Raw genomic sequence first — 57,158 nt, forward strand, 5'->3', positions numbered from 1 at the left:
CGGCGACATGGGGTATCTCGACGCGGTCGGCAACCTGTTCCTCGTCGACCGGGTGAAAGACATGATCCTGACCGGCTGGGGCTCGACCAACATCTACGCCCGGCCGGTCGAGGACCTGCTGGCCTCGCACCCCGGGGTGCGGGCGGCGGCCGTGATCGGCGTCCCCAGCGAGCGGTACGGCGAGGTCGTGCACGCCTACGTCGTGGCGGCTCCGGGGGTGCCGGTCGAGGTCGAGGAGCTGCGCGAGCTGGTCCGCACGGGGCTCGGCGGGGGCTGGACGCCGGAGGGGGTGGACTTCGTCGACGCGCTGCCGCTCACGGAGACCAACAAGGTGGACAAGAAGGCGCTGCGGGCCCGTTACCAGGCCGGCTGACCAGGCGGTAGCGGTGACCACCGGGCGGCGCGTACGGCCCCGCCGGTGGTCACCACCACCGGACGCCACGGTCGAGCGGAAGGCGCCGACGTGAGCTTCATGCACACGGGCGGCCGGGACTACCGCCGGGCATAAGGATCACGCCAGTACACCGGCTGCGGACGGCGGCGCGCGTCGGGGACGGGACGGCGAACCCCTGGCTGACGTCGGTGCCGAGTGCGGCGGACCGCCGCTGGAGACCGGGGCAGGTGTCTCCCGTACCCGGAAAAGGGTTTCAGTCCTTGTTGATCAGGAGCGCGTCGGCCGCGGAGGCGATCGCCGTGCGGCACTCCTCCGCCGTGTCCGCCACCGCCACCGCCAGGGCCAGCCGGCCCGTGCCCGTGCCGTGCGGCCGGTGCGCGACCGTGCCGACGGACACCGTGATCACGGTCTCGTCGACGGCCGGGTGCAGCACGTCCTCGGCGAACCGGATCGAGTCGATCGTGGTCTCCTCCTCCGCGGAGAAGAACCGGACGGCCGCGACCCTGCGCGGCGCGGTGCCGGGCACCGGGGGTCGCCCGCAGGCCACGTCGCAGGCCGCGAGGCCCTCGTCGGTGCCGGTCGCGAGCTGCGCGAGCCGGGTGATGTGCCCGCCGGCCATCCGCCCGTTGATCTCGATGATCTTCGGCCCGGACTCCGTGAGCATGATCTCGGTGTGCGTGATCCCATCCTGGTAGCCGATCGCGGCGTGGGCCGCCCGGAGCACGTCCAGGAGGGCCGGGTCCGTGAGCAGCGGGTCGGCGGCGTCGACGGTGTGGCCGACCTCGACGAAGTACGGCGCGAAGCCGTTCTCCTTCCGGGCCAGGCACAACACGGTCAGCTCGCCCCCGTGCAGCGCGCAGTCGACGCTGATCTCCTCGCCGGTCACGCACTCCTCGACCAGCGGCGCGTACACGTAGTCCGGCACGCCGCCGACCGGGTTGCCGGTACTGTCCGCGTACCGCTCCGCGAGCTCCTCCGGCGCGTCGACCCGCAGCACGCCCATCCCGGCGAGCAGGTCGTGCGGCTTGATCACGACCGGGTAGCCGATCTCGGCGGCGGCGACGCGGGCCTCGTCCAGGGAGGTGACCGGGATCGAGCGCGGCTGCGGCACCCCGGCGGCGTCGAGCGCCCGGCGGGTCAGGTTCTTGAACCGGCAGGCCGCCGCGGCGTCGAGCCCGGCGTGCGGCAGCCCCAGCCCGTCGGCGACGAACGCGACCTGGGTCACCCGGGCCTCGTCGTAGGTGATCACGCCGCTGATCGGGTCGCGGGCGTGCAGCTCGCGGGCGGCGGCGAGGGTGTCCTCGGGGTCGCGGGTCAGGTGCTGGGTCCAGCCGGTCAGGTAGGGCAGTTCCCACGACGGCTCGAAGCTGGTGAACAGGTGCAGGCGGTAGCGCTCCGCCATCGTGCGCAGCAGGAACTCCCGGGACGCGCGGGTCCCCGTGCGCAGCATCAGCACCAGCGGCCGGTCGTCGGTCATCGTGTTCCTCTTCGGCGTCCTGTGCGGGGAGAAAAAGACGGTGGGCCCCGCCGAAGCGGGGCCCACCTGCGCTACTAAGCGGCAGCGGCTTCCTTGACCTGCGGCTCCGACTCGAACTTGATCTGCGGCTCGTCCTCGATGCGGAAGCCGGCGTCCTTGACCTGGGGCTCGATTTCAATGCGCATTATATTTCTCCATCCATGAGTGCAATGAAAGGTCGTACGAGACAAGGATTAGTCGATCACCGAGCGATGTCAAGGATGGTCATCGCTAAAGATTTCTACAGTGGACAGAGGTCCGGAAAGTCGCTATTCGAGAATCGGCCTCAGTTGTCGGAAAGTTATCCTTATCCGGTCGAGTCGACAGTGGAGGTTCGTGGCGAGTGGTTGAGCGGAGGGCGACGTGGACCCGAACGGACGGTGACCGCGCCGGCGACCGGAGCCTCCGCGGCCCCGTCTACGACCTCTGCGGCTACCGGGCCGCCGGGCCACGACACTGGCAGCCCCCGGGCCACCGGCCCTCGCGCCCCGCCCGACCACCCAACCTCGGCCCCGCCCGACCCCGGATCGCGACCGTCCCGCACCGCGGGACCGGCCGGAGTCCACCCCACGGACCCCCGGGTGGCCGCGACCCACCCCGACCAGGCACGATCAATGCACTATGACTCTCACCGACCTGCTGCCGGGCAGCCCCGATCCCGACGCCCTGTTCGAGGCGTTCACCGCCTGGTCCGAGGAACAGGGCCTGAGCCTGTACCCGGCCCAGCAGGAGGCGCTGATCGAGATCGTCTCCGGGGCGAACCTGATCCTGAGCACCCCGACCGGCTCGGGCAAGAGCATGGTGGCCATCGGGGCGCACTTCGCCGCCCTGGCCGACGACCGGACCACCTTCTACACGGCGCCGATCAAGGCTCTGGTGTCGGAGAAGTTCTTCGCGCTGTGCCAGGTGTTCGGTCCGGAGAACGTCGGGATGATGACCGGCGACGCCCAGGTCAACCCGGACGCGCCGATCATCTGCTGCACGGCGGAGATCCTGGCCAACCTCGCGCTGCGCGAGGGGAAGTCGGCGGACGTCGGCCAGGTGATCATGGACGAGTTCCACTTCTACGCCGAGCCCGACCGGGGCTGGGCGTGGCAGATCCCGATCATCGAGCTGCCCCAGGCGCAGTTCATCCTGATGTCGGCGACCCTGGGTGATGTGACCAGGTTTGTCAGTGATCTCAGTCGGCGGACCGGCCGGCCGACCGCCGTGGTCAGTTCCGGCGAGCGCCCGGTGCCGCTGCTGTACTCGTACGTGACGACGCCGTTGCACGAGACCATCGAGGAGCTGCTCAAGACCCGGCAGGCGCCGGTGTACATCGTGCACTTCACCCAGGCCGCCGCCCTCGAGCAGGCCAGCGCCCTGATGAGCATCAACATGTGCACCCGGGCCGAGAAGGACGCGATCGCGGAGCTGATCGGCAACTTCCGGTTCACGGCCGGCTTCGGAAAGACCCTGTCGAGACTGGTACGCCACGGGATCGGCGTGCACCACGCCGGCATGCTCCCGAAGTACCGCAGACTGGTGGAGCTGTTGGCGCAGGCCGGGCTCCTGAAGGTCATCTGCGGGACCGACACCCTCGGGGTCGGGATCAACCTGCCGATCCGCACAGTGCTGTTCACCGGGCTGAACAAGTTCGACGGCATCCGGATGCGGCTGCTCAAGGCGCGCGAGTTCCACCAGATCGCCGGGCGCGCGGGCCGGGCCGGCTACGACACTGTCGGCACGGTCATCGTGCAGGCCCCCGAGCACGTCGTGGAGAACGAGAAGGCCGTCGCCAAGGCCGCCGGGGACGCGAAGAAGTTGCGCAAGCTCGTGAAGAAGAAGCCGCCGGAGGGCTTCGTCGGCTGGGGCCAGCCCACCTTCGACCGGCTGGTGTCCGCCGAGCCGGAGCCGCTGACGTCGAGCTTCCACGTCAGCCACTCCATGGTGCTCAACGTCATCGAGCGCGGCGGCGACGCCTTCGCCAACATGCGGCACCTGCTCACCGACAACCACGAGTCCCCGGCGGCCCGGCGCGCGCACATCCGCCGCACGATCGGCATCTACAAGGGCCTGCGCACCGCCGGTATCGTCGAGCAGGACGCCGACGGCGGGATCCGGGTCACCGACGACCTGCAGCTCGGCTTCGCGCTCAACCAGCCGCTGTCCCCGTTCGCCGTGGCCGCCATCGAGCTGCTGGACGAGAACTCCCCCAGCTACGCCCTCGACGTCGTCTCCATCGTCGAGGCGGTGCTGGAGGACCCCCGGCAGATCCTCTACGCCCAGCAGAACAAGGCCAAGGGCGAGGCCGTGCAGCAGATGAAGGCCGACGGCATCGAGTACGAGGAGCGGATGGCGCTCCTGGAGAACGTCACCCACCCCAAGCCGCTCGCCGAACTCCTCGAGGCCGCGTTCGAGTCCTACCGCAAGGGCCACCCGTGGGTCGCCGACCAGCGGCTGTCCCCCAAGGGCGTGGCCCGGGACATGTACGAACAGGGCATGACCTTCGTCGAGTACGTCAGCTACTACCAGCTGGCCCGCTCGGAGGGCCTGGTGCTGCGGTACCTGGCGGACGCGTACAAGGCGCTGCGGCAGACCGTGCCCGAGGACGCCAAGACCGAGGAGCTGCACGACCTGATCGAGTGGCTCGGCGAGCTGGTCCGCCAGGTCGACTCCAGCCTGCTCGACGAGTGGGAGCAGCTACGCAACCCCGGCGAGGAGGGTGCCGGGGCGATGCCCGTGGACACCGCGCCGCCGGCGGTCACGAACAACGTCAGGGCTTTCCGGGTACTCGTCCGCAACGCGCTCTTCCGCCGCGTCGAACTGGCCTCGCAGGCCCGCTACCAGGAGCTGTCCGAACTGGACCCGGGCTTCGACTGGCGCACGGCGATGGACGAGTACTTCGAGGAGTACAACTCGCTGGGCACCGGGCCGGACGCGCGCGGGCCGGCGCTGCTGATGATCACGGTGGAGAAGGACCGCTGGCTGGTCCGGCAGATCTTCGACGACCCCGAGGGCGACCACGACTGGGGGATCAGCGCGGAGGTCGACCTGCGGGCCTCCGACGAGGAGGGCCTGGCCGTCCTGGAGATCACCGCGGTGGACCGGCTCTAGGGTGTGCCGCGGTGGCCGGCCGCGCGGGCGAGTTCCGTGCGGTTGGCCACCTGGAGCTTCTCGTAGACGTGCGCCAGGTGGGTCTTCACCGTGCTCCGGCTCATGAACAGCCGGGCGGCGATCTCCGGATTGGACAGTCCCTCGACGGCGAGTTCGACCACGGACGCCTCCGTGGGGGTCAGGCTGCCCCAGCCGGAGACCGGGCGCTGCCGGGGGCCGCGGGCGCGGGCCGCGTACGCCACGGCCTCCGCGAGGGTCATGGCTGCGCCCCGGTCGTAGGCGTCACCGGCGGTGCGCGCCACGTCTTCGGGGGCAGGGGCGGGTGGGGTCCGGGCCGCGTAGCCGGTGTCGGATCGGGCGCGGTCGGCGGCTCCCGAGAGGACGGCCGTCACCTCGGGTGCCGAACGCCGCAGCGCCAGCCGGGCGAGGGCCTCCAGGCTGTCGACGCAGTCCAGGGTGAGCTGGTGCGCGGCGCGCAGCCGCAGCGCCTCGTGCTGGAGGTCGAGTGCCGCGGCCGGGTCCGAGGGGAGGACCAGTTCCGCCCGCTGGGCGAGCGCGCCAGCGTGCAGTCGCGGCATGCCCGCCGCCCGTGCCACCTCCTCGACCCGGTCGAGCAGCCGGCCGGCGGCCACCGGGTCCCCGGACAGCCGGAGCGCGGTGGCGAGGACGAGCTGGGTGTCGGGCAGCGGCGCGGCCTCCCGCCGGCACCGGGCGACCGCGCGGTCAACGTCCCCGGTCCAGAGCGCGAGCTGGCCGACGGTGCGGTCCCAGCCGGGGACGAACGAGCCCGGGCCCCCGGTGATGCGTTCGATCGGGTCGAGTGCGGCCGCCGCGTCGGCGAAGCGTCCCTGGAGGCCGCGGATCTCGGCCAGTGCGCCGAGGGCCGTGCCGAGCCGGTGCACGTCGTGCAGCGGGCTGGCGGCCGCCACGGCCCGTTCGGCCAGCTCAGCGGCGTGGTCCAGTTCGCCGGAGCGGGCGCAGGCGACGGCCAGCCAGCTCAGGCCGGTGACGGCCACGCCCCGGTCGCCCCGGGTGAGCAGCCCCTCCACCGCCGGGGCGAGGATAGCCCTGGCCTGCGGGTACTCGTCGCGGAACACGTGGATCATCCCGAGGAGCATCGCGCAGGCCTCGGCGACGAAGGCGTCCCCGGCTGCGTGCGCCTCCCGGGCCGTCCGGTCGGCGGCGTCGCGGGCCGCGTCCAGGCCACGGGCGATCGCCCCGACGGCGCCGAGCGCGTGGCCCAGGCGGGCGGTGGCCGGGTCGCCGAACGCCTCGGCCATCGCGGCGCCGTCGTCGGCTGCGGCGTACCCGTCGATGTGCGGGTCTGTGGTGTCGGCGACGAGTGCCAGGGACACCAGGATCCTGGCCTGCAGGGCTCCGGGGTGACCGTCGCCTCTGGACAGTGCGGTGCTCAGCAGGGCGAGGCCCTCGTGGCCGCGGTTCTCCAGGTGCCACAGCCAGGCGACGGCCACGGCCAGCCGGCGGCCGGCCTCCGGGTCCGGCCGAGCCAGGCCCCACGCGAGGGCCGCCCGGATATTCGGGTACTCCGCGCCGATCCGCGCCCGCCACGCGTCCTTGTCGGTGGCGAGCAGGGGCGAGGCGGCCTCCGCGAGCGCGAGGAACAGGCCCAGGTGCCGGTCGCGGGTGTCGTCGGTCTCCCCTGCCTCGTCGAGCCGGCCCCGGGCGTAGGCGCGGACGACGCCCAGCATCCGGTACCTGGCCACCGGGCCCGTCGTGTCGGCGATCACGAGGGACTTGTCGATCAGGCCCCGCAGCGCGGGGAGCACCCGGCCGGGGGTCAGGTCCGTCGCGGCGGCCAGGGCCACGGCCTCGGTGGCGGCGTAGCCCGGCTCGAACACGGCCAGCCGGCGGAACAGGGCCCGTTCGTCGGCGTCGAGCAGGTCGTGGCTCCAGCGCATCGACTCGGCCAGGGTCCGCTGCCGGAACGGCGCGGTCCGCGGCCCGCCGGACAGCAGCGGGAACGGGTCGGCGAGGGAGTCGGCGATCTGCGCCGTGGCCAGGGTGCCGGCCCAGGCCGCGGCGAGTTCGAGGGCCAGGGGCAGCCGGTCGAGCCGGTCGCACACCCGGCGGGCGCTGACCCGCTCCTCGGCGGCGTCCGTGACTCCGGGGTGGCCGGAGCGGTCGAGGAACAGGTCGAGGGCGTCGGCCAGGGACATCGGCGGGACCCGCCACACCACCTCTCCCGCGACGCCGACCGGCGCCCGGCTGGTCGCCAGCAGCGCGACGCCGGGACATCCGCCCAGCACGGCCTCCACCACGGGCGCGACCTCCGCCAGCAGGTGCTCGCAGTTGTCCAGCACGACGAGCATCGTCCGGTCCCGGAGTCCGTGCGCCAGTGCCACCTCGGATGGGACGCTGTCCGGCAGCAGGACGCCGAGCCGACCCGCCACGATCCGCACGACATCCCCGCCCGGGACCTCCCCGGCCAGGTCCACCCACCACGCCCCGTCCACCCACCGGTCCGCCAGCCCGACGGCGGCCCGCATGGCCAGCCGGGTCTTCCCGCAGCCGCCCGGCCCGGCGAGGGTCACCAGCCGGCCGGGGGCCACGGCGGCCCCGACCGCCGCGAACTCCGGGCCGCGACCGACGAACGACGACAGCTCCGGCGGCAGGTGATGAACGTTCGGCACCCGGCGAAGTCTGCCAGAGGGCCAGCCCCGACGCGCCATATCAGCCACCTGGCCGATGTTCGGCCACCGGCGGCGCAGCAGGATCATCCTCAGAGGCGGGCCACACGGAATGTGGCCCCTGACCAGGAGGAACAGCCATGACTGACACCGGACGCACCGTGGTCGCCAACATCGCACTCTCCCTCGACGGCCGGGTGCGCGGCACCAACGGCGAGTACGACATGGGGTGGATCTTGCCGCACGCCGTCTCCGACGTCGCCCGCGAACACATGGTCCGGGTGACCGGTCCGGCCACCACGGCTCTGCTCGGCCGGAAGAACTTCCAGGGCTTCGGCGGGTACTGGCCCACCGTCGCCCAGGACCCCGCCGCCGACCCCCGCGACCGCGCCTTCGCCCAGTGGCTCGACACGGTGGAGAAGGTGGTCCTCTCCACCACCCTCACCGAGCCGGGCTGGACGAACGCGCGGGTCGTCGACGCCCCAGCCCCCGAGGTCGTCAAGGAGCTGCGGTCGCAGGAGGGCGGCGACATCATCGTGCTCGCCAGCAGCAGCGTGATCGTCGCGCTGCTCGAGGCGGACGAGGTCGACCGGCTGAGCGTCACCCTGTGCCCGGAGCTGGTCGGGGGCGGACCCCGGCTGTTCGGGGACGGGCTGCCGGCGACCTCGTGGACCCTGACGGACCTGTCGACGACGGACTCCGGGGCGATCTGCCTGCTGTACGACCGGGTCCGCGCCTAGAGCGGCCGGATGTTGTGGTTGAGGTGGAACAGGTTGCCGGGGTCGTACTGGCTCTTGATCCCGGCCAGCCGGTCGTAGTTGGCCTTGCCGTACCCGGCGACGACCCGCTCGTGGCCCTCGTCGCCGGTGAAGTTGAGGTACACCGCGCCGGTGGACCAGGGCTCCAGGGCCGCGCGCAGGTCCCGGGTCCACTCGCGCGCCCGCTCGTCGTCCGCCGGGTCGGCCCACACCCCGAACGGGTGCACCACCCAGGGCGCGTCCCGGAACGAGATCGGCCAGTCGGCGGTCTCGCGGGTGACGGCGCCGCCGAGCCGGAGGATCGCGTGCTGGGACCCGGACGGGATGATCATCCCCTCGGCCTGGGCGCAGAACACGTCGACGGCCGGGTCGGGCAGGCTGGCGAGGTGCTCGGCGGACCAGTAGTTGCGCATGCCGGGCGGGTCGTCGAGCATGGACTGCAGTTGCGCGTACGGGATCGCGGTGATCAGCTCGCCGACCGGTTTACGGTCCAGCAGCGGCCGGACCAGGTCGCGGACGCCCTGTTCGGCACCGATCCAGGTGACCAGGACCCCCACGGCGAGCTGCCCGTCGAGGCTCTCGGGCACGAACGGCATCTCGGTGGTCGCGGTCAGGAAGATCAGTCCGCCGCCGGCCTCGTCGGGGGCCGCGTCCATGACGTCGCGCCACAGCCGCATGACCTCGGGGCCGTCCGCCGCCGGCCACAGCAGCAGGGCGATGGCGAAGTCGGTGAGCGGGTCCAGCCGGAACGTCATCGCCGTGGCGACGCCGAAGTTGCCGCCGCCACCGTGCAGGGCCCAGAACAGGTCGGGGTTCTCGGTCTCGCTGGCCCGGACCGGGTCGCCGTCGGCGGTGATCAGGTCGACGGACAACAGCCGGTCGCAGGCCAGGCCGAACTTCCGTTCGATCCAGCCGGAGCCGCCGCCGAGGGTGAAGCCGCCCACGCCGGTGGTGGAGGCCCGGCCGCCGGTGGTGGCCAGCCCGTAGGCCTGGGTGGCGCCGTCGAGGTCGCCGATCGTCGCGCCGCCGCCGACCGTCGCGGTCCGCGCGTCGGGGTCGACGTCCACGGTGTTCATCCGGCGCAGGTCGATCACGATCCCGCCCTCGGTGAGCGCGGCCCCGGCGACCCCGTGCCCGCCGCCGCGGACGGCGATCTCCAGCCCGGTCTCGCGGGCGAACCGTAGCGCGCTCTGCACGTCCGGGACGTCCGCGCACTGCGCGATCACGGCCGGCCGCTTGTCGATCATGGCGTTGAACAGGATCCTGGCGTCCTCGTAGCCGCCGACGTCGGGCGTGAACAGGGTGCCCTGGAACTCGGTGCGCAGTGCCTCCACAGCACGGTCGATGTCCTTCATCGCGGCCGACCACCCTCCACAGCCGGGCGGTCTCGACGACGGCCGCCGATGTATCGAGGCTAACAACGGGGTCGGCGCGATCGGGCCGGATCGGGCAATCCAGGCGGTGCGCCGGGGGCGCGACCAGCATCACAATGAACGCGTTCAACTCGCCGTGGTAACTTGAACGCGTTCAAGAAAAGAGGGATGCCATGACCATCCTCGTCAATCTGATCGTCACCCTCGGCATGCTCGTCATCCTCCCGCTCGGCCTGCGCCTCCTGGGCCTGCCGGCCGCGGTGCGCACCTTCTGGCCCCTCGCGGCGGTGCCCGGCGCGCTCAGTCTCTGGCTGCCGCGGGGCGCGACGGCAGCGGCGCTCGCGGGGGCGTACCTGGTGATGACCTTGATCGTCGCCTTTCAGGCCACCCGCCGGGTCGGCTGGAATCCCCGGGAGCTGGCGATCCGCACCGCCCTGGTCAGCCCGGCCGTCGCGGCCGTGGCCCTGGTCGCCGAGCGCGCCGGGTTCGGGCTGTTCGGTTTCGACCTGGACGTCCTCGCGCTGACCGTCCCGCACTTCCACTACGCCGGATTCACCGCCGCGCTGGTCGCCGGACTTGTCTGCCGGGACAAGAGCGACTCGGTCGTCGCCCGGATCGCCGCCCTCACCGTCCCGGTGGGCACGGAGATCGTCCTCATCGGGTACTTCGTGGACGACCGCGTCGAACTCCTCGGCGCCCTCGTGCTCACCGCCGGCATGTGGCTCGTCGGCTGGCTGCTGTGGCGCGACGGCCTGCTGTTCCGGATCAGCTCCGGCGTGCTCGTGGCCACGATGGCGCTCGCGCTGCTCTGGGCCACCGGCGAGGCGTTCGGCACCCCGCACCTCGGCCTGACCTGGATGGCCGCCACCCACGGGGTGGGCAACGCCCTCGGCTTCGCCCTCTGCGGCCTGCTCGCCTGGAAGAAGGAACTCGCTTGACCGGCTACAGCTACGCCGAGGTCGGCGCCACCACCGACTGGCCACTCCCCGAGGGGTACTCGCACCTGCGGGTCCGCCGCCCCCTCGGCCCCCTCGACCTCGACGCCGCCACCGGGGACCTGTTCGGCTGGCGGATGCACCGGGCCATCCCGGTCGGGATCTCCACGACCGGGCGGGCGGCGCCCGGGGTGGACGTCACGGTCCGGCTCGGCGTCGTGCGCGCCCCGTGCCGGGTGGTGTGGACGGTCGAGGAGCCCGACCGGCGGGGCTGGGCGTACGGCACGCTGGCCGGGCACCCCGAGCGCGGGGAGGAGTCGTTCGTGCTGGAGCGCGACGGCGACGGGGTCGTGTGGCTCACGGTGACGGCGTTCAGCCGGCCGGCGGTGTGGTGGGCCCGGCTCGGCGGGCCGGTGGTGCCCCTGCTGCAGAGGCTGTACGCGCTGCGGTGCGCCGCGGCCCTGCGGAGGCTCGCCCGGCGGCGTCAGAGCGGGGCGCAGCCCGCCGACAGCGCGTAGAGGTCCAGCCGACCGGCCAGGTTGTGCTTCAGCGGCGGACACGGCACGTGCCCCTCCCGCCACAGCTTCGGACACGCGCCCCCGCACAGCGGCAGGATCCGGCACCCCCGGCACCCGGTCTCGTCGGCGTCGAGGGCGTCGGCCCAGTCGTCGAACTCCCCCAACGGGCGCGGCCCGTCCGCCACCGTGGCCAGGGTCGCGACCCGGCGGTCGGCGAAGCCGGGGACCAGGGGCTGCTCGGTGCACGAGTACAGCCCGCCGTCGGGGGCCACGACCTCGGCGTGCGGGGTGACGGCGACGCACACCACCTTCTTCGGCCGGGTCGGCAGCAGGGCGGTGGTCAGCCCGTGCCGGGCGTACGCGGCCAGCCACTCCAGTTCCGTGTCCGCCATCCGGGCCCGGTCCAGGGCGACGTCGGCCACGTCGTTGCCCCACGGGTGCAGCGGCGCGGGGTAGAACCCGACCCGGGGGTCGGCGAGCCCCGCCCCGGCCATCGCGGCCGCGAACTCGTCGGCCAGGTGCGCGTTGCCGACCCCGACGTTGGTCCGGACCCGCCAGGTGAGGTCGGCGTGCGCGGCCAGGGCTCCGGCCATCACCCGCACGACGTGCGCGAAGGACCCGCCGCCGCGTTTGAGGGGCCGGCTCGCGTCGTGCGCGGCCGCCGGGCCGTCCAGGGTGACCTCGATGGACCGCAGCCGGCCCTCGCCGTGCAGGGCCGCCAGCTTGCGGGCGTCGAGCAGCGCGCCGTTGGTGACCATGTTGGCCGCGTAGCGCACGCCGGCGGCGTCGGCCGCGGCCGTGAACCGGCGGGACAGGTCCCGGATCACGGCGTACCCGGCCATGGGCTCCGCGCCGAACCAGGCGACGCGGACCGTGTCGTACCGGCCGCTGTGGACGGTGGCGGCGAACCGGGCGGTCAGCAGGTCTCGGTGCCCGGGCGTGGTGGCGCCCCGGGTGTGCTCCTGGCCGCAGTACGCGCAGGACATGTTGCACCAGCTCGTGGGCATCACCACGAACCGGCGCTCCCGGGTGTCGGCGACCGCGCGCCGGGATCCGGCGATCACGGCGGCCGGCTCGTCGGTACCCGTCTCCACGAGCAGCCCCGCCGCGTGCAGGGCCCGCTCCGCGTCGTCGGGGAGCGCCGTGCCGCCGGCGAGCCGGTCGGCGGTCACCGGGTCCACAAGGAACACCCGGGCCGTGGCCGCCTGCAGGACGGGCCGCACCACGTGTCCGGCGGGGTGCCGGAAGGGGGTGCGGCCCACGAACACGTACCTGCTCGGCTGGAACATCAGTCGGGAAGACAGCCGCCGTCGTGTACCCCGAGGGTGCCGACGTCGACCGAACCGACGGCCTGGGTAATCTCCTCGAGGAACATCCGGAAAACGGTATCCCCCGCGTCCTTGATCTGCTCGACCGCATGGATCACGATCTGGGGATCGAGGTTCATCGCCACTCCTGTGCTTGACCTGTGCGTATGACTGCCCCGAGTAACGCTCACTGTTGGTTAAACGACAAGCTTTTGTCAAGCATTTGATATACTTCCTTAACCAAATCAGAGCAGAACGTGATGAGGTACCGGGAATGGAGCAGGAACCGTCACGACGCGTCGTGCAGGATATCGACACCCTCAAGGCGCTCGCTGATCCCATCCGCCTCACTGTGCTCGAGCTGATGATGGCCGACCACACCCGGACCTGGACCGCCAAGGAGCTCGCGTCGCGGGTCGGCATCTCGACCACGAAGATCTACTACCATCTGAACACTCTGGAGCAACGCGCCCTGCTCCAGATCCGCAGCACCCGGGTCGTCAACGGCATCATCGAGAAGCACTATGGCGCGAGCCAGCAGCGGATCACGTTCCAGCGGGGCGCCGACCGGCCCCGCGACCCCGGCGGCGACGTCGAGGACGTGATGATCGCGCTGTTCGACCGGGTGCGCAACGACATCGAGGAGCGGCTGCGCACCGGGGCCAACGTGATGAGCCGCGAGGCCCCGCCGGAGACCCGGGCGATGGTCAGCCACTCGATCGCGCACGTCCGGCCCGACCGGGCGGAGGAGTTCCGGGCCCGGCTGCTGGCCCTCGCGGAGGAGTTCCGGGCGGCCGACGACGGGACCCAGCAGGAGTACCAGCTGTTGATCGCGATCCATCCCAGGAATTGACACCCTTTTCTGGAAGCTTTGTTTTCAGTACGGTGTGCCGATGAGCATCCGGCACCTCGCGGTCACGGCCGCCCTCGGCGCGGTCCTGTTCGGTTCGGGATGTGTCGGCCCCTCGCCGGCCGCCCCGGCACCCACGGCCGCCGTCCCCTCCCCCGCGCCCCCGGCGACCATGAGCACCGCCCAGCAGGCCCTCGCCGGCGACTGCGCGGCCGCCCTCGCCCCGCTGCTGACCCTCACGGGCTCCACCGGGGTCGACACGAGCACGCACACGGCGTTGCAGCCGATCTCCGGCGGCGACGGCTCGACCGGGGTGACCTGCGTGGACGCCCTCGCCCTGCCGGCCGGCGACCCGGGGCAGGCCACGAAGCACGCGGCGGTCGCCGAGGCGCACGTGCAGCCGGTGACCCCGGCCGTGCGGGCCGACAAGATGCTCCGCGCCTTCTTCGGGCTGTGCCGGCTGGGCGGCGGCGAGAACCTGCCCCAGCCCCTGGACGGTCACGACTCGGCGATCAGAGACGGCCTTTCCGTGTACGCCTGGCCCCAGGGCCCCGTCCCCTCCCACCAGCCGCGCTGCTACTTCTACCACTCCGACAGCCTGCTGCTGCAGGTCAAGGTGACCGTGCTCTACCCGGCGCCGACCGGTCCGTCGACAGAGGACCTGAAGCGGATCGCGGCGGCGTCGGACGCGTACGCGGCCAAGCTCGTCGAACTGGCAAAGACCTGACAGTCTCGACCGGCCCGGTTCGATAGACCTGTACCTATGACCGAGAAACCCGCTGTCCTCATCACAGGCTGTTCCACCGGCATCGGCCGGGCCACCGCCGAGCGCCTGACCGCCTCCGGGGACTGGACCGTCTACGCGACGGCCCGCGACCCTGAGACCCTCCGCGACCTGGGCGCGGCCGGGGCCAGGGTCCGCCGACTGGACACCACCGACGACGAGTCGATGCGCGCCGTGGTCGACGAGGCGGGCGACTCGCTGTTCGGCCTGGTCAACAACGCCGGCTACGGCGAGTACGGCGTCGTCGAGGAGCTCCCCGTCGAGGCGCTGCGCCGGGGCTTCGAGACCAATGTGGTGGGCACCGTGCGGCTCTGCCAGCTCGCGCTGCCCCGGATGCGGGCGGCCGGGGCCGGCCGGATCGTGATCGTCGGCTCGGTCGGGGGGCTGTTCACGTTCCCGGCGGCGGCCGGCTACCACCTGACGAAGTACGCGCTGGAGTCCCTCGCCGACGCGCTGCGCTACGAGGTCGCGCCGTTCGGCGTCGGGGTCACACTGATCCAGCCGGGGCTGGTGCGCACGGAGTTCGGGGCGACGGCGCTGCGCACGCTGGCGGCCAACGGGGCGGCGGACGGGCCGTACACGGAGGTGAAGTCCCAGGTGGAGACGATGTACCGGCGGGCGTTCACCGACCCGGCCGCCGGGGTGGGGCCGGAGACGGTCGCCGAGGCGATCGAGGGCGCGCTGACCGGGGAACGCGCCCCGAGCCGGGACCTGGTGGCCGCCGAGGGTCCGTACTTCGTGAACCTGCGCCGGGAGCTCGGCGACGACGGGTTCGACGGGGCACTCCGGACAATGCTCGCGAACGAGCCCCGGGAGTGATCACTCTCGGTTAGCGTGGGGCATGGACCTTCTCGCGTACCTGAGTGACGACAACGGCAGCTGGATCGGCGGCCTGATCGGCGGCACGTGTGGGCTGATCTGCTCCCTCGGCAGCCTGATCCTGTTCATCGCGGCGCTGGTCAGCATTCTCAAGGCTGATCGGCTGTCGACGGCGGCCAAGATCCTGTGGGCGGTCGTCGCGTTCGCCTTCCCGTTCATCGGGAGCCTGGCCTGGTTCTTCTGGGGCAAGAAGAACCAGGACAAGCTCAGCTTCTGACCACCGACCCGGCCCGCACCGGTCGAGACACGACGACCTCGGCCGGGCGGGCCGCCAGGCCGCCGATCAGCGCGCCCACCGCCGCCGACATCACGATGGTGCCGCTCCACAGCTCCACCGGCCAGCGCACGCCCTCGAGGAGATCCAGGGCGAGGAGGTGCGCGGACCAGACCACCGCCCCGAACAGCGCCCCGGCGAGCGGCAGCCGCAGCGGGGCGTCGAGGCCGCGCGCACGGTCCAGGTACCCCACGAGGATGTCGACGACGACGGCGCCGGCGGTGGCCGCCCCGGCCGCGACGGTCTGGGTCCCTGGCAGGTCGAGGATGCCCACGGCGAACAGGGCCACGACCGCCACCAGGGCAGTGGCCGTGCCGGGCACCGCACTCCGGCGGCGCAGCACCAGGGTCAGCGGCAGCACCAGGAGCGCCGTGGTGACCAGGTAGGACGTGAGGCTCATCGAGGCCGCCAGGTAGCCGGGGGTGCCCTGGGCGCCGGCGTACGGCCGGGTGGGTTCGATCGACTGGAACGCCGAGGCGTAGATCAGGAACACCGCCGTGCTCGTGGTGCCGAGCACGAGCGCGCCGATCCCGGCGGCGGTGCGCAGCGTGCCGGTCGAGCCGGCCGCCCACCAGGAGCGCAGCGGGCTGGTCAGCAGCAGTCCGGAGCCGATCGCCAGGCCGATGTGGGTGGGGCTGAACAGGGCGTCGAGGTCCGTCTCGATCCCGAACACCGAGTGCCAGACCAGATCGAGGTTGCCGGCGAAGAAGAAGATCACGGCACCGACCACGCCGACCTTGTAGCCGGCGGGCCAGGCGTCGCGCCACCACAGCCGGTGACCGTCGCGGCGGCGGTAGGCCAGGAACACCGTCCACAGCGCGGTGGCGACGAATCCCGAGTAGAGGATCGCGTGCCAGGGCGTGAAGATCGTCTCCAGAGCCCTGATGTTGTTGTGGGCCCAGCCGTCGGTGAGCGCTCCGCCGACGAGCCAGGCCCCGAAGAACGTCGTCAGCGCGTCCTCGCGGGGGGACGCCGCCCTAGAAATGGACATTCTTCAATACTGGCACTCCGTGCCTTATTTTTCCAGAGCGGAGCGTGCCTCCTCCAGCACGGTGGGTGCCGTCGAGGTCTCCGCCACGTGCTTCAACGCCAGGGTGTACGCGTGCCCGAACGCCTCCTCCGCCGGCAGCGCGATGTCGGGGACCACGCCGACGCCCTCCCAGTTCGTACCCGTCACGGGGTTGATCGAACGGGCCACCGGGACCGTGATCTCCACGGTCTTCGACACCGGGAACCGGTCGGTCGGGTGCGCCCCGCCCCGGGTGGTCTCCCCGATCAGGGTCGCCCGCTTCAGCGCCTGGAGGTTGTAGGCGAACTCCTCGCCGGCCGAGAAGGTGAACCCGCTGGTCAGCACGTAGACCGGCTTGTCGACGTAGCGGGAGCCGGGCAGGTAGGCCAGGGTCCAGAAGTCGCGGGTGTGCTTGGTCGCCGAGTCGTAGATGCTGTTGAGATGGGTCTCGGAATCCCCGAACAGGTAGCTGTTCCACATCTGGACCCCGTCCGGGTCGCCGCCCCGGTTCACCGTCAGGTCGAAGATCAGCGCGTCGGTGTTGGCGACCAGCTCCATCGCCGCCGCGATCGCCCGGCCACCGTTGCCCGGTGAGGTGACGCCGTTCAGCTTGATGTAGCCGACATTGCCGGCGAGCCGCTCGGTCCTCATGATCCCGTAGTTGTTCAGCCGCTGCTGCTCCTTCCACACCGCGTCGGCGTCCGCCGCGGTCTCACCGGCCTCCTGGAGGTCCACATGCCGGATCCGGAGCCGCAGGTGCTTGTCCGCGCACACCGCGAAGAGCTGCTCCGTGACCCGTTCGCCGAGCCGCTCCTCGGTCAGACCCTCGTACTCCCCCGCCGCCAGGCTGGCCTCGATCACGGTCGCGGCCTCCTCGGCCTTGTCCGGAAACACGTATTTGTCACGCAGGATCGCCAGGGCGTCCTCGATCAGGGTCTTCGACATGGCCAGGACGGTACCGGCGGGTCAGCGCGGTGTCAGCGGGATTAATCCGTGTCAGCGCGCTGTCAGACCCCGGGTGCACAGTGCTGGACATGACATACGCGATTCAGGCCGAGGGGCTGGTCAAGAGGTACGGGGAGACCACAGCCCTGGCGGGGGTGGACCTGTCCGTGCGGACCGGCACCGTGCTCGGCCTCCTGGGCCCCAACGGGGCCGGCAAGACCACCACCGTGCGGGTGCTCGCCACCCTGCTGCGCCCCGACGCGGGACACGCCACCGTGTGCGGGTACGACGTGACGACCCAGGCGCACCAGGTCCGGCAGCTGATCGGGCTCACCGGGCAGTACGCGTCGGTGGACGAGACCCTGACCGGGGTCGAGAACCTCGTGCTGATCGGCCGGCTGCTCGGCCTGTCCCGGGCCGACGCCAAGGGGCGCGCCCAGCGGCTGCTCGCCGACTTCCGGCTCGACGAGGCCGGCGGCCGGGCCGCCAAGACGTACTCGGGCGGGATGCGCCGCCGGCTCGACCTCGCCGCGAGCCTGGTCGGCCGGCCCCGGGTGCTCTACCTGGACGAGCCGACCACGGGCCTCGACCCGCGCAGCCGCAACGAGATGTGGGACATCATCCGGCTCCTCGTGGCGGACGGGACGACGGTGCTGCTCACGACGCAGTACCTGGAAGAGGCCGACCTGCTCGCCGACGTCGTCGCCGTCGTCGACCACGGCCGGGTGATCGCCGAGGGCACGCCCGCCGACCTCAAGGCCCGCACCGGCGGCCAGACCCTGGAGGTCCGGCCCGCCGACGCCGCGCAGATCCCGCTGGTGCTGTCCCTGATGAGCGGGGTGGCCACCACGGCCCCGCAGGTCGTCAGCGGGCTGGTCACCGCGCCGGTCACCGACCCGGCCGCGATGCCGCTCGTCGTCCGCCGGCTGGAGGACGCCGGCGTGCTCGTCAGCGAGCTGGCCCTGCGCGGGTCCAGCCTCGACGAGGTCTTCCTGTCCCTGACCGGACACCGCACCGACTCCGAAAGGACCCTGGTATGACCACCCTGACCCTCACCCCCCGGGTCAGCCCGGCCGCCGGGCTCCGGCACACCCTGACGCTGGCCTGGCGCACCCTGGTGCAGATCAAGCACAACCCGGCGGAGCTGCTGGACTTCAGCATCCAGCCGATCATGTTCCTGCTGCTGTTCACGTACGTGTTCGGCAACGCGATCATGGGCAGCACCGGGGACTACCTGACCTTCGCCCTGCCCGGCATCATCGTGCAGAACGCCCTGTTCGCCACGATGAACACCGGCGTCGGGCTCAGCACCGACCTGGAGAAGGGCGTCTTCGACCGGCTCCGGTCCCTGCCGATCGCCCGCACGGCGCCCCTGGCCGGCCGGATCATCGCCGACGTCGTCAAGCAGTCCTGGGCCGTGGCGCTCCTGCTCGGCGGCGGCTGGGTGCTCGGCTTCCGGATCGGCACCGACCCGCTCAGCGTGCTCGGCGGCTTCCTGCTCCTGCTGGTGTTCGCGCTGGCCGTGTCCTGGATCTCGGTGCTGATCGGCATGCTCGCCGCCAACCCGGAGAAGGTGCAGATCTTCGGATTCACGGTGCTGTTCCCGATCACCTTCACTGGGAACGTGTTTGTCCCGGTTTCGAAGATGCCCGGCTGGTTGCAGGCCTGGGCGAAGGTCAACCCGGTGAGCATCATCGCCGACGCACTGCGCGGCCTGTGGGTCACCGGCGCCGAGGCCCGGCCGATCGTCTACGCCCTGCTGTGGGCCGCCGGCCTGACCGCGGTGTTCGCGACCCTGGCCGTGCGGGCCTTCAAGCGGCGGACGTGACCTCGGTCAGGATCTGATGGGTACTGCGGTCCCGGCCGCGCTGGTAGTGCTCGGCGAACCGCTCGCCCAGCACGGCCCGCGCGGCCTCCGCCACGGCCACCGCGTCCGGTCCGACCGGCCCACGGATGCCGAGATTCTGGTCGGCCACGCCCAGCAGCAACGCCGCCCGCGCCGGGTCGCCGACCGCCACCGCGAGCTCGGCCAGGGTGACCAGGACCGTGGCCACCACCGGGGTGTCCCGCGACGCCATCGCCGTCGAGTACGCCAGGCGGAGCCGGGACTCCGCCGCGGGCAGGTCGCCGACCGCGATGTCCAGGCTGGCCAGGGCGGCGAGCACCAGCGCCTGGATCTGGCCGGACACCCTGGGCGAGAAGATCAGCGCCTCGCAGCGTTCGAGTGCCGCGCGGGACTCGTCCAGCCGGCCCTCCCACTTGGCGAGCAGGCCGTGGGACAACTCGACGGCGACCGCGCCCTCCACCAGGCCGGCCCGTTCGGCGGCGCGGCGGGCGTCGGCCAGGGTCCGCCACGCCAGGTCCGGCTCGCCCGCCAACCACCACTGCTCGGACTGCCGGGTCTGGAACTGCGGCAGGTCCTCGAACGCGCCCAGCTCCCCGGTGAGCTGCGCCGACTCCGCGTACGCCTCGGCGGCGGCCCGGTAGTCCCCGTTGCGGGTCAGGTGCTCGGCCACCGCCGACAGGGCCAGCGACGCGCCCCACCGGTCGCCGAGCCGGCGGAACGTGTCCAGCGACGCCAGACTGTCGGCCTGGGCGGTCTCGTGGTCGAGCCCCAGGTTGAACGACACGAACGCGTGCGCCACCCGGGCCGCCGCCGCCAGCCACGGATCCGGGTCCTCGAACACCTCCCGCAGGTCCGCCATGCCGGTGCCGCCGTCCCTTTCCGCGAACAGGGATCGGACCGGGCCGACGATCCGCAGCAGCGGGTGCGTCGCCCGCAGCGAACTGTCGACGGCGACCATGTCCGCGGCGATGTTCAGCCAGCTCAGGGCCAGCTCGGCGTCATGGGTGCCCTCGGCGACGTTCAGCGCGCCCAGGATGTGCGCCAGGGCCCGGGACGCTGGCGGGCCGCCGGGCAGGGCCAGGGCGTCCAGGGCCAGGGCGCTGCCCTCGACCCGGTGGCCGCGCAGGCCCCAGTACCAGCCCAGGGCCGCCACCATCCGGACGGCGATGTCCGCGTCGCCGGCCGCGATCGACCAGCGCAGCGCGCCGTGCAGGTTGTCGTGCTCCTCGGACAGCCGGGCCAGCCAGAACACCTGGTCCCGGCCGCGCATCGCCGACTCGGCCTCCTCGGCCAGTGCCAGGAAGTACGTCGCGTGCGCCCGGCGGAACCGGTCGGCGTCGCCGTGGTCGGCGAGCCGGTCGAGGCCGTACTCGCGGATGGTCTCCAGCATCCGGTACCGGGTGCCGTCGACCGGGACGAGGATCGACTTGTCCACCAGGGCCCCGACCAGGTCGGCCGCCCCCGGTCCGCCGCACACCCCCTCGACGGCCTCCAGGGTCGCGCCGCCGGCGAAGACCGCCATCGACCGCCACAGGTCGCGCTCGTCGTCGGCGAGGAGTTCCCAGCTCCAGTCGACCACGGCGCGCAGGGTCTGGTGCCGGGGCAGCGCCGTGCGGCTGCCGGCCGTGAGCAGCCGGAACCGGTCTCCGAGCCGGCCGGCGACCTGCTCGACGCTCATCGACCGCAGTCGGGCCGCGGCCAGCTCGATCGCCAGCGGCATGCCGTCCAGGGCCCGGCAGATCCGGACCACGGCCGGCGCGGTGCCCGGGTCCAGCGCGAAGTCGGGGCGGGCTGCTGCGGCCCGGTCGGCGAAGAGCCGGACGGCGGCGTAGCGCCCCGGGTCCGCGTCGGCGTCCGGCGGCAGGTCCAGGGACTCCACCGGCCACAGCGTCTCGCCCGTGATGCCCAGCGGTTCGCGGCTGGTGGCCAGGACCCGCAGCCGGGGACACTCGCCGAGCAGCCGGTCGGTGACGGCGGCGACCGTGTCGATCACGTGCTCGCAGTTGTCGAGGACGAGGAGCATGTCCTTGCCCGTCAGGCCCTCGACGAGCCGGCCGACGAGGTCCGCCGGGTCCGGGCTGGTCCGTCGCCGCTGGTGGAGTGCCTGTTCGCGCAGGCCGAGGGCGGCGAGGATCGTCTGGGGCACCTCGGTCTCGTCGGTGACCGGGGCGAGTTCCACCATCCACACCCCGCCCGGGGACCGGCCGAGCTGGCGGGCGGCCGCCTCGCCGGCCAGCCGGGTCTTGCCGGCCCCGCCCGGCCCGGTCAGGGTGACCAGCCGCGCGTCGGCCAGCAGGCCGCCCACCCGGTCGAGGTCGGCGTCGCGGCCGACGAAACTGGTCAGGCCGGCGCGCAGGTTCGTCAGGAGGGTCACCGCCGGGGCCGGGGCCGGTTCGGCGCGCAGGACCGCCAGGTGCGCCCCTGCGAGGGCCGGCGACGGGTCGGCGCCGAGCCGGTCGGCCAGCGCCGCCCGGGTCCGCTCGAACGCGGCGAGGGCCGCGCCGGGCCGGCCGACGGCCACGAGTACCCGGATCAGGGCGACGGTGAGGGACTCGCGCACCGGATGCTCGACGACCAGCCCCTCCAGCTCCGCGACCGTCCCGGGCCCGACCTCCGTGCGCAGCTCGGCGGCGACCCGGTCCTCGACGGCGGCGAGCCGCAGCTCGGCGAGCCGGGCGACCGGGGCCAGGGCGAAGTCGGCGTCAGCCACGTCGGCGAGCGCCGGACCGCGCCACAGGCCGAGGGCCTCGCGCAGCAGGGCCAGCGCGCCGGCGGGGTCGGTGTCCAGCACCGCCCGGCCGGCGGCGGCGAGCGCCTCGAACCGGCGCGCGTCGACGGCGTCCGGGGCGATCCGGAGCTGGTAGCCGGCCGGATGCGAGCGGATGTCCAGGGTGGGGACCGCGCGCCGGAGCCGGGAGACCAGGGCCTGCAGGGCGTTGGTCACCTCGGCGGGCGGCTCGGAACCCCAGAGCGCGTCGGCGAGCCGGCCGGCGGTGACGACCCGGCCGGGTTCGAGGGCGAGCAGGACGAGCAGGGTCCGCAGCCGCGCGCCCCGCACCGTCCCGCCCTCGACCTCGAGGGGCCCCAGAATCGCGATGCTCACGTGCACGATTCTGCCCCGTCGGTCCCGGGGTCGTCCCCGCGACCGGGCCGGCGCCCCCGAGCTACCCTCGCGCCATGGAGTTCCGGGTACTCGGCGGCGTGCTGGCCGTGGTCGACGGCGAACCGGTCGCGCTCGGCCGCCGGCGGGAACGGCGGATCCTCGGGGTGCTCCTGCTGCGGCTCAACACCCCGGTCTCCACCGAGGACCTGATCGACCTTCTCGGCGACGGGCTCACCCGGTCAGCGGTGCGGGTGCACGTGTCCCGGCTGCGGGGCGCCCTGGCCGGCACGAGCGCCGAGTTGCGCACCGAGCGCGGCCGGTACGTGCTGCACGCCGACCCCGACCAGGTCGACGTGCACCGGTTCCGGGCCCTGGTGGCCGCTGCCCGGACCGCCGAGGAGCCCCTGACGCCGCTGCGGGAGGCGTTCGCGCTGTGGCGCGGCCCCGCCCTGGGCGCCGACGCCACCGACCGGATCCGGGAGCGGGTGGCCGCCGGCCTCGACGACCTGTACCTCACGGCCACGGAGCTACGGCTGACCGCGGAACTCGCCGCCGGCCGGCACGGGGAGGTCCTGCCGGAGCTCGCGGAGCTGGTCGCGGCGTACCCGCTGCGGGAGACGTTCGCGGCCCTGCTGATCACGGCCGTGCACCGGGCCGGGGACCGGACCGGTGCCCTCGGGGTGTACGAGGCGGCCAGCGAGCGCCTCGCCGAGGCGACCGGCCTGGACCCCGGCCCGGCCCTGACCGCCGCCCATCTGCGGGTGCTCCGCGACGACCGGCCGCCCGGCGACCCGCTGCGCACCCCGGCCCAGCTGCCCCCGGACCTCGCGGACTTCACCGGTCGGGAGAGCGAACTCGACCGGCTCGACGCGCTGCTGCCCCGGGGCGGGGCCGTCGTGATCAGCACGGTGACGGGGACCGGCGGGATCGGGAAGACGACCCTCGCCGTGCACTGGGCGCACCGGATCCGCGACCGGTTCCCCGACGGCCAACTGCACCTCAACCTGCACGGGTACTCCACGAGCGCCCCGGTCCCGCCGATGGAGGCGCTGGCCCGGCTGCTGCGCGCCCTCGGGGTGCCGGCCGAGCGGATCCCGTCTCACCAGGAGGAGGCCGCCGGCATGTACCGCAGCCTGCTCGCCGACCGCCGGGTGCTGATCCTGCTCGACAACGCCCACCACCCCGACCAGGTCCGGCCGCTGCTGCCGTCGAGTCCGCACTGCATGGTCCTGGTGACCAGCCGCAACGCGCTCACGGGCCTGGTGGTCCGCGACGGGGCGGTGAACCTGGAGCTGCCGGTGCTGTCGGCCGCCGAGGCCGTGGAGTTCCTCCGGACCACCCTGGGCGCTGGCCGGGTCGCCGCCGAGCCGGCCGCGGCCGCCGAACTGATCGCGCTGTGCGGCCGGCTGCCGCTGGCCCTGCGGATCACGGCGGCGCACCTCCTGGACCGGCCCGGCATCGCCGCGCACGTGGCCCGGATGCGCGCCGGGGACCTGCTCGGCGAGCTGGAGGTGGACGACGACCCGCAGGCCTCGGTGCGCGCGGCCTTCGACCTGTCGTACGCGGCGCTGGAGCCGGAGGCCGCCCGGCTGTTCCGGTTCCTCGGCCTGGTGCCCGGCCCGGACCTGACCGTCGGGGCCGCGCACGCCCTGGCCGGTCGCGACCCGGGCCGGCTGCTGCGCCAGCTCACGGCGGCGCACCTCGTGGAGGAGTCCGGCCCGGGGCGGTACGCGCTGCACGACCTGCTGCGCCGGTACGCCGAGGAGCGGGTCGCCGACGATCCCGAGCGCGGGGCCGCGGCCCGGCGGCTGTACGACTGGTACCTGCGCACCGCCGACGCCGCCGCGCGACGGCTCTACCCCAGCTCCACCCGGCTGCCGAACGGTCCGGTCCACGCCCCGGTTCCGGAGGTCCCCGAGGCGCTGTCCTGGTTGGAGTCCGAGCGGGCCAACCTGGTGGCCGCGGTCCGGCACACGGCGGCGCACGGCCCCCGGGAGTACGCGTGGCTGATCACCGACGCGCTGCGCGGCTACTTCTACCACCGCCGACACGTCGTGGAGTGGCTGGCGGCCTCCCAGGCGGCGCTCGACGCCGCCGTCGCCGGGGGAGAGCGGCTGGCCCAGGCCGCGATGCACCTCAGCATCGCCGGCGCGCACTCCGTCGAGGACCCGCGCCGGGCCCTGGAGCACTACCGCACGGCCCTCGACGCGGCCGTCGCCGCCGGCTGGACGCAGGGCACGGCCACGATCACGAACAACCTCGGCGACCTGCTCTACGACCTGGGCGACCTCCGCGGGGCGGACCGGCACCTGCGGGAGGCCGTCCGGCTCGCCGACAACGTGCTGCTGGCCGACCCGACCGACGGGGAGCGGGGCAGCGCGGCGATCGTGTTCACCAACCTGGCCGACACGGTCCGGTGCCTCGGCCGGCCGGACGAGGCGGCGGCGCTGCTCAACCGGGCGCTGTTCGAGGTCGACGTGTCCGGCACGGTCTACGGCGCCGGTCACACCCACACCGTGTTCGGGCGACTGCTGTGCGACCGGGGCGAGTACGCCGCGGCCCTCGACTGGGCTGCCGGCGCCCTGCCGTCGATCGTGGCGCAGTCCGGGTCGGCGTTCGAGGTCAACGCGCTCGTCGTGATCGGGGACGCGCACCGGGGGCTGGGCGATCCGGGGCGGGCCGGGGAGGCGTACCGGTCGGCGCTGACGGTCGCCGTGGACGTCGGTCACCCCTACGGCCAGGCCGAGGCGCTCCTGGGGCTCGCGGCGTGCGAGGACTCCCTGGGGCACGCGGCGTCCGAGGAGTCCCTGGCACACGCCGAGCGGGCCCTGGATGTGGCCCGCCGGCACGGCTACGCGGTCCTGGAGGGCCGGGCGCTGACGGCCTGCGCCCGCGCGCACCGGGCGGCCGGGGAGCCGGGCCCGGCCGCGGCACGGGCGACCGAGGCCGTCGCGGTGCACGAACGGAGCGGGTACCACGAAGGACTGGTCGCGTCCCGGCAGCTCCTGGACGTGATCCGCCCGGTGGCGGCGATTGCGGCTACGATGCCGGGATGCTAGCCAGCCTGCTCGCGGACCGCGCCTGGGACGACATCCCGGCGGTCAAACTCGTCGGCCTCGCCCTGGGCGCGGTGATCATGTTCCTCGCGATCAAGAGCATCTTCGGCAAGAAGTAGCTCAGCAGGTGGAGTGCAGCAGCGCGCCGACCGGGGTGCTCCCGGCGAGTTCGTTGTAGACCCGGACCGCCTCGCGGGTCTCCAGTACGTGCACGACCACGCCCCGCTCCTCCAGCCAGGCCACGGTCTCCGCCGGCACTCCCAGCCGCAGGTCCATCCCCCGGGACAGCACCACGACCGTGGCACCGTGCCGCACCAGCTCCTCGACCTCGGCCGGCTGGACGCCCGGGGAGTGCCGGGTGCCGGTCTCCGCCCAGTCCCACGCCCGGCCACCGCCCGGGTGGAGCTTGGCGTCCTTGAGGGTGCCCAGGCCCTCGACCTCGATCACACCCCAGGAGATCGTGAGAACGTGCGGGGACTGCGCTGCGGCCATGCCCGCGAGTCTGACAGATCATCATCGGGTACGGAGGTCCCTGATCCGGCACGCGTCGGCGACCTCCGCCGGACATCAACGCCACGCACCTATGTTCGCCACCCGGGACGCGGGTGCAGGTGGAACGAGTCGGAGAACGTGGCGCAGCGGACCACGGCCACCCGCGCCCGCTGAGCGGCGGTCAGCCCGACCACCTGCCACGTGCCGAACCGGGTCCGCTCACGCGCGCCCTCGTAGCAGGACGGCTCAACGCACCGGGGTGTGCGCATGGCGTCACCCCTCGTGCCTGGTACGTGGGGTGATATGCCACCCCCGGCACGGTTCACACCGGACGGCGGTGAGCCTGCCGTACCGGCCGCCGGCGAGTCGAAGGGCGTCCAGTGCCTCGGTGTCCGAGAGCACCGCGAGCAACTGTCCGTGGAAGCGACACCGGGTCGGCGGCCGGTGGTCGGTGTGGGCGACGCTCAGGTAGACGGTCATGGCGTGAGCCCGAGAGTGTCGAGGTGGTGCCACGCGGCTCGACGGATCGGACACGGGGCAGGCACGACCTGACCGGTGTCCGCGAAGCACCTGCCGCATGCTCCGATCACGTTCTCCATATGCTCGACCAGGAGGCGCTCCGCTTCATCCCGGCTCGCGACCACTGGCGGCTCCACCCTGCCTCTGGTGGCCATCACTCGCCCCCGCACAGTCGACGCAGGGCACTGCGCGCCTCGACGAAGGTCGGACAGTGCTCATCGTCGAGGGGTTCGCACACCGGGCAGACACCATTCGCTGGAAGGTGCTGTTGGATCGTCCGAGTGAGCCTCACGCTCGCTCGCTCCCACGCGGCTAGTTCCGCGTCGCTGATTCTGCTCATAACACCACCCTGCTGTCACAGGGCGTGCGCTTTCGATCCCTTCAGGGTAATCTCACCAGCGATCTCACGGTGAGAAGAAGAGGTGCTTATGCCACCGTTCGATCCGATCCGCATTCCCGAGTCGGCCTGGCGACGCGAGGAGACACGCCGACTGCTTCGTGCGCGCGATGTTGGCGGCCTACTCAGGTTCGCCCAACAGTTCGGGGGCGTGAGCCAGCACCAACTGTCCAACGCCACAGGGCTCCTTCAGGGGCGAATCAGCGAGATCATCGGCGGTACCCGTAAAGTCACCGCACTTGAGGTGTATGAACGGATCGCCGACGGCCTGAACATGCCCAACGAGGCCAGGCTGTTGCTCGGTCTGGCGCCTCGCGGGAACGGGACAATTCTCGCCGCCATTGAGGTTCCCCAGGTGTTCGACAACCAGGCCGCAGCGGCCGAGGAGATACAACTCCGAACGCAGACCGCCGCTTCCATTGACGTGCTCGCCGTGCGCGGACTCGGGTTGCTCGCGTTCAACGGTTCGCTGTTGCGTTCCGCGTTCAACCGTGCGGCCACCATGCGGGTTCTGTTGCTCGACCCGGAATGCCCCGCCGCCACCCGGCGCGCGGAGGAGGTGGGTGAGTCCGGCGAAGCATTCACGAGCGGCATCCGGCACTCACTCGCCCGCCTGCGCGAATTCGCCCACCAGCCCGGTCTCAGCGTGCAGGTGCACCTGTACGACACCCTTCCCATCTGGCGCATGATTCGACTGGACGACACGCTGTACCTGTCGAGCTTCGATACGCGATGGGAGGGGCACGAGTCCGTGCTGTATCGAGTCAGCGCAACACCCAGGGGCGCGCTGCACGCCGCGTTTTCTCGTATGTTCGAGGAGATGACACGTCGCTGTGCCCGCGTCCTATGACTGTGTGGAGGAGCCCTCTCATGCCCATCGAGGTCGAACGCAAGGCGGTCGTGCGCGACGAGCAGCACGTCGTCGACCAACTCCGCGCGCTGGCGGTCGGCGTGTCCAGCACCTACCGGGACGTCTACTACGACTGGGACGACCGTGCGCTGGAACGCGATGGCCGTCGGGAGCTGCGGTTGCGGGTCGTGGAGGTGTCCGACGGGAGCAGGACGGCAGTGCTGACGTACAAGGGGGCGATGCTCGACGGTGCCAGTACCCCGGAGTTCGAGACCGAGGTGTCGGATCCGGAGATGATGGACACCATCCTCACCGGTCTGGGGCTGGGGCACACGATCGCCTACCAGAAACGCTGCCAGAACTTCCGGTTCACGGTGGCCGGCCGCGCCGTCGTCGCCACCGTCGTCCGGGTACCCGAACTGGAGCCGACCTTCGTCGAGGTCGAATCGATCGTGGAGACCGCCGAGGAGATCCCAGCGGCCTCGACTGTCGTGGACCAGGTGCTAGCTGACCTCGGCGTCAGCCCCGTGGACGTCACTGAGGAGTTCTACATCGACATGGTGACCGCTAGGCGGGCCGGCCTCGGAGCGTAGCCCCCGCCAGGCCCCGATGGTTACGTGTCGTCACCCCGACACAACTGGGCGTGTCGGATGGTCGACTTTCTAGGCTGGGTGATGCGCATTTTCGACCCGCATCTGCACGCCTCGGCCCGCACCACCGACGACTACGAGGACCTGCACGCCGCCGGGGTGCGCGCCGTGCTGGAGCCCGCGTCGTGGGCCGGGCAGCCCCGCACGTCGGCCGGCTCCCAGGTGGACTACTTCGAGGCGCTGCTGGGCTGGGAGCCGTTCCGGGCCGCGCAGTACGGGATCGCGCACCACTGCGCGCTGGGCCTCAACCCGCGCGAGGCCAACGAGCCCGGCTGCGCCGAGGTCCTCGACGAGCTGCCCCGGTTCCTCGGCCGCGACCGGGTGCTGGCCGTGGGCGAGGTCGGCTACGACGCCATGACCCCGGCCGAGGACGTCGCGTTCGCCCGGCAGGTGGAACTCGCCGCAGCGCACCGTCTGCCGGTGCTCGTGCACACCCCGCACCGGGACAAGGCGCTCGGCGTGCGGCGCAGCATCGACGTGGTGCGCGAGTCGGGCATCGACCCGGAGTGGGTGGTGCTCGACCAGCTGGACGAGGAGACCGCCCCGCTGGCCGCCGACGCCGGCTGCTGGCTCGGCTTCACGGTGTACCCCGAGGCGAAGCTGAGCCCCGCCCGACTCGTGGGGCTGGTCGCCGAGTACGGGCCGGAGCGGGTCCTGGTCGGCTCGGCGGCCGACTGGGGCCGGACGGACCCGCTGCTGACCCGGGTCGCCGCCGGGGCGCTGCTGGCCGCCGGGCACTCCCCCGCCGAGGTCGAGGGGGTGCTGTGGGACAACCCGGTGCGGTGCTACGGGCGGTCGGGGCGGCTGCGGCTGGAGGTGGCCGAGGTGCCGGACCGGCACGCGGGCAACTCGATCCGGCGGGGATAGCTCCGCACGGGTGCGCGTCCGACCCGACCACGAGCGTCACCGTCATGCTCGTCGTCGCCAGCTCCACGGGTGCGGGTCCGACGGTCCGGGGCGGGCGTCGTCGTCCCCCTCGCGGCGACGACGCCCACCCGCGCCTCACGCGAAGGGCACCCACGCCTGGGGGGCCATGGTCGACAGGTCGCTGGCCTTCAGGCCCGCCTCGGAGACCGTCCACAAGGTCTCGCCGATCACCAGCGACCGGCGGATCTGCCCGGAGTCGAGGGTGACCCGGCCCAGTTCCGTCACCGAGGAGCCGGCGACCTTCAGTGCCAGGGCCACCCCGCCGGGGCCGGACCTCGCGTACACCGGGATCACGAGCAGGCCGGTCTTCGGCCAGTACAGGAACGCGTGCGGGTCGAACTCCGCCTCGGAGTAGGCCCCGGCGAGCACGTACTGGGCCAGCCGCCAGGGCTTCGCCGGATCCTTCACGTCGAACAGCGACACCTGGGTGCCCTGCACCCGGCCCTGCTCGCTGGCCTCCTGGCCGACCCCGATCAGGCGGCCGTCGCCGGCCGGGTGCAGGTACGCCGAGTACCCGCTGATCGTGAGTTCGCCCGTGACCTTCGGCTCCTCCGGCCGGCGCAGGTCGAGCACGTACAGCGGGTCGACCTGGCGGAACGTCACCACGTACCCGGTGGGCCCGACGAACCGGACGGCGTAGATCCGCTCGCCCCTGCCCAGGCCGTCGACCTTCCCGACCTCGGCGAGGTCGGCGCCCTTGCGGCGGAGCACGTACACCCCGCTGTGCGAGGCGCCCCGCTCGGTGCCGCCCCAGATCCGCTGGTCGGAGGTGGTGGCCACCCGCAGCCGCCCGTCGAACTCCGACAGCGAGTACTGGTTGAGCAGCCAACCGGGGACCTCGCCGGAGGCCACGTACACCGGCCGGCCCGGCTTGGACGTGTCGAACTGGAAGATCTGGGTCCGGTCGCGCGGCGGGGTCCGCCCGACACCGTCCCGCCCGGCCCAGAACCACACCCGCCACCGGTCGTCGTTGGCGATGTACAGGCTGGAACCGGTGCCGTAGACGGTGTCCCCATCGGCGACGACGGTCGTCGGGTCGCCGGAGCCGAGGGTCCGGGCCGCGAGGTCGAGGCTGTAGACCGTGAGCATGCTGGCCCCGGAGTACACCTCGGGCCTGCTGACCTGGGCGCAGTCGACCCGCCCGGTGCTGGTCGCGCCGTCGACGTCGAGCCGGTACCGGGGCAGCCACTCGTCGGGGCCCGACCGGTCGATGAGCGTGCGGTTGGCCTCGACCCGCTGGTCCGGGGTCAGGTTCCGCTGGTCGTAGGAGAAGACGACCCGGGGCGCGGAACGGACCACGACCCGGACCGTGCTGCCGACCTGCCGGGCGTCCAGATAGGAGCCGTCGACGGAGAGGGTGCCGGCGACCCTGGGCGCGCCGGACAGGTCCACCAGCGTGATCGTGGAGCCGAGGGACTGCTGGTCGGGCACCGCCGCCTTCGCCAACGGTTGGGACCAACCGCCGTGAGAAAGCACAAGGACGCGGTCACCTGACAGCAGCAGCTCGTCGGCGCCGTAGTCCTCGAGCTTGAGTTCGCCGGTGACCTTCCGGCTCGCGACGTCGACCACGCGCAGGCTGCCGCCGGCGACGGTGACGATCCGCTTGCCGTCCGTCTTGACCAGGTCCGGCTCATCGACGTCTTTTTCGTTGGTGTTCGTCCCGGAATAGTCCTCGCCCTGCTTCGGGGCCGCCGGCACTCCCGCCGCACCGGGCGCGGCCTCGGCGGCCCGCGCGTCGCCACCCTTGGCGAACATCGGGCCGTAGCCACCGAACCCGTACGGGCCGACGGCGCTCTTCGCCGCCGCGCGCAGGCTGTCCATCGCGGCCTGGCAGGAGTCGTACGCGACGAGGCGCAGGCTGCCTGTCGTCACCCCGGGGTCCTGGAACACGGGCGCCTTCTCGTCCGGCGTGCACCCGACCAGGGAGAGTCCCGTGGCGAGTACCAGGCCGATGCCGCCCCAACGCTTGCGTCTCATGCCGGTTGGACGCCGCCGCCCCCTGGGGCGTTCCCTGCGCGCGCGGCTTCCCAGGTACCGGTGGAAGAATGGCCGCTCCGACACGTCTGGAGGCACCATGCGCCGGCTAGCGCTCCTGATCGCCGCCTTCGCCGCGCTCGTCGTCCTGCCGGCGAGCCCGGCCAGCGCGCACACCGTCGGCGGGGTCGGTGCGACGAACTTCCACACCACGTTGTCCGCGTTGTCCCCGGCCGCGCCGGGCGTGCGGCTCGCCGTGATCGAGAACGGCAGCCGGCTCGAACTGCGCAACACCGGACCCACCGAGGTCACGGTCCGGGGATACGCCGACGAGCCCTACCTGCGGGTCGGCCCCGACGGGGTGTACGAGAACCGCCAGTCCCCCGCCGCCTACCTCAACCAGAGCCGCTACGCCCAGGTCACGGTGCCGCCCGGGGTGTCGCCGAAGAACCAGCCCGACTGGCACAAGGTCGCCGACGAGCCGGTGTACCGCTGGCACGACCACCGGATCCACTGGATGCTCAACACCCTGCCGCCGGCCGTGGCCGCCGCCCCGACCGAGGCGCACCGGATCACGGCGTGGAGCATCACCCTCGTCCAGGACGGCCGGCCGCTGACCGCCACCGGCACCCTGGAGTGGCGGCCCGGCCCGCAGCCGTGGGGCTGGTTCGCCGCCGTCGGGCTGGGGATCCTCGCGGTCGGGGCGATCGGGGCGCTCCGCCGGCCGTACCGGGCGCTGATCGCCGCGACCGTGGCGATGATCGCGGCGGACGTGGTGCACGCCGCCGGGATCGCGCTCGTGACGCCCGGGTCGGTGCTGGACCGGATCGGGGCGTTCGTCGGCGGGGACCTGTTGCAGATCACGTGCTGGTTCGTGCTGGTGCTGGCGTTGCTGGCGCTGCGCAAGGGGTACGTGGTCGGGGCGTGGCTCGCCGCCGGCGGCGCGGCGATGATCGCGCTGACCAGCGGGATGTCGGACGCGCCGGTGTTCTGGCGGTCGTCGGCTCCGTTCGCGTGGTCGGCGGCGCTGAACCGGGGCACGCTGGCGGTGACGGTGGCTCTGGGGTTCGGGTTGCTCGTGGCGCTGCCGTTCGTGGTGCGGAGTCAGAAGGCGGTTGCGGGGGTCGGCTCGGACGGGGGCGGGGAGGCCGGGGAGGCCGCCGTGCCTGGGGATGTGGGGCCTGGGGTGGGCGGCGCGCCAGCGCCGCCCACCCCAGGCGACCCGGCCGAGCCGGTGACCCCGGACGACCCGGCCGGGTCGGGCACTCCGGATGGCCCCGGTGCGGAGGACCCCGCGCCCGTGGCCAGCTCCGACGTGCCCCGTCGCCGTTTCGTCGAGATCGCCGGTGCCGCCGGCCTCGGCGGTGTCGCCGGCGCGGCCCTCGGCTACGCGAGCGCTCCGGACAGACCGACCGAACCCGTGGCACCCCCCACTCGTACCGGTCAGGAGAAGGTCGCCTTCCACGGTCCGCACCAGGCCGGCATCCTCAGCCCGGCACGGCGTCAGGCCCAGGGGTGGATCGGCGCGTTCGACCTGGTCGACGGCGCGGGCACCCCGGCGGCGCGCGAACTCCTGCGCCGCTGGACCGACGCGGCCCGCGCCCTCACCTCCGGCCGGCGCGCCGTCGTGGACAACCTGATCAGCGCGGGACTCGGCCCGGCGTCCCTGACCGTCACGGTCGGCTTCGGGCCGACGTTCTTCGACAAACTGGGCCTGACCCGGCCGGAGGCGCTCGCCCCGCTGCCGGCGTTCGCTGGCGAGCGCCTCGACCCGGCGCGTGGCGACGGCGACCTGGGCGTGGTGATCGCCGCCGAGGATCCCCTCGTGGTGCAGGAGGCGGTCCGGACGCTGACCCGGCTCGCGGCCGGGGTCGCCCGGCCCCGGTGGGGCATGTCCGGCTTCGGGGCCGCGAAGGGGTCGGCGGCCGACGACGGCGCGACCCAGCGCAACCTGATGGGCTTCCTGGACGGCACGGGCAACCCGAAACCGGCGGAGCAGGTCTTCGTGACCGACGGCCCCGCCTGGCTGAGAGGCGGCTCGTACCTGGTGTTCCGCCGGATCCGGATGCTCCTCGACGACTGGGACGCGACCACCGTCGACCGGCAGGCCCAGGTGATCGGCCGGCGCAAGGACAGCGGCGCGCCGACCACCGGCGGCACCGAGACCACGCCGGCGGACTTCGGCGCGCAGGAGCCGGGCGGCGGTCTGGTGATCCGCCCCGACGCGCACGTGCGGCTCGCGACGCCGGCGTTCAACAACGGGGCGGCGATGGTCCGCCGGGGTTTCAGCTACGCCGACGGCCCCGGGGACAGTGGACTGTTGTTCCTGGCCTGGCAGGCCGACCCGCGCCGGGGGTTCATCCCGGTGCAGCGCCGGCTGGTCGACGCTGATGCGCTCAACGCCTTCATCCGGCACGAGACCAGCGCGCTGTTCGCGATGCCCGCCGGCGTCGACGCCACCGGCTACCTGGGACAGGGGCTCCTCGATGCGTAAACTCCTCGCCCTGCTGCTCGCGCTGCCCCTGCTGGGCGGCTGCGCCGTCTGGGGACCGGAGGGCGGCCCGAACGGCGCCGGCATCCCGAGGCCCAGCGCCGTGGCCACGACCGAGACGGCCACGGACGCGATCCTCGGCGCGGACGGCGTGCAGCGGGTGACCATCACGGTGACCGACAAGCTGCGGTTCGAGCCGTCGGAGGTACGGGCGAAGGTCGGCACGATCGAGTTCACGATCCGCAACACGGGCGGCTCGCCGCACACGTTCGGGGTGGGCGCCGACAAGCTGGACAACATCAACGGCGGGGAGACCCGGACGCTGCGGGTCACTGTGGACCGGCCGGGCAGTTACCCGTACCCGTGCGCGTACCACGGCAGCGTGGGGATGCGCGGCACGCTCGACGTGCGCTGACGACCGTTCGGCGCACCGCCCCGCCGCCCGCCGACCGTTCGGCGCAGCCGGTCGCCGTCCGCCGATCGATGCTGGCCGATCGGCGCATCCGCCTGTTCGGGCGGCTCCGCACACACGTTCCACAGTGGCACTCTATTGACCCAGAGTAGTTGCACCACCACTCTCGGAGGTGGGTCATGAGCACCAGCCTGCAACGTCTCCTCAGTGAGGCGCTCGGCACCTTCACCCTCGTCTTCTTCGGCGCGACCGCGGCGGCGTCCGCCGCGTCCGGCGCGTACGGCCAGGCCGTCGCCTACACCCTGGCCCTCACCCTGGCCGTCTGGCTCGTCGGCGGCGTGTCCGGCGCGCACCTCAACCCGGCGATCACCCTCGTGATGGCCGCCCGCAACCGGTTCGCGTGGCGCGACGTCCCCGGTTACGTCGTCGCCCAGCTCGTCGGAGGGATCGCCGGCAGCCTGCTGATCTGGGCCGCCGTCGGCACCAAGGGCGCCGGCCTCGGGGCCACCTCGCTCAGCGCCGGCACGAACGTGTGGGAGGGCCTGCTCGCCGAGGCTCTCGCCGGCTTCCTGCTCGGCGCGGCGTACTACGCCTTCCACGTCCAGGGCCGCCTCTCCGGCGGACTGGGCGCCCTGGGCGTCGGCCTCGCGTACGGCACCGGCATCCTCGCCCTCGGCGGCTTCACCGGGGCGTCGGCCAACCTGGCCCGCAGCGTCGCCCCGCAGGTCACCCTCGCCCTCTCGGGCGGCAAGAGCGACTGGTCGGACATGTGGGTCTACCTCGTCGGCCCCGTGGTCGGCATCCTGGTCGGCGTCCTCGTCGTCGACACCGTCCTGAAGGCCACGGCCGAGGCCAAGGCCTCCGACTGACACCACCCCCGCGATCGGGCCGCCCTCGGACGGCCCGATCCCCGCGTCCGGGCAGAACACGGAAATCCGCACAATACATCGAGGCTCTTGAAACGATGCCTACCGGCGAGTAGCTTCTGGGCATGCTGCGACGCCTCCTCTCCACCGCCGCCGCGCTCGGCATTCTCGCCGAGGCGGTGGCTTTCTGCGGCCTCCTGTTCGCCCTGCGCAGCTCCACCCGGGAGTACTCGATCAGCATGGGCGGCCGGCCCACCTCCGAGACCGTGTTCGTCCTGGGCGCCGCGCTGTGCCTACTCGGGGCGTTCCTGCTGGCCATCGCGGCGTTCCTGCTGGTCAGCACATTCCGGCCGGCGCTGGCCCGCCCCGGCCGGGTGCTGCTGATCGCCTCGATGCCGCTGCACTGGCTGCTGATGGTCGTCGGCGGGCTGCTGATCAGCTGGTGGTGGTTCGGTGCGTTGTTCGTCGTATTTGTCCTCAGCCTCGGCGTCCTGGTCACCCAGCCACCGCGCGTTCCAAGATCACGTCGACCGGTCGGGGTGGCTGAGGAGCGGGTAGCCTAAGACAACATGGCGCGTAGACGACTGATGGTGGGCGTGGCCGCGACGGCCGCGATGGCCCTTGCCCTGACCGGTTGCGGCTCGGGCAAGTCCGACAAGAATCCGCAGGGCTCCGGTTCGTCCGGCCCGAACAAGGCCTCGGCGGCGCAGGTGACGCCCGCCGACAAGGACGTCAACGTGCCGGTCTCGGCGGAGATCGAGGTGAAGAGCGGCGGAAAGGCCGCAGACGTCAAGGTCAGCGGGCCGAAGGGCGAGGTCAAGGGCGCACCACGCGCCGACGGCAGCTCCTGGGTGCCGGCCGAGCCGCTCGGCTACGACACGCAGTACACGGTAAAGGTCGGGGAGTCGGCGAGCACGTTCACGACGATGTCCAGCCCGCCGAACCGGGTCAACGTGCATGTGTACGTGACGGACAACACCGTCTACGGCCAGGCCATGCCGATCGTGATGGAGTTCAAGGACTACGAGGTGCCCAAGGAGCAGCGCGCGGCTGTCGAGAAGCGGCTGTTCGTGACGAGCACCCCGGCGCAGGTCGGCGCGTGGCACTGGTTCAGTGGCAGCCACGTGGAGTACCGGCCGAAGGACTACTGGCAGCCCGACACCAAGGTCGACGTCCGCTACGCGCTGGGCGGCCTCCCGCTCGGCGGCGACAAGTACGGCCAGTACGACGTGACGAGCGAGTTCACCATCGACCACGACAAGCGCGAGCTGGTGGTGGACAACAACACCAAGCTGATGGTCGCCACCCTCAACGGCGTCGAGGTCAAGAGCATGCCGGTCAGTCTGGGCAAGCCGAGCAAGCCTTCGTTCCACGGCACGATGGTCGTCATGGAGAAGCTGGCGAAGACGGTCTTCGACTCCGGCACGTACGGCGTCCCGGCCACCTCCCCCGACGGCTACAAGGCCGACATCGAGTGGGCCCAGCGGATGACGTGGGACGGCCAGTTCATCCACTCCGCGCCGTGGTCGGTGGCCGACCAGGGCCACAACAACGTGTCGCACGGCTGCGTGAACGTCTCCGCCGACAACGCGAAGTGGACGTTCGACTTCACCAAGGTCGGCGACCCGATCGTGGTCAAGAACACCGAGCAGGCACTGCAGCCGGGCAACGGCTGGACCGCCTGGGACCTCTCGTGGACCGACTACCTCAAGGGCTCGGCCCTGCCGCCACCGGCGAACTGACCCGGGCCGACCGCGGCCCGGCCGCCGGCGCACCGACCCGGTGCCGGTCCGCGCGTTGATCCGGGCCGTCGCGCGAGAACGCCCCTCCGAGGATCACCTCGGAGGGGCGTCGCGCTGTCCGGAACCTCGGGCGGGACGGCCCGGACAGCTGGAATCTTCGAACATCGCCGCGACCCCGGCGGCGCGGGTCAGTGGATATCGCGGTTCAGTAGATGTCGCCGTAGAGCAGCGCGTTGACGGCCGCTGCCGCGACCACCGCACCCCCCTTGGCGCTCACGTTGGAGATCGCCGGCAGACCACTGCGGCGCAGCGCAGCCTTGGCCTCGGCCGCCCCGACGAAACCGGCGGGCAGGCCGATCACCAGGGCCGGGCGGAGCACCCCGCCCTCGGCGAGCCGGAGCAGCTCCCACAGCGCGGTGGGCGAGCTGCCCGCGACCCAGACCGCGCCGTCGGCGACCCGGGAGGCCGCGAGTTGGAAGCCGGCGGCCGGCAGGGTGATGCCGGTCCGGACGGAGATGTCGTAGGCGGCCTCGCTCTCCATCAGGCACAGCGACGGGTACGCCGCGATGCCGGCGGACACGGTTTCGGCGTCGACCACGAGGGGCGCGCCTCCGTCCAGGGCGGCGGCTCCGGCCGCCAGGGCACTCTCGTCGAGGATCAGGTCGGCACACCAGCTCTCGTCGGCGCTGGTGTGCACCATCCGCTCGACGACGTCACGACTGTGGGGTGGGAGGCCATGGGTGTCACAGGTGGCCCGCAGGATCCGGTAGGACTCGACTTCGATCGGGTGCGGAGTTCTCACCGGTCCACTGTAGTCATCCGATCCGACCACATGATAGGAACTGTGACCTTATCGTCACTTGGCGTATTGAGGGAACTAGGACAAAACCCCTACAGCCAGGGTGATTCGCCCGGATGAACTCTTGGGAACCACGAGGGTGGCCCCGGTCAGCAACACTGCGGCCTCAGCGACGCTCGGCGTCCCGACGGCCGCGTGCACCACCGCTGACGGGTGGGGCGGAGAGACCGCGGCCAGGTCGGCGGCCGGGTAGCCCACGATCGGCCAGCCGGCAGCGTCCGCCACGGCGAGAATGCCCGGCTCGGTGACCTTCGCGGCCACCGTCACCAGGCGTTCCACACTGTCCATACCCGCACCGATGGCGGCCAAAACCTCCGCGACAGCCGCCGTCAGCTCCTCGGCGGTCACCCCGGCCCGGGCCCCGACCCCGACGACCAGCCGCCCGCCGCCACCCCACGCGCTACCCACGCGCCACCACGGCCCCGCGCGCCGCCACCACCCCGCGCGCTACCCGCACGCCGCCACCATCCTGGCCGCGATCTCCGGCCGGGCCGCCCAGTGCAGATGCAGATAGGAGGCGTGCACTCCGCCGGACACGAACCCCTCCCGGCCGTGCGCGCTCACCCAGGCCGGCGACGGACCGGCCCCGGGCGTGACCGCGGTGCGGTGGAACTCGTGCCCCGACTGGCGGGTGCCGGCCGGCGCGAGCCAGCTGTCGGACGCGGCGACCGCGTCGCGGTACCCCAATGTCAGGGTCTCGGTCATCTTCGCCTCGGCGTCGAGGACCCCGCACATCGGCGCGCCGTCGAGGGACCGTGCCAGCCAGAGCAGTCCGGCGCACTCGGCTGCGACCGGGGCCCCGGTGCCGGCCAGGGCTGCGACCTCGGCGCGCAGGGAGGTGTTGGCGGACAGTTCGCCCGCGTACACCTCGGGGAAGCCGCCGCCGACGACCAGGCCCCGGGTGCCCGCGGGCAGCGCGGAGTCCCGCAGCGGGTCGAAGGTGACCACGTCGGCCCCGGCGGCGGTGAGCAGTTCGGTGGTCTCGGCGTAGCCGAACGAGAACGCCGGCCCGCCGGCCACGGCGATCACCGGCCGGGACGCGCGCTCCAGTACCGGAGCGGACCAGGGCGTCGTGACCAGCGGCGGAGCCGTACGCGCGACGGAAAGCACCGGTTCGACCAGGTCGGCCATCAGCACCGCGAGGGCCGCCACGGACTCCCTGGCCGCCGCCGAGCGCTCCACGGCCGGCACCAGCCCCAGGTGCCGGGACGGCGCGGAGATCACGGCATGCCGGCGCAGGACGCCGAGCACCGGGGTGCCGACCTCCTCGCACGCGTCGCGGAGCAGCTGCTCGTGCCGGTCGGAGCCGACCCGGTTCAGGATGACGCCGCTGATCCGGGGCGCGCCGGGGAACGACCGGAAGCCGTGCAGCACCGCCGCCACCGACCGGCCCTGCGAGGACGTGTCCACGACCATCACCACCGGCGCGTCGAGCAGGTGCGCGACGTGCGCCGTGGAGCTGAAGTCGCCCCGGCCGACGGCCCCGTCGTACAGGCCCATCACGCCCTCGACGATCGCGACCTCGGAGCCGGCGGCCCCGTGCGCGAACAGGGGCGCGATCAGCTCCTCGCCGACGAGCACCGGGTCCAGGTTGCGCCCGGGCCGGCCGCACGCCAGGGAGTGGTAGCCGGGGTCGATGTAGTCGGGGCCGGCCTTGAAGCCGGCGGCCCGGTGCCCGGCGGCCGTCAGCGCGGCGAGCAGGCCGGTGGCCACGGTGGTCTTGCCGTGCCCGGAGGCGGGGGCCGCGATCACGACCCGGGGCACGGCGAGGGACACCGCGCCGCCCGGTGCGGCGGGGCCCCGGTCGGCTACCACTCGATGCCCTTCTGCCCCTTGCGGCCGGCGTCCATCGGGTGCTTGACCTTGCCCATGTCCGTGACCAGGTCGGCGGCCTCGATGAGCTCGTCCTTCGCGTACCGGCCGGTGATCACCACGTGCGCGCCGTCGCGGGCCCCGAGGGTCTCGACGACCTCCTCGACCGGGACCCAGCCCCAGTGCATCACGTAGGTGAACTCGTCGAGCACGTAGAAATCGTAGGTCCCGGCGGCCAGGTCCCGCTTGATCTGCGCCCAGCCCTCGACGGCCTCGACCGCGTGGTCGCGTTCGGTGCCCGGCCGGGCCAGCCACGACCAGCCCTCGCCCATCTTGAACCAGTCGACGGTGCCGCCCTTGCCGGAGTCGCCGAGGGCGCGCATCGCGGCCTCCTCGCCGACCTTCCACTTCGGGCTCTTCACGAACTGGAACACCCCGATCCGCAGGCCGGCGCTCCAGGCGCGCAGCGCCATGCCGAACGCCGCCGTCGACTTGCCCTTGCCGAGGCCGGTGTGCACGGCCAGGACGGGTTGGGCGCGGCGTTGGCGGGTGGTGAGGCCGTCATCGGGTACCTGCTCGGGCTTGCCCTGCGGCATGTTCACTCCTCACGATCACAATCAGACGACGGTTACGGCGACACCTGTTCCGGTTTCCCACGGTCGTTCCCCGCCGGAGACCACCGGGGTCAGCGGGGCGTCGGTGTCCGGTGCTCGACCCTGCCAGGCCGCCCTGGCCTCCGGTAGGCCCCGCGGTCGGGCCGGTTCAGGCCGCGCGGCCGGCGACGGTGCGCAGGCTCTGCACGGACACGTCGGCCAGGGGCACGTGTTCCCCGCCCAGCTGGGCCGCCAACTGCCCGGCGAGCCCGAGCCGGACATGCCCCGACTCGCAGTCCACCACGACGCTGGCCACCCCGGCGGCGGCCAGCCGGGCGGCCGTCGCCGCCGGGGTCGGTCCGGAGGTCGTCCGGCCGTCGGTGACGATGACGAGCAGCGGCCGGCGGGACGGGTCCTTCAGCCGTTCGATGCGCAGGGTGTCCTCCGCGCGGCGCAGGCCGGCGTCGAGGGGGGTCCGGCCACCGGTACCCAGATCGCGCAGTCGGGCCGCGGCCACCTCCACGCTGGACGTGGGCGGCAGCACCAGCTGCGCCTCGCTCCCCCGGAACGTGATCATGCCGACCTTGTCCCGGCGCTGGTAGGCGTCCATCAGCAGGGACAGCACGGCGTCGGTGACCGCGCCCAGCCGGCGGCGCGCGGCCATCGAGCCGGACGCGTCGACCACGAACAGCACCAGGTTGGCCTCGCGGCCCTTGCGGACCGGGGCCCGCAGGTCCTGGCGTTGCAGGGTCGCCGAGCCGCGCTGGGCCGCCGCACGGACCGTGGCCACCAGGTGCACCCCGGTCAACGACGGGTCGGGCTGCCGGGCGCCGACGACCCGGCCGCTGCGGGTGAACGCCGGCGACCTGCGACCGGCAGCGCCCTGTCCGGTGCCGGGGACGGTGAGCAGCCGGGCGCGGAAGGGCTTGCCCTTGCCGTGCCTGTCCTCGCCGGACCGGCCGGTGCCGTCGCCGTCGGCCTCGGACCGCGGTGCCCTCGGGGGCGCCGCGGGGTCGCCGGGCGGGGTGCGGTCGGGGTCCGGGGCGTGCGGTCGGGGTGGGGTCGCGGACCGGTCCTGGTCGGACTCTGGCGCGCCGCCGCCGTCGGGGCCGCCGTCCTGCGGTCCGTCGCCCGGCCCGTCGTCGGGACCACGGCCGTCGGGGTCGTCGTCCGGCCGGTTGTCGGGGTCGTCGTCCGGGCCGTTCCCGTCCGGGTCGTCCTCCGGCCGTTCGGGAGCCGGCGGGTCCTGGAGCGCGTCCTGCAACGTGTCCTCGTCCAGGCCCGGCGCGTCGAACGGGTCGCGCCGCCGCCGGTGCGGCAACGCCAGCCGGGCGGCCACCTCCACGTCGGCGGCGGTGACCTCGACCCTGCCCTCCCAGGCGGCCAGGGCGATGGCGGTCCGGGCGACCACCAGGTCGGCGCGCAGCCCGTCGACGTCGAACGCCGCGCAGACCTGGGCGATCCTGAGCAGTTCGGCGTCGGGCAGCTCGACCTTGGCGAGGTGGGTGCGGGCGGTGGCGATCCGCTCGGCGAGGGCGGAGTCCGCGCCGGCCCAGGACAGGGCGAACGCCTCGGGGGCCGCCTCGTACGCCAGCCGGCGGCGGACCACCTCGACCCGTTCGGTGGCGACCCGGGGCGCGCGGACCTCCACGGTCAGGCCGAACCGGTCGAGGAGCTGGGGCCGCAGCTCGCCCTCCTCCGGGTTCATGGTGCCGACCAGCAGGAACCGGGCGGCGTGCCGCAGGGAGACCCCGTCGCGTTCGACGTGCGCCTCGCCCATCGCCGCCGCGTCGAGCAGCGCGTCGACGAGGTGGTCGGGCAGCAGGTTGACCTCGTCGACGTACAGCGCGCCCCGGTGGGCGGCGGCCAGCAGGCCGGGGGTGTAGGAGACGGTGCCGGCGCCGAGGGCCTTCTCCAGGTCGATCGAGCCGAGCAGGCGGTCCTCGGTCGCGCCGACGGGCAGCTCCACGAGCCGGGCGTCCTTGCGGACGGTCACCGCGTCGTGCGGCCCGTCGGGGCAGTTCGGATACTCGGCGCCGGGCGCGCACGAGAACCGGCACCCGTCGAGCACGTCGAGGGTCGGCAGCAGCCGGGCCAGCGCCCGGACCATGGTCGACTTGGCCGTGCCCTTCTCGCCCCGGACCAGCACCCCGCCGATCGCCGGCGACACGGCGTTGAGGAGCAGGGCGAGCCGCAGGTCGGGCATACCGACGACGGCAGAGAACGGGAACGGCACCACGGGTGAGTCCTCTCCGCGGGTGTCCACGCCCGCGAATAGCTGCGACATAGCGGGCAGCGGAAGTTCCTGACTCCCGGGCGACGCCCGGTCACAGTGGCGGGACCGCCCCGGACTCCCACCGGGTTCCTCCACTGCTGCCCCGCCCCATGCTGGCCTACCAGGCCACCCGGCGTCAAAGTCGCCAAGGTCACCGCCGGCCCGGCACCAGGCGATCCTCACGCACCCGGCCACCGAGGCGCGTGGGGCCGCGGTCGCCATCGCCGCCACTAACTCAGGGCTTACACAGCATTTACCCTGTGCAATATTGTTCATCACCATCTGCGAAGACGGACAAGTCATCCTTCCGGCTCCGCGATCTTCGCCGGCATACTGGCGACATGCAGCCCGCCGAACGGTTAGAGCAGGTCGTCGCCGCGGCGAGGGACCAGTTGGCGGCCGGGGCCGATCTCGACGAGGTGATCTCGTACCTGCGCAGGGCCGGGCTCGGCGAGCCCGACTCCGTGACGGCCGTGCGGGTGCTCACCGGCTCGGATCTCGGCACCGCGCGCCTGGTCGTCCACCACAGTCCGGTGTGGGCCGACCAGTTGCGCGGCCGCGGCTAGGCCCCGACCCGCGCGTTGCCGGATTCCCCTCTCACCCAGATGTCCTTCAGGTACCTTTGGAGAGTTATCTGGTACTTGGAGGGATTATGCGATCTCTGGTGGTCCTGACCGGCGCGGCGATCGGCACGTTCCTCGTCGCCCCTGTCCTGCCCGCGTCCGCCGGGCCGGCCCTACGGCAACCCTCCGTGAGTGCCGTGGCGAGCACACCGGACATCCCGCTGAAGATCCGCTCGACGGCCTCGGCGACCGGCACCCGGATCGGGGCGGTCGACAACGGCGGGCCGCTCGCGCTGGACTGCCAGGTCACCGGACAGCCGGTCGAGGGCACGGTCCGCACCACGAACAGGTGGGACCGGCTCGTCTCCGGCGGGTACGTGTCGGACGCGTACGTCGCCCGGCCGGCCGAGCCGCCCGCGTGCGGCGCGGCCCCGGCTCCGGCGGCGGCACCCGTCCCGCCCGCGGCGTTCATCGCCGGAGGCGTGGGGCACGCCCGCCGCGCCCAGGCCACGTACGGGGTGCCGGCGTCGGTCAGCCTCGGCCAGGCGATCCTCGAGTCCGGCTGGGGCTCCAGCGAGCTGGCCAGGGTCGAGCACAACCTGTTCGGGATCAAGTGCTTCGGCTGGGCCGGGCCGATCGCGACCGGGTGCGCGCGGTACAAGACGTCGGAGTGCGAGGGCGCCCGGTGCTACCCGACGGCGGCCACCTTCCGGTCCTACCGCAGCGAGTCGGACTCCTACGACGACCACGGCCGGTTCCTCCGGGTCAACGAGCGCTACGCCGGCTCGTTCGGCGCGACCGGCGACCCGGACGAGTTCGCCCGCCGGATCGCGAAGGCCGGATACGCGACGGATCCCCGGTACGCGGACAAGGTAATCACTCTGATGAAGCGGTACAACCTATACCAGTACGACCTGTAACCGACAGTCGCGGGCCTCCCGAACACCGTCCGTACTGGACTAATCTCCTGGCATGGAGTTGCGGGTACTAGGCACGGTCGAGGCCGTCGTACACGGGCAGCCCATCGACATCGGCCAGCGGATGGAGCGTCGGCTCCTCGGTCTGCTGGCCATCTATCTCGGCCGCACCGTGGACACCGACCGGCTGATCGGCCTGCTGTGGGACACAGAGCCCCCGGCCCGGCCGCGCAGCGCCGTGCAGGTGCACGTGTCCCGGATCCGCAAACGGCTGGCCGCGGCAGGGGCCGAGCGGCACGGCTTCGCCCTCTCCCGCTCCGGCGACGGCTACCTGCTCACCGGCGAACCCGACCGGGTGGACCTGCACCGGTTCCGGCTCCTCGTCGAGCGGGCCGCGAAGACCACGGACCTGGCCGAGCGGGTCGGCCTGCACCGGGCGGCGCACGCGCTCGACCGCGGCGGGCTGTTCGGGGAGATCCTCAACGACCGGATCTGGGAGCGGATCTGGCCGGGAATCGACGCGGCGTTCCAGGACGCCGCGGACCTGCGGCTCGCCGCGGAGCTGGAGTACGGCCGGCACCACGAGGTGCTCACCGAGTTGGCGGAGCTGGTCGTGCGGTACCCGTTGCGCGAACGCCTCGCCGAGCTGCAGATCCTCGCCCTCTACCGGGCTGGCCGCCGCGCCGAGGCTCTCGACGCCCACCAGCGAATCAGCCGCCGGCTCCAGGCCGAGCTGGGCCTGGCCCCCGGCGAGGACCTCAACCGGCTGCACCTGGCCGTGCTGCGCGACGACCCGGTGCTCCTGTTGGAGCCGGCCGAGCCCGCGCCCGCGCCGGCCCCGGCCGCCGAGGCGCGCGACGTGCCGCGGCTGCTGCCGGCCAGCATCGCCGACTTCACCGGCCGGGCCGACCAGCTCGCGGCCCTCGACGCCCTGCTGACCTCCGACGGCGACGCCCCGGCCGGGGCCGCGCCGGGCGGCGCATCGCCGGCCGGAGCCGGGTCAGGCGGGGCCGGGCCGGTCGGGGTGATCGCCGGGATCGGCGGGGTCGGCAAGACCGCCCTGGGCCTGCGGTGGGCGCACCAGGTCCGCGACCGGTTCCCCGACGGCCAGCTCTACGTCAACCTGCACGGCTACTCCACCTCCGCGCCGCTGCGGCCGATCGAGGCCCTGGCCCGGTTCCTCCGCGCGCTCGGCGTGCCGCCCGGCCAGATCCCGGTCGACCTGGTCGAGGCCGTCGACCTGTACCGGAGCCGGATCGCCGGCCGCCAGCTCCTGGTGTTCCTCGACAACGCCAACAGCGCCGAGCAGGTGCGCCCCCTGCTCCCCGTCGGCGCGGCCGGCCTGGCGCTGATCACCAGCCGGGACCGGCTGTCCGGGCTCTCCGCCCACGAGGGGGCCCGCCGGCTGCACCTGGACGTGCTGTCCGGCCCGGACTCGGTCGCGCTGCTCGCCTGGATCGTCGGCCCGGGCCGGGTGGCGGCCGAGTCGGAGGCGGCGGCCGAGCTGGCCGGGCTGTGCGACCACCTGCCGCTGGCCCTGCGGATCAGCGCGGCGTACCTGGCGGACCGGCCGGGGCTGGCGATCGCCGACCACGCCGCGGAGCTGCGGGCCGGCAACCGGCTGGCCGCGCTGGAGGTCGACGGGGACGAGCAGTCCTCGGTGCGGGCGGCGTTCGACCTGTCGTACCAGTCGCTGGCGCCCCGGGCCGCCCGGCTGTTCCGGCTGCTCGGGCTCGCCCCCGGCCCCGACCTGACCGCCACCGCCGCCGCCCAGCTCGCCGGGACCGACCTCGCCGAGGCGTCCGAGGGGCTCGAACGGCTCACCGCCGCGCACCTGGTCGAGGTGCCGACCCCGGGCCGGTGGACGATGCACGACCTGGTCCGGGCGTACGCGCGGGAGCGGTCCGAGGCCGACGAGGAGCCGGCGGACCGCGCGGCGGCGGAACAGCGACTGCACCTCTGGTACGGCGACGCCGCGCACACCGCCGCGCACGTCCTGCACCCCCAGATGCTCCGACTGCCCCGCCCGTCGGGCCCGGTCACCGGGGCGGCGGCGTTCGACACCCACGCGCAGGCCCTGGCCTGGCTCGACGCCGAGCGGGTCAATCTGGTGGCGGCGATCGCCAGTCCGCCGGCCGGCCTGCCCTCGGTGGCGTGGCTGCTCGCCGACAGCCTGCGCGGCTACTTCTGGCTGCGCAAACTCACCGTGGACTGGTTCGCGGCCGCGGAGGCGAGCCTGGCGGCGGCGACGGCGGCCGGCGAGCCCCGGGCCCGCACCGCCGCGCACCTGAGCCTGAGTCTGGCCAACGCGACGTTGTCCCGGCACGACCGGGCCCTGGAGCACGGCCGGACGGCGCTGGTCCTCAGCCGCGCGCACGGCTTCACCGACTACGAGGTGGTGCTGCTGGCCAACCGGGGCCGGATCCTCAGCGAGATGGGCCGGATCGAGGAGGGCGCGCGGACCCTGGAGTCGGCGCTGCGGTTCGACCTGACCCCGCAGGTCCGGGCGTCCATTCTGGCTAATCTGGGCCTGGCGCTGCTGGAGCAGGGCCAGCTGCACCGGGCGGCGGCCGAGCTCAGTACGGCGCTGTCGTTGCTGCCGGCCGACGAGTTGGACAACGTGCGGGCATCACTGCTGTCGAACCTGGCCCGGTCGTACCACCAACTGGGCCGGCCGGCCCTGGCCGTGGCGACGTTCGGCCGCGCCCTGGCCCTGGCCCGGGGGATCGCCAGTGTGGACACCGTGGTCTCCGCGCTCAGCGGCCGGGCCCAGGCGCACGCGGAGCTGGGCCACCTCGACCCGGCGCTCGCCGACCTGCTGGAGGGCACGGCCCTGGTCAGGGAGCACCGGATCGTGCCGCTGGAGGCCGATGTGGAGACCAACCTGGCGGACGTGCGCTGGCGGTTGGGCCAGTTCGACGAGGCCGTGGCCGGGCACACCCGGGCGGTGGCGGTGGCGGTGGGCAACGCCCAGCCCGGTCAGCGCACGGTGGCACTGATCCGGCGGGCGGCGGCGTCCGGCGCGCTCGGCCGGACCGGCGAGGCCCTGGAGGACGCCACCGCGGCCCTGGCGCTGGCCCGCGAGCTGCGGTACGCGGTGCTGGAGGCCCAGGCGCTCACCGAGCGGGCCCGGATCCACCTGGTGCGCGGCGAGTCCGATCTGGCGGTCGTGGACGGTCACGAGGCTCTGCGGATCCACCGGACGACGGGGCACCTGCTCGGTGAGGCCCGGACCCTGGAGGTGCTCGCGGAGGCCACCGGCGACGGAGGGCAGTGGCGGTCGGCGCGCGACATTCTCGCGGAGATCGGCGTGCCGGTGACCGAAGGGGACTCCCCCCTTCAGGTACCCTGAACCAGACATTTGGTTGGATCTTCCAACCGTGCGGGCCACGTCCTCCACTGTGAACCCGGCTTTACCCCAAACCCTCTTTCTTAGTCGCCATGTCGGCAACTTGTCGGAGCCGTCATGCGCGCTGCCGTGGGACGGTTTACTTCACGCAAGCTCCTCCCCCACACCCGCAGTGCTCTAATGATCACTGCCCGTCCCATCAAGGATGAGGCATGAAACGTCGCATGCCGGGCAGAAATCTGTCCGGACGCATCATTCTGGCTGTCGCCCTCGTCGGATCCGTGGCAGCTGTCGCAGGCACGGTGACCACCGCCGAAGCGGCACCGGGGCACCCGCACGACCACAAGCACGGCGTGACCCGGGCGGAAGCCGTCCTGCCCCATGTCACGCCCCCGGGCAAGCTGCCGGTCAAGAACGGCCCCCTCAGGACAGCACCCCACGCGGCGGCATCGGCCCCCACCGACAAGGTCGCCCTGCGCGCCCTGGTCATCGCCGTGGACAACGCCGACTTCGGCCTCGCCACCTGGAAGTCCAGTCTGGACCAGGTCGGCGCGCCCTACGACGTGCTGCTCGCCCGGGACGCGCCACTGGACGCGCTGACCCGCCCGGACGGCACCGGCAGGTACAACGCGGTGCTGCTGACCAACAACGCGTTGCTGTACAACGACAACGGCAACTATGTCAGCGCGCTCGACGCGGGCGAGTGGACGGCCCTGTGGGACTACGAGAAGGCCTACCAGGTGCGGCAGGTGTCCCTCTACACCTCGTACGGCAGCTGGCCCGAGAGCTACTGCCTGAACCCGGTCAGCGAGGGCGGCATCGGCGACACCCCGCAGAACGCGGTCCTCACGACCGCCGGCGCGCCGATCTTCGACTACCTCAAGGCCGCGGCGAACATCCCGATCTCACTGTCCTACGTGTACCGGACAAGTGTCGCCCCCGGTTGCGCCGCGACCCCGATCCTGACCCTCGGCGGTTCCGTGGTCGGCGTGACCAGCACCGCGCCGGACGGCCGGGAGCGGCTGGCGTTGACGTTCACGTCGAACCAGTACCTGATCCAGGCGAACCTGCTGACCTACGGTCTGCTGCGGTGGGCGTCGAAGGGCGTGTTCCTCGGCGAGCAGCGGCACTGGCTGAACCTGGACGTCGACGACTGGTTCAACAACGGCGACGTCCTGCAGCCCGACGGGTCCGTGAACTCCGACCCGGGCTACCGGATGACCGGCACGGACGTGACCAGCACGAAGACGCAGCAGAACGCGCTGCACACCACGTACCCGCTGACGGCCGGTTTCAAGATCAACGCGCCGCTGAACGGTGACGGCATCCAGTCGGGGCTCAACATCGCCTGCGTGATCATCCTCGGCGACCCGCTGACGGCACAGTCGGAGTGCAACAAGGCCGACTTCCGCTGGGTCAACCACACGCTGACCCACCCGAAGATGAACACCACCGACTACGCCACCAGCTACGCCGAGATCCACGACAACCTGACGGCGGCCGCCGCCATCGGGCTGACCGTGCCGGCGACGGTCCTCAAGACGCCGGAGTACTCCGGCCTCGGGGTCTACAACCCGGACCCGAACAACGACATCGACCCGCCGACCGACTACGGGCTGGGCGCGTCCAACGTGAACATGCTGGCCGCCGCGAAGGCCGCCGGGGTGAAGTACCTGCACGGGAACATGTCGTTCGCCAGCCAGAAGCCGGCCTGCTTCAACTGCGGGATCTACCACCCGCTGGAGCCGAGCCTGTTCATCGTGCCCGACTGGCCGACGAACATCGCCTACCACGTCACGAACCCGGCGCAGGAGACCCAGTTCTACAACTCCTACTACGGGCCGCAGGGCAAGTTCCCCTACTGGCCGGTGAACCAGACGTACGACCAGGTGATCACGCACGAGTCCGACATCGCGCTCCAGCACGTGATGACCGGTTCGGCGTACTCGCACACGATGCACCAGAACAACCTGGCGCAGTACGCGACGAACAAGAACCTGGCGTTCGACTGGCTGCGGGCCGTGGCCGGCAAGTACAGCACCTACTACAACGTGCCGCTGCGCAACCCCGACTGGGTGGCCCTCGCCGGCTACGTCGGCGACCGCACCGCGCACTTCGCGTCCCTGTCCGCCGGCAACGACGCCGTGTGGGACCGGGCCACGAACCAGGTCACCTTCACCGGGACCGGTCCGGTGTTCGCCACCGGGGTCCGGGCGACCGGCTATGACGCGTACGGCACCGACTCGATCTCCAAGGTGCCGACCGCGACCGTGCTGACCGCGTACCCGAAGCCGTAGCAGAAGGGAGGTGGGGGCGATGCTCCCCATGACGACTCGCCCCCACACCCCGTTGAAGAGCTGGCGGGCCATCGGCAGGGCCTCTGTGGCCGACCCGGTGGTCCCCCGGCAGCGCGACCGCCGGACCACCCGGGTCGCGATGATCTCCGAAGGCACCTACCCGCACCACTTCGGCGGCGTCAGTGTCTGGATGGACCAGCTGATCCGGGGCATGCCCGAGCACCGGTTCCAGGTGGTGGCCCTGACCGTCACCGGGGTCGAGAAGAGCGTCTGGGAGATCCCGGACAACCTCGACCAGGTGATCAACATCCCGCTGTGGACCCGCCGGGAGCGCAAGCCCGACCGGGAGCCGCAGTGGTTCGTCGACGCGCACGCCACGTTCCTGCGCGCCCTGATCCGGCCCGCCGAGGTGCGCGAACGCTGGAGCCAGCAGGGCCGTGAGGCCTTCCTCCAGGCGCTGCGGGGCCTGTTCGACTACGCGCAGATCGCCGACCTGACCGCCGCGCTGACCAGCAACGCCGCGATCAGCCGGCTGATGGACGCCTGGCACCAGGCAGGGATGGACATCGGCGAGCCGCTCTGCCTGGCCGACGCGCTGACCGCCGCCGACCTCATCGAGCACATGCTCCGGCCCCTGTCGGCGCCGCCCGTCGAGGTGGACATCTGCCACCTGGCCATGAACGGGCTCGCCGGACTGGTCGCGCTGGCCGCCAAGTGGCGCAACGGCTCCAAGATCGTGCTGTCCGAGCACGGGGTGTACCTGCGGGAACGCTATCTCGCCATGGTCAACGAGGACGTGCCGCACGCCGTGAAGGTGCTGCTGCTGAACTTCTTCCGCACCCTGGCCGTCGCGACGTACCACAGCGCGGACCTGCTCGCCCCGCACTCCAACTACAACCGGCGGTGGGCGCTGTACAACGGGGCGACCCCGGCCAGGATGCGCACCATGTACAACGGGGTCGACCCGGCGGACTTCCCCGCCGCCACCGGCGAGCCGGACGTGCCCACCATCGTGTTCATGGGCCGGATCGACCCGCTCAAGGACCTGCACACCCTGATCCGGGCGTTCTCGCTGGTCAAGGCTGAGGTGCCCGACGCGAGGCTGCGGATGTTCGGGCCGATCCCCGAGGTGAACCAGGACTACGCGGCCAGCTGCCGCAAGCTCGTCGACGACCTCGGGCTCACCGACTCGGCCGTCTTCGAGGGGCGGATCGCCAGCCAGGTCGACGCGTACCACGCCGGGCACATCAACGTGCTGACCTCGATCTCCGAGGGGTTCCCGTACACCATCGTGGAGGCCATGGCCACCGGCCGCCCGCCGGTGTGCACCAACGTCGGCGGGGTCGCCGAGGCCGTGGGCGACGCCGGCATCGTCTGCGCGGCCCGCGACCACGTGGCCATCGCGGCGGGCTGCGTCAAGCTGCTCACCGACCACGACCTGCGCCGCCGGCTCGGGGTGGCCGCGCGCGAACGGATCCTGAACAACTTCACCCTGGCCCAGTCCATCGAGGCCTACCGGTCGGTCTACGAAGAGGTCCTGGCGTGACCGACACGGTTCCGCTCCGCCTGGTCGACCCCGTCGACGCGCTCGCCACCAAGGTGTCCGACCGCTGCGGCCTGGCCATCGACCCGCTGCAGATCGCCGCCATGCTCGAGAGCGACGGCATGACCGACCGGATGGCCACCCAGGACTACGGCTACAAGGACGTCTTCGCCCTCGCCGAGGACATCTACCGGCGGATCCCGCACCGGGGGCCGGGCGAGCCGCTGCCCCGGCCCGACCGGATCCAGGCGCTGCGCGAGCTGTCGCACGGCCTGCTGTACACCATGCCCAGCGCCGTGTTCCCGGCCGTGGCGTTCCTGCTCGGCGCGCGGAACACGATCACCGGCATGGTGTACGCGACGGCGTTCGGCTGGGTGTGGACCATGGGCTGGACGTCCGTGGCGTACCGGATGACGGGTCACGGTCGCACGGACCTGGCCGCGAAGGTGCTCCGCCGGAGCCTGCTGTTCGGCGTGACCCTGCCCTCCCTGGTCGGGATCCCGTTCCTGTCACCGGGGGCCTGGGCGCTGGCCGTGGCGCAGCTCGCGTTCCAGCTCGCCGGCGGCATCCTGTTGTTCCACCGCCGCGAGCCGGTGCTGTTCGCGCTGTCGGCCCCGGCCGTCGGGGTCGGCCTCGGCTTCCTGTTCGGCGGCGGCACCCGACCGCTGGCCGTGGCGGCCGTCGCCGCCGCCGGTGCGTGCGTGCTGCTGGTCTGCGTGTTCGCCGTCCTCCAGGTCGTCCGGGTGCCGGCGGTGAAGGAGCCGGCGATCCGGATCCGCGCCGAGGTGCCCCGCGCGCTGCCCGTCATCGGGTACGCGGCCCTGTCAGCCCTCTACCTGCTGTCCGCCGACGCGCGCCTCGACCAGCCCCGGCTGGACCTGGCGCTGGCCGTCACGCCCATCGTGCTGGGGATGGGGGTGCTGGAGTGGCGCGCGCGGCGGTTCGGGGAGCGCAGTCTCGGGTTGCTACGCCGCACCCGCTACCCGGCCGAGTTCCGTCGCCGGGTACTGCGGGCCTTCGCCGTGGACCTGGTCGTCGCCGTGGGGACCCTGGCCTGCCTGGCCCTGGTCCTGGCGGCCTTCCTGTACGGCCACGGCCAGCTCTCCCGGCTCGGCGCGGCCTCCCTCGCGGGGCACGTGCTGCTCGGTGGCGCGTACTTCACCGGTTTCCTGCTCATCAACCAGGCCCGGTTCGGCCGGCTGCTCGGGGTGCTCGGCTGCGTCGTGGCCGGCTACCTGGGCGCCGTGGCGTACCTGGGCCCCGACCGTCAGGTGCCCGTCTTCGGCGCCTGCAGCGCACTTCTCGTGTTCGGCCTGGTCATCGGGCTGCTCCCCGATCTCGGACAGGTCTGGCGATACGCCAGCTACTAGAGAGGAACTTGGTCATGCACGTAGTCATCCTCGCCGGCGGCCGCGGCGTCAGGCTCCGGCCCTACACGACCTCCCTGCCCAAACCCCTCGTGCCGATCGGCGACGAGTACGCGATCCTCGACATCATCCTGCGCCAGCTGCGGACGTACGGGTTCACCTCCGTCACCCTCGCGATCGGGCACCTCGGCAGCCTGATCCGCGCGTTCGTCGGCGACGGCTCCCAGTGGGACCTGTCCGTCGACTACGCGGAGGAGGACAAGCCGCTGTCCACGATCGGCCCGATGTTCAACATCCTCGACCAGCTGCCCGAACACTTCCTGGTCATGAACGGGGACGTGCTCACGGACCTCGACTACGGGATGCTGCTGCGCGAGCACATCGCGTCGGAGGCGCCGTTGACCGTGGCCACGTACAACCGCCAGGTGAAGATCGACTTCGGCTGCCTGGAGGCCGTGGACGGCACTGTGGTCAGCTTCACCGAGAAGCCCACCCTCGACTACTCGGTGAGCATGGGCATCTACGGGATGTCCCGCAAGACCCTGGCGCCGTACCCCAAGGGCGTCGCGTTCGGCTTCGACGACCTGGTCCTCGACCTGCTCGACCGCAACGAGCCGCCGTCGTCGCACCTGTTCACCGGCTACTGGCTCGACATCGGCCGGCCGGACGACTACGACGAGGCGAACCGGACGTTCGACCAGATCAAGCCGCTGCTGCTGCCGCGCCCCCGGATGCCGGAGAAGTCCGCGCCCGCCGTCCGCGACAGCGCCGCCACCCCGTTACCCAGTCCACCCGTATCCACCTGGCGGTAGTCCATGCGAGTTCTCCTGTTCGGAGCGTCCGGCTTCATCGGCAAACACGCCCACGCGGCGCTGACGGCGGCCGGGGCCGAGGTGCTGCCCACCGGCCGGCGCGGCCCGATCCGGCACGACCTGGTCGTCGACGGGCCGGCCCGGCTCGCGTCGCTGCTCGCGGCGCACCGGCCCGACGCGGTCGTCAACTGCGCCGGCCTGCTCAGCGGGAGCACCGCCGAGCTGGTCGAGGCCAATGTCACGGCCGTGGCCCGGCTCGTCGACGCGTGTTCCTTTCTGGGTACGAGGCTGGTCACGCTCGGCTCGGCCGCCGAGTACGGCGTCGTGCCGCACGGCGTGCCCGTCGCCGAGGACGCGCCCTGCCGCCCGGTCGGCGGCTACGGGGTGACCCGCCTCGCCGCCACCGAACTCGTCCGGCTGGCCGTCGCCGACCACCGGCTCGACGGGGTCGTGCTCCGGGTGTTCAACCCGCTCGGGGCCGGCCTGCCCGCCGACAACGTCCTCGGCCGGGCCCTGCGCCAGGTGCCGTCGGGCACGGTCCGGCTGGGCCCGCTGGGCGCGTACCGGGACTTCGTCGACGGCCGCGACGTGGGCTCCGCCGTGGCGTTGGCGACGTGCGCGGCGACCCTGCCCGAGCCGGTGCTCAACGTGGGCAGCGGGGCGGCCGTGCCGACCCGGGAGGCCGTGCGGCTGCTGTGCGCGGCGGCCGGGTTCGCCGGGGAACTGGTCGAGGGCGACGTGGCCCCGGGCCGGTCGGCAGGAGTGGACTGGATCGCCGCGGACCTGACCCGGATTCGTGCGACCCTGGGCTGGGCGCCGGCCTACGACCTGGAGGCCGCGGTGAAGGAGCTGCTGCTGTAGGACCCCCGACTTGACCTCCAGCCCGGTTGAGGTGGCAGGGTGCCCGGCATGAGCGTCGTCGCGCCCTCCCGGCCGCCCTACCTGCGCATCCTGCGCCACCCGGTCCTCCGCCGTTTCCTGCCGGCCGTCCTGTTGTCGGCCTTCGGGGACGGGATGAGCTTCGTCGCCGTTGCCTGGCTGGCCGTCCAACTCGCCCCGCCGGGCCGGCACGGGGTGTGGACGGGCCTGGCCGTCGCCGCGTACGCCCTCCCGGCCACCCTCGGCGCCGCCCTGCTCGGGCCGCTGGTCCGCCGGTTCGACGGGGCCCGGCTGGTGGCCGTGGACGCGACCCTGCGCGCGGCCCTGCTGGGCACGATCGCGGTACTGGCCGTCGCGGACCTGCTCGGCCCGGCCCTGTACGTCGTCCTGCTCGCCCTGTCCTCGCTCCTGCACGCCTGGGGCAACGCCGGGGTGTACACCCTGGTGGCCGAGGAGCTCGACGACGAGGACCGGGTCACCGGCAACGCGCTGGTCTCGTCCGTGCAGCAGGCGTCCTTCGTGATCGGCCCGGCCCTCGCCGGTCTGGTGACGGCGTTCGCCGGGCCGGGCTGGGTGATCGGGGCCGACGCCGTGACGTTCGCGTTCCTGGCCGTGACCTGCGTGGGCATCGTCCGGTCCCGGCCGCCCCGGATGCTCCCCCCGGCGGAGAAGGGCGGCGCGTGGCTGACCCTGCGCTCCCATCCCCAGCTACTCGCCCTGATCGCCGTGACCTGCGCTTTCTTCTTCCTGTACGGCCCGGTCGAGGTCGCCATGCCCGTGCACATCGCCGACGAGTTGCACGCCTCGGCCGGCCTGCTCGGCGGTTACGTCGCGGCGTACGGCGTCGGCACGGTCTTCGGCTCGCTCCTCGCCGGGCTGCTGCGCCGGCTCCCGCTGTGGCCGGTGATCGCGGCGATCGTGGTCGGCTGGGGGCTGTGCCTGCTGCCGAGCGGGCTGACAGACGCGGTGGCCCCTGGCATGGTCGGCTTCGGGATCGGCGGCTTCGTCTACGGGCCGTTCACCGCGATCTGCACCGCACTGTTCCAGCGCAGCGCCCCGGCGGAGCACCTGAGCCAGGTGCTCGCGTTCCGGGGCGCGTTGATCACGCCGGCCGCCGCGCTGGGCACCGCGGTCGGCGGGCCGCTGGTGGGCGCGATCGGCGGCCGGCAGACCCTGCTGGTCTCGGCGTGGACGACCATCCTTCTCGGGGCACTCCTCGCCCTCGGCAGCATCCCGAGCTGGCGCCGCCGGTAGCCCGGCTACCGCCAGGTGACCGCCACCGGCAGGCTGCGCGCGCCGGTCATGATCCGGGCGTCGTGCAACCCGACGTCGGGGCCGACCGCGAACTCCGGGCAGTCCTCCAGCAGCGTCCGGGTCGCCAGCCGGGCCTCGAGCCTGGCCAGCGGCGCGCCAATGCAGAAGTGGATGCCATGCCCGAAGCTCAGGTGCTGGTTGGGGGTGCGGGTGGGGTCGAACCGGTCGGCCTCCGCGAACTGCCGCTCGTCCCGGTTGGCGGAGGCCAGCCACAGGTTGAGCACCTGACCGGCGGGGACGTCCCGCCCGCCGACCGTGGTGTCGGCCGTCGTCAGCCGGACCAGCCGCGGGAACGGCGTGCGGACCCGCAGCACCTCCTCCAGCGCCGTGGGCAGGCCGGTCGGGTCGGCCCGCAGCGCGGCGGTGGCGTCCTGGTCGGCGTCCAGGGTCAGCACCGTGTTGCCCAGCAGCAGTGTCGTGGTGATGTGCCCGGCGATGAGGAGCAGGCCGACGAAGCCGACGATCTCCTCGTCGTCGAGCCGCTCCCCGTCGACCTCCGCGGCGATCAGGGTGCTGGTCAGGTCGGCGGTCGGCACGGCCCGGCGGGCCCGGATGTGGTCGAGGAGGTAGTCGTTCATGTCCCGGACCGTCGCGCCCACCGCGTTCATGTGGTCCTGGTCGGGCAACAGTCGCTCGGGCCGGTTGTCGCCGAGCAGCCCGTCGGCCCAGCCGCGGAACCGGTCCCGGTCGGCGGCCGGCACGCCCAGCAGCTCGGCGATCACGATGACCGGCAGCGGATACGCCAGGTCCGCGACCAGGTCGAACGCAGACCGGCCTCGGACGGCGTCGAGCAGTTCCCGGGTGACCTGGGTGATCCGGGGCTCCAGCTCCGCGACGATCCGGGGCGTGAAGGCCTTGCTGACCAGCCGGCGGAGCTTGAGGTGCCGGGGCGGGTCCATCCCGACGAAGCTGCCCTTGGCGAACAGCTCCAGGTCCTTCTGCGGCGGGAGCAGGCCGCTGAGGTCGGAGGAGAACGTGCCGGGGTCGGCAAGCACCGCCGTCACCTCGGGGTAGCCGAACACGTGCCAGGCGCCGAACTCCTGGTCCCAGGCGACGGGCTCGGACCGGCGCATCTCGTGGAACCAGTCGAGGAGATCCGCGGAGTGGGAGGACTGTTGCGCGAAGGTTGCTGTCATCGCGAATACCTCTTCCTTTTTAGACCTTTATAGACGACAAGTCCTAAGAGTGCCTCCTGGTTTCATCCCGGGCCGAAAGCTTCCGCACGACGGCCTCCCGGGGCATACTGCGGGGCATGCCCGTCCGCGTGCAGTTCACCCTCGCCCTGTTGCTCGTCGCGTTCGGCGGGGCCGTTCTCGCGATGCCCGCCGGGTTCGAGGGCCCGGCCCTGGTCCAGCTCGGCGCCCGGCACGCCGTGTCCCTCGTGGACCTGGTCGGGGCGGTGCCACTCGCGCTCGGCGGCACGTGGCTGGAGATCCTGATCGTCCTGCGGCTGCCCCGGCTGCGCCTGGGGCCGCGCACCCTGCTGGGGCTCGGCTTCGCCGCCGGCCTGGGGCTCGGGCTCGTCCTGGCGAGCGTCTACCAGGGGTACTGGTGGTGGGCCATCGGCGCCGGCGCGTTCGCCGTGGTCCTCGCCGGCCTCACGGTCCGAGCCCTGACCACCACGGACGAGCCGGCCCTCCCGGCGACGCCGACCCCGCCGGACGCACCGGAAACGAGCGGGCCGCGTCCGGCCGAGCCACCGTCGAGCGGGCGGCAGTCGGGCCGGCCCCGTCCGGCCGCGCCGCCGTCGATGGAGTCCCCGACCGCCGATCTGCCCGCCGGTGCCCCGCTGGGCCCGAAGCACCTGGTGCCCGCCACGGGCACCCCGGACGGCCGGGTGGACCCGGCACCGGCGGCCCCCGGTGCCGGGCCGGTCCCGGCCGCCGAGCCCGCCCGGACGGGCCGCCGGAGCAGGAAGAAGGAGTCCCCCGACGAGTTCACCCTCGGCCTGGGCGACTGACTACACC

General features: G+C 72.8%; 49 protein-coding genes and 1 riboswitch (2 of these 50 only partly in view). Of the genes, 31 read left to right on the plus strand and 18 right to left on the minus strand.

Annotation, left to right across the window (positions count from 1 at the left end; genetic code table 11):
* Positions 1-373, plus strand: partial view of an AMP-binding protein gene (locus IW245_RS19770; RefSeq protein ID WP_197004656.1) — the 3' end only. It extends 1,157 nt beyond the left edge of the window; the window shows 373 of its 1,530 coding nt (coding positions 1,158-1,530); its start codon lies beyond the left edge, outside the window; the stop codon is at positions 371-373.
* A 274-nt stretch (positions 374-647) separates the two neighbouring features.
* Here the strand turns inward: IW245_RS19770 and IW245_RS19775 are convergent, their stop codons facing one another.
* Complete coding sequence (locus IW245_RS19775) at positions 648-1,871, minus strand: ATP-grasp domain-containing protein (protein ID WP_197004657.1); 1,224 nt, start codon at positions 1,869-1,871, stop codon at positions 648-650.
* Positions 1,872-2,531: 660 nt separating this feature from the next.
* Between IW245_RS19775 and IW245_RS19780 the strand changes: the two genes are divergently transcribed.
* Positions 2,532-5,006, plus strand: a complete 2,475-nt coding sequence (locus IW245_RS19780; RefSeq protein ID WP_197004658.1) for a DEAD/DEAH box helicase — start codon at positions 2,532-2,534, stop codon at positions 5,004-5,006.
* On the opposite strand, the gene IW245_RS42275 is transcribed toward IW245_RS19780, so the two are convergent.
* Entirely contained in the window at positions 5,003-7,657 is a 2,655-nt protein-coding gene (locus IW245_RS42275) for a helix-turn-helix transcriptional regulator (protein WP_197004659.1), read from the minus strand. The genes IW245_RS19780 and IW245_RS42275 overlap by 4 nt on opposite strands.
* A 137-nt stretch (positions 7,658-7,794) precedes the next feature.
* Here IW245_RS42275 and IW245_RS19790 point away from each other — a divergent pair, with 137 nt between their 5' ends.
* On the plus strand, positions 7,795-8,394 hold the full coding sequence (locus tag IW245_RS19790; protein ID WP_197004660.1) for a dihydrofolate reductase family protein: 600 nt from the start codon (positions 7,795-7,797) through the stop codon (positions 8,392-8,394).
* Here the strand turns inward: IW245_RS19790 and IW245_RS19795 are convergent.
* Positions 8,391-9,767, minus strand: coding sequence for an FAD-binding oxidoreductase (locus tag IW245_RS19795; protein WP_197004661.1), 1,377 nt, complete (start codon positions 9,765-9,767; stop codon positions 8,391-8,393). The two genes, IW245_RS19790 and IW245_RS19795, sit on opposite strands and share 4 nt — an antisense overlap.
* A gap of 191 nt (positions 9,768-9,958) precedes the next feature.
* Between IW245_RS19795 and IW245_RS19800 the strand changes: the two genes are divergently transcribed.
* Entirely contained in the window at positions 9,959-10,723 is a 765-nt protein-coding gene (locus IW245_RS19800; RefSeq protein WP_197004662.1) for a YndJ family protein, read from the plus strand.
* Complete coding sequence (locus tag IW245_RS19805) at positions 10,720-11,238, plus strand: DUF1990 domain-containing protein (protein WP_197004663.1); 519 nt, start codon at positions 10,720-10,722, stop codon at positions 11,236-11,238. The genes IW245_RS19800 and IW245_RS19805 overlap by 4 nt, the downstream gene beginning before the upstream one ends.
* On the opposite strand, the gene IW245_RS19810 is transcribed toward IW245_RS19805, so the two are convergent.
* Entirely contained in the window at positions 11,205-12,527 is a 1,323-nt protein-coding gene (locus IW245_RS19810; RefSeq protein WP_231398871.1) for a radical SAM/SPASM domain-containing protein, read from the minus strand. The genes IW245_RS19805 and IW245_RS19810 overlap by 34 nt on opposite strands.
* Positions 12,527-12,685, minus strand: coding sequence for a hypothetical protein (locus IW245_RS19815; protein WP_197004664.1), 159 nt, complete (start codon positions 12,683-12,685; stop codon positions 12,527-12,529). Before IW245_RS19815 ends, IW245_RS19810 begins: the two co-directional genes overlap by 1 nt.
* Positions 12,686-12,819: 134 nt before the next feature.
* Here IW245_RS19815 and IW245_RS19820 point away from each other — a divergent pair, with 134 nt between their 5' ends.
* Genes IW245_RS19820 through IW245_RS19835 form a run of 4 tightly spaced genes read left to right on the plus strand, consistent with a single transcriptional unit; the run spans position 12,820 to position 15,275 of the window.
* Positions 12,820-13,398: a winged helix-turn-helix domain-containing protein gene (locus tag IW245_RS19820; RefSeq protein ID WP_197004665.1), complete on the plus strand. Its 579-nt coding sequence runs from the start codon at positions 12,820-12,822 to the stop codon at positions 13,396-13,398.
* A 40-nt stretch (positions 13,399-13,438) separates the two neighbouring features.
* The gene (locus tag IW245_RS19825) at positions 13,439-14,122 is read left to right on the plus strand and encodes a hypothetical protein (RefSeq protein ID WP_197004666.1); all 684 of its coding nucleotides are present in this window, start codon (positions 13,439-13,441) and stop codon (positions 14,120-14,122) included.
* 36 nt (positions 14,123-14,158) lie between these two features.
* Positions 14,159-14,998, plus strand: coding sequence for an SDR family oxidoreductase (locus IW245_RS19830; RefSeq protein ID WP_197004667.1), 840 nt, complete (start codon positions 14,159-14,161; stop codon positions 14,996-14,998).
* A gap of 22 nt (positions 14,999-15,020) precedes the next feature.
* Positions 15,021-15,275, plus strand: coding sequence for a PLD nuclease N-terminal domain-containing protein (locus IW245_RS19835; RefSeq protein ID WP_197004668.1), 255 nt, complete (start codon positions 15,021-15,023; stop codon positions 15,273-15,275).
* Here the strand turns inward: IW245_RS19835 and IW245_RS19840 are convergent.
* Positions 15,265-16,323, minus strand: coding sequence for a hypothetical protein (locus tag IW245_RS19840; protein ID WP_197004669.1), 1,059 nt, complete (start codon positions 16,321-16,323; stop codon positions 15,265-15,267). The two genes, IW245_RS19835 and IW245_RS19840, sit on opposite strands and share 11 nt — an antisense overlap.
* A 24-nt stretch (positions 16,324-16,347) precedes the next feature.
* Positions 16,348-17,286 (minus strand): S41 family peptidase, encoded by a 939-nt coding sequence (locus IW245_RS19845; RefSeq protein ID WP_197004670.1) that lies wholly within the window; start codon positions 17,284-17,286, stop codon positions 16,348-16,350.
* An 89-nt stretch (positions 17,287-17,375) separates the two neighbouring features.
* Here IW245_RS19845 and IW245_RS19850 point away from each other — a divergent pair, with 89 nt between their 5' ends.
* Positions 17,376-18,326, plus strand: a complete 951-nt coding sequence (locus IW245_RS19850) for an ATP-binding cassette domain-containing protein (RefSeq protein ID WP_197004671.1) — start codon at positions 17,376-17,378, stop codon at positions 18,324-18,326.
* Positions 18,323-19,114, plus strand: a complete 792-nt coding sequence (locus IW245_RS19855; protein ID WP_197004672.1) for an ABC transporter permease — start codon at positions 18,323-18,325, stop codon at positions 19,112-19,114. The genes IW245_RS19850 and IW245_RS19855 overlap by 4 nt, the downstream gene beginning before the upstream one ends.
* Here IW245_RS19855 and IW245_RS19860 read toward each other — a convergent pair.
* Entirely contained in the window at positions 19,098-22,235 is a 3,138-nt protein-coding gene (locus tag IW245_RS19860; protein WP_197004673.1) for an ATP-binding protein, read from the minus strand. The genes IW245_RS19855 and IW245_RS19860 overlap by 17 nt on opposite strands.
* Positions 22,236-22,309: 74 nt before the next feature.
* On the opposite strand from IW245_RS19860, the gene IW245_RS19865 reads away from it, so the two are divergent.
* Entirely contained in the window at positions 22,310-25,294 is a 2,985-nt protein-coding gene (locus IW245_RS19865; RefSeq protein WP_197004674.1) for an AfsR/SARP family transcriptional regulator, read from the plus strand.
* Positions 25,288-25,410 carry a hypothetical protein gene (locus IW245_RS41715; RefSeq protein WP_267920065.1) on the plus strand — a complete coding sequence of 41 codons (123 nt, stop codon included), beginning with the start codon at positions 25,288-25,290 and terminating at the stop codon, positions 25,408-25,410. Before IW245_RS19865 ends, IW245_RS41715 begins: the two co-directional genes overlap by 7 nt.
* Position 25,411: 1 nt before the next feature.
* Here the strand turns inward: IW245_RS41715 and IW245_RS19870 are convergent, their stop codons facing one another.
* Entirely contained in the window at positions 25,412-25,783 is a 372-nt protein-coding gene (locus IW245_RS19870) for an Mth938-like domain-containing protein (RefSeq protein ID WP_197004675.1), read from the minus strand.
* A gap of 89 nt (positions 25,784-25,872) precedes the next feature.
* On the minus strand, positions 25,873-26,052 hold the full coding sequence (locus IW245_RS19875; RefSeq protein ID WP_197004676.1) for a hypothetical protein: 180 nt from the start codon (positions 26,050-26,052) through the stop codon (positions 25,873-25,875).
* Positions 26,053-26,730: 678 nt separating this feature from the next.
* On the opposite strand from IW245_RS19875, the gene IW245_RS19880 reads away from it, so the two are divergent.
* The 3 genes from IW245_RS19880 (at position 26,731) to IW245_RS19890 (ending at position 29,066) form a co-directional block, all read left to right on the plus strand.
* On the plus strand, positions 26,731-27,549 hold the full coding sequence (locus IW245_RS19880; protein WP_197004677.1) for a hypothetical protein: 819 nt from the start codon (positions 26,731-26,733) through the stop codon (positions 27,547-27,549).
* A 20-nt stretch (positions 27,550-27,569) separates the two neighbouring features.
* A complete protein-coding gene (locus IW245_RS19885; protein WP_197004678.1) occupies positions 27,570-28,142 on the plus strand; it encodes a class IV adenylate cyclase in 573 nt (190 codons plus the stop codon).
* An 81-nt stretch (positions 28,143-28,223) separates the two neighbouring features.
* Positions 28,224-29,066 (plus strand): TatD family hydrolase, encoded by an 843-nt coding sequence (locus IW245_RS19890; RefSeq protein WP_197004679.1) that lies wholly within the window; start codon positions 28,224-28,226, stop codon positions 29,064-29,066.
* Positions 29,067-29,201: 135 nt separating this feature from the next.
* Here the strand turns inward: IW245_RS19890 and IW245_RS19895 are convergent, their stop codons facing one another.
* On the minus strand, positions 29,202-31,103 hold the full coding sequence (locus IW245_RS19895; RefSeq protein WP_197004680.1) for a beta-propeller domain-containing protein: 1,902 nt from the start codon (positions 31,101-31,103) through the stop codon (positions 29,202-29,204).
* Between the two features lie 97 nt (positions 31,104-31,200).
* Between IW245_RS19895 and IW245_RS19900 the strand changes: the two genes are divergently transcribed.
* The 5 genes from IW245_RS19900 (at position 31,201) to IW245_RS19920 (ending at position 36,611) form a co-directional block, all read left to right on the plus strand.
* The gene (locus IW245_RS19900) at positions 31,201-33,594 is read left to right on the plus strand and encodes a Dyp-type peroxidase (protein WP_197004681.1); all 2,394 of its coding nucleotides are present in this window, start codon (positions 31,201-31,203) and stop codon (positions 33,592-33,594) included.
* Complete coding sequence (locus IW245_RS19905) at positions 33,587-34,006, plus strand: cupredoxin domain-containing protein (protein ID WP_197004682.1); 420 nt, start codon at positions 33,587-33,589, stop codon at positions 34,004-34,006. Before IW245_RS19900 ends, IW245_RS19905 begins: the two co-directional genes overlap by 8 nt.
* 176 nt (positions 34,007-34,182) lie before the next feature.
* A complete protein-coding gene (locus IW245_RS19910) occupies positions 34,183-34,872 on the plus strand; it encodes an MIP/aquaporin family protein (protein ID WP_197004683.1) in 690 nt (229 codons plus the stop codon).
* A gap of 122 nt (positions 34,873-34,994) precedes the next feature.
* A complete protein-coding gene (locus tag IW245_RS19915; RefSeq protein ID WP_197004684.1) occupies positions 34,995-35,432 on the plus strand; it encodes a hypothetical protein in 438 nt (145 codons plus the stop codon).
* Between the two features lie 6 nt (positions 35,433-35,438).
* Complete coding sequence (locus IW245_RS19920) at positions 35,439-36,611, plus strand: L,D-transpeptidase (RefSeq protein WP_197004685.1); 1,173 nt, start codon at positions 35,439-35,441, stop codon at positions 36,609-36,611.
* A gap of 205 nt (positions 36,612-36,816) precedes the next feature.
* On the opposite strand, the gene IW245_RS19925 is transcribed toward IW245_RS19920, so the two are convergent.
* The 5 genes from IW245_RS19925 to IW245_RS19945 all read right to left on the minus strand — a co-directional run bounded on the left by IW245_RS19925 (position 36,817) and on the right by IW245_RS19945 (position 42,162).
* On the minus strand, positions 36,817-37,413 hold the full coding sequence (locus IW245_RS19925) for a precorrin-8X methylmutase (protein ID WP_197004686.1): 597 nt from the start codon (positions 37,411-37,413) through the stop codon (positions 36,817-36,819).
* Positions 37,414-37,488: 75 nt separating this feature from the next.
* Complete coding sequence (locus tag IW245_RS19930; protein WP_197004687.1) at positions 37,489-37,878, minus strand: cobalamin biosynthesis protein; 390 nt, start codon at positions 37,876-37,878, stop codon at positions 37,489-37,491.
* Between the two features lie 39 nt (positions 37,879-37,917).
* Positions 37,918-39,285: a cobyrinic acid a,c-diamide synthase CobB gene (locus IW245_RS19935; RefSeq protein ID WP_233473026.1), complete on the minus strand. Its 1,368-nt coding sequence runs from the start codon at positions 39,283-39,285 to the stop codon at positions 37,918-37,920.
* Positions 39,279-39,878 (minus strand): cob(I)yrinic acid a,c-diamide adenosyltransferase, encoded by a 600-nt coding sequence (gene cobO / locus IW245_RS19940; protein WP_197004688.1) that lies wholly within the window; start codon positions 39,876-39,878, stop codon positions 39,279-39,281. The genes IW245_RS19935 and cobO overlap by 7 nt, the downstream gene beginning before the upstream one ends.
* Before the next feature lie 166 nt (positions 39,879-40,044).
* Positions 40,045-42,162, minus strand: a complete 2,118-nt coding sequence (locus IW245_RS19945; RefSeq protein WP_197004689.1) for a magnesium chelatase subunit D family protein — start codon at positions 42,160-42,162, stop codon at positions 40,045-40,047.
* 13 nt (positions 42,163-42,175) lie between these two features.
* Positions 42,176-42,242, minus strand: a riboswitch (cobalamin riboswitch).
* 249 nt (positions 42,243-42,491) lie between these two features.
* Between IW245_RS19945 and IW245_RS19950 the strand changes: the two genes are divergently transcribed.
* From IW245_RS19950 to IW245_RS19990, 9 genes are all read left to right on the plus strand, one after another.
* Positions 42,492-42,716: a hypothetical protein gene (locus IW245_RS19950; RefSeq protein WP_197004690.1), complete on the plus strand. Its 225-nt coding sequence runs from the start codon at positions 42,492-42,494 to the stop codon at positions 42,714-42,716.
* Between the two features lie 86 nt (positions 42,717-42,802).
* On the plus strand, positions 42,803-43,633 hold the full coding sequence (gene gsmA / locus IW245_RS19955) for a sporangiospore maturation cell wall hydrolase GsmA (RefSeq protein WP_197004691.1): 831 nt from the start codon (positions 42,803-42,805) through the stop codon (positions 43,631-43,633).
* Positions 43,634-43,685: 52 nt separating this feature from the next.
* Positions 43,686-46,982 carry an AfsR/SARP family transcriptional regulator gene (locus IW245_RS19960; RefSeq protein WP_197004692.1) on the plus strand — a complete coding sequence of 1,099 codons (3,297 nt, stop codon included), beginning with the start codon at positions 43,686-43,688 and terminating at the stop codon, positions 46,980-46,982.
* Positions 46,983-47,191: 209 nt separating this feature from the next.
* Positions 47,192-49,276, plus strand: coding sequence for an Agd3-related carbohydrate-binding protein (locus IW245_RS19965; RefSeq protein ID WP_231398872.1), 2,085 nt, complete (start codon positions 47,192-47,194; stop codon positions 49,274-49,276).
* 28 nt (positions 49,277-49,304) lie between these two features.
* Positions 49,305-50,822, plus strand: coding sequence for a GT4 family glycosyltransferase PelF (gene pelF, locus IW245_RS19970; RefSeq protein ID WP_197004693.1), 1,518 nt, complete (start codon positions 49,305-49,307; stop codon positions 50,820-50,822).
* Entirely contained in the window at positions 50,819-52,189 is a 1,371-nt protein-coding gene (locus IW245_RS19975; RefSeq protein WP_197004694.1) for a hypothetical protein, read from the plus strand. Before pelF ends, IW245_RS19975 begins: the two co-directional genes overlap by 4 nt.
* A 14-nt stretch (positions 52,190-52,203) precedes the next feature.
* Positions 52,204-52,998: a nucleotidyltransferase family protein gene (locus IW245_RS19980; protein WP_197004695.1), complete on the plus strand. Its 795-nt coding sequence runs from the start codon at positions 52,204-52,206 to the stop codon at positions 52,996-52,998.
* A gap of 3 nt (positions 52,999-53,001) precedes the next feature.
* A complete protein-coding gene (locus IW245_RS19985) occupies positions 53,002-53,859 on the plus strand; it encodes an NAD-dependent epimerase/dehydratase family protein (protein WP_197004696.1) in 858 nt (285 codons plus the stop codon).
* Between the two features lie 48 nt (positions 53,860-53,907).
* A complete protein-coding gene (locus IW245_RS19990; RefSeq protein ID WP_197004697.1) occupies positions 53,908-55,131 on the plus strand; it encodes an MFS transporter in 1,224 nt (407 codons plus the stop codon).
* A gap of 5 nt (positions 55,132-55,136) precedes the next feature.
* On the opposite strand, the gene IW245_RS19995 is transcribed toward IW245_RS19990, so the two are convergent.
* Positions 55,137-56,327 carry a cytochrome P450 gene (locus IW245_RS19995; protein ID WP_197004698.1) on the minus strand — a complete coding sequence of 397 codons (1,191 nt, stop codon included), beginning with the start codon at positions 56,325-56,327 and terminating at the stop codon, positions 55,137-55,139.
* 116 nt (positions 56,328-56,443) lie between these two features.
* Between IW245_RS19995 and IW245_RS20000 the strand changes: the two genes are divergently transcribed.
* Complete coding sequence (locus IW245_RS20000; protein WP_197004699.1) at positions 56,444-57,151, plus strand: hypothetical protein; 708 nt, start codon at positions 56,444-56,446, stop codon at positions 57,149-57,151.
* Here the strand turns inward: IW245_RS20000 and IW245_RS20005 are convergent, their stop codons facing one another.
* Positions 57,152-57,158, minus strand: partial view of a putative glycoside hydrolase gene (locus IW245_RS20005; RefSeq protein ID WP_233473027.1) — the final stretch only. The gene runs 716 nt beyond the window's last position; 7 of the gene's 723 nt are visible here — the last part of the coding sequence; its start codon lies off the right edge, out of view — the gene reads right to left on this strand; its stop codon occupies positions 57,152-57,154. It abuts the gene before it with no gap.

The organism is Longispora fulva (assembly GCF_015751905.1).
Lineage (GTDB): Bacteria > Actinomycetota > Actinomycetes > Mycobacteriales > Micromonosporaceae > Longispora > Longispora fulva.

Bases quoted from the DNA above. Each gene is read 5' to 3' on its own strand.
- IW245_RS19775 (WP_197004657.1), bottom strand. From the start codon at position 1,871: ATGACCGACGACCGGCCGCTGGTGCTGATGCTGCGCACGGGGACCCGC.
- IW245_RS19780 (WP_197004658.1), top strand. From the start codon at position 2,532: ATGACTCTCACCGACCTGCTGCCGGGCAGCCCCGATCCCGACGCCCTG.
- IW245_RS19790 (WP_197004660.1), top strand. From the start codon at position 7,795: ATGACTGACACCGGACGCACCGTGGTCGCCAACATCGCACTCTCCCTC.
- IW245_RS19795 (WP_197004661.1), bottom strand. From the start codon at position 9,767: ATGAAGGACATCGACCGTGCTGTGGAGGCACTGCGCACCGAGTTCCAG.
- IW245_RS19800 (WP_197004662.1), top strand. From the start codon at position 9,959: ATGACCATCCTCGTCAATCTGATCGTCACCCTCGGCATGCTCGTCATC.
- IW245_RS19810 (WP_231398871.1), bottom strand. From the start codon at position 12,527: ATGTTCCAGCCGAGCAGGTACGTGTTCGTGGGCCGCACCCCCTTCCGG.
- IW245_RS19815 (WP_197004664.1), bottom strand. From the start codon at position 12,685: ATGAACCTCGATCCCCAGATCGTGATCCATGCGGTCGAGCAGATCAAG.
- IW245_RS19820 (WP_197004665.1), top strand. From the start codon at position 12,820: ATGGAGCAGGAACCGTCACGACGCGTCGTGCAGGATATCGACACCCTC.
- IW245_RS19825 (WP_197004666.1), top strand. From the start codon at position 13,439: ATGAGCATCCGGCACCTCGCGGTCACGGCCGCCCTCGGCGCGGTCCTG.
- IW245_RS19830 (WP_197004667.1), top strand. From the start codon at position 14,159: ATGACCGAGAAACCCGCTGTCCTCATCACAGGCTGTTCCACCGGCATC.
- IW245_RS19835 (WP_197004668.1), top strand. From the start codon at position 15,021: ATGGACCTTCTCGCGTACCTGAGTGACGACAACGGCAGCTGGATCGGC.
- IW245_RS19840 (WP_197004669.1), bottom strand. From the start codon at position 16,323: ATGTCCATTTCTAGGGCGGCGTCCCCCCGCGAGGACGCGCTGACGACG.
- IW245_RS19845 (WP_197004670.1), bottom strand. From the start codon at position 17,286: ATGTCGAAGACCCTGATCGAGGACGCCCTGGCGATCCTGCGTGACAAA.
- IW245_RS19850 (WP_197004671.1), top strand. From the start codon at position 17,376: ATGACATACGCGATTCAGGCCGAGGGGCTGGTCAAGAGGTACGGGGAG.
- IW245_RS19855 (WP_197004672.1), top strand. From the start codon at position 18,323: ATGACCACCCTGACCCTCACCCCCCGGGTCAGCCCGGCCGCCGGGCTC.
- IW245_RS19865 (WP_197004674.1), top strand. From the start codon at position 22,310: ATGGAGTTCCGGGTACTCGGCGGCGTGCTGGCCGTGGTCGACGGCGAA.
- IW245_RS41715 (WP_267920065.1), top strand. From the start codon at position 25,288: ATGCTAGCCAGCCTGCTCGCGGACCGCGCCTGGGACGACATCCCGGCG.
- IW245_RS19870 (WP_197004675.1), bottom strand. From the start codon at position 25,783: ATGGCCGCAGCGCAGTCCCCGCACGTTCTCACGATCTCCTGGGGTGTG.
- IW245_RS19875 (WP_197004676.1), bottom strand. From the start codon at position 26,052: ATGCGCACACCCCGGTGCGTTGAGCCGTCCTGCTACGAGGGCGCGCGT.
- IW245_RS19880 (WP_197004677.1), top strand. From the start codon at position 26,731: ATGCCACCGTTCGATCCGATCCGCATTCCCGAGTCGGCCTGGCGACGC.
- IW245_RS19885 (WP_197004678.1), top strand. From the start codon at position 27,570: ATGCCCATCGAGGTCGAACGCAAGGCGGTCGTGCGCGACGAGCAGCAC.
- IW245_RS19890 (WP_197004679.1), top strand. From the start codon at position 28,224: ATGCGCATTTTCGACCCGCATCTGCACGCCTCGGCCCGCACCACCGAC.
- IW245_RS19895 (WP_197004680.1), bottom strand. From the start codon at position 31,103: ATGAGACGCAAGCGTTGGGGCGGCATCGGCCTGGTACTCGCCACGGGA.
- IW245_RS19900 (WP_197004681.1), top strand. From the start codon at position 31,201: ATGCGCCGGCTAGCGCTCCTGATCGCCGCCTTCGCCGCGCTCGTCGTC.
- IW245_RS19905 (WP_197004682.1), top strand. From the start codon at position 33,587: ATGCGTAAACTCCTCGCCCTGCTGCTCGCGCTGCCCCTGCTGGGCGGC.
- IW245_RS19910 (WP_197004683.1), top strand. From the start codon at position 34,183: ATGAGCACCAGCCTGCAACGTCTCCTCAGTGAGGCGCTCGGCACCTTC.
- IW245_RS19915 (WP_197004684.1), top strand. From the start codon at position 34,995: ATGCTGCGACGCCTCCTCTCCACCGCCGCCGCGCTCGGCATTCTCGCC.
- IW245_RS19920 (WP_197004685.1), top strand. From the start codon at position 35,439: ATGGCGCGTAGACGACTGATGGTGGGCGTGGCCGCGACGGCCGCGATG.
- cobO (WP_197004688.1), bottom strand. From the start codon at position 39,878: ATGCCGCAGGGCAAGCCCGAGCAGGTACCCGATGACGGCCTCACCACC.
- IW245_RS19945 (WP_197004689.1), bottom strand. From the start codon at position 42,162: ATGTCGCAGCTATTCGCGGGCGTGGACACCCGCGGAGAGGACTCACCC.
- IW245_RS19950 (WP_197004690.1), top strand. From the start codon at position 42,492: ATGCAGCCCGCCGAACGGTTAGAGCAGGTCGTCGCCGCGGCGAGGGAC.
- gsmA (WP_197004691.1), top strand. From the start codon at position 42,803: ATGCGATCTCTGGTGGTCCTGACCGGCGCGGCGATCGGCACGTTCCTC.
- IW245_RS19960 (WP_197004692.1), top strand. From the start codon at position 43,686: ATGGAGTTGCGGGTACTAGGCACGGTCGAGGCCGTCGTACACGGGCAG.
- IW245_RS19965 (WP_231398872.1), top strand. From the start codon at position 47,192: ATGAAACGTCGCATGCCGGGCAGAAATCTGTCCGGACGCATCATTCTG.
- pelF (WP_197004693.1), top strand. From the start codon at position 49,305: ATGACGACTCGCCCCCACACCCCGTTGAAGAGCTGGCGGGCCATCGGC.
- IW245_RS19980 (WP_197004695.1), top strand. From the start codon at position 52,204: ATGCACGTAGTCATCCTCGCCGGCGGCCGCGGCGTCAGGCTCCGGCCC.
- IW245_RS19985 (WP_197004696.1), top strand. From the start codon at position 53,002: ATGCGAGTTCTCCTGTTCGGAGCGTCCGGCTTCATCGGCAAACACGCC.
- IW245_RS19990 (WP_197004697.1), top strand. From the start codon at position 53,908: ATGAGCGTCGTCGCGCCCTCCCGGCCGCCCTACCTGCGCATCCTGCGC.
- IW245_RS19995 (WP_197004698.1), bottom strand. From the start codon at position 56,327: ATGACAGCAACCTTCGCGCAACAGTCCTCCCACTCCGCGGATCTCCTC.
- IW245_RS20000 (WP_197004699.1), top strand. From the start codon at position 56,444: ATGCCCGTCCGCGTGCAGTTCACCCTCGCCCTGTTGCTCGTCGCGTTC.